The sequence below is a fragment of the Microbacterium halotolerans genome (assembly GCF_003569805.1).
Lineage (GTDB): Bacteria > Actinomycetota > Actinomycetes > Actinomycetales > Microbacteriaceae > Microbacterium > Microbacterium halotolerans.
In genome coordinates, this window is record NZ_KZ984052.1 from 244,684 (window position 1) to 301,593 (window position 56,910).

Below are 56,910 nucleotides of genomic sequence, written 5' to 3' on the forward strand. Positions count from 1 at the left end.
TGCTCGATCAGGCTGAGGCCGGTCGCCGCGTCGCCGTGCATGTCGACGAGGCGACTGTCGAGCCGCTCGATGATCTGCAGATGCCGCGGGAGCACCGCACGCATCAGGTCGACGGGCCAGCGCTCGAGCGCCTCGGGAAGGAGCGTGTGGTTCGTGTAGCCCAGCACCTCGGTGGCGAGATCGACGGCCGTGTCGAAGTCGAAGCCGTGGTCGTCGACGAGGATCCGGATGAGCTCCGGGCCCGCGATGGCCGGGTGCGTGTCGTTCATCTGGATGGCGACGTACTGCGGCAGGCGCCGCAGGTTCCGGTGGGAGCGCAGGTAGCGGGCCAGCACGTCCTGCACCGAGGCGGAGGTGAGGAAGTACTCCTGCGACAGGCGCAGGTGCTTGCCGCCTTCCGTCTCGTCGTTCGGGTACAGCACCCTGGTGAGCGTGCGCGCCCATGTCTCCGGCTCGGCGGCGCCCATGAAGTCGCCGGCGTTGAACCTGTCCAGGTCGATCAGCGCCGCGTCGGGCGCCGCTGTCCACAGTCGCAGGGTGTTCGCCCACCGGGCGCCGTAGCCGACGACGGGGGTGTCATGCGCGGCGGCCGCGATCTGCGACGCGGGGTGCCACACGGCTGCTCCGCCCTCATCGGCGACGTGGCCGCCGAATCGTACTTTGTACGCCGCCTCGGGCCGGGGGAACGACCACGGGTCGCCGGCGAACAGCCAGTCATCCGGATGTTCGACCTGTCGGCCTGCGTCGAAGTCCTGCCGGAACAGCCCGCGTTCGTAGCGCAGGCCGTATCCGAAGGCAGGGCAGCCCAGCGTGGCCATCGATTCGAGGTAGCAGGCGGCGAGGCGGCCCAGACCGCCGTTGCCGAGCGCGGGGTCCGGCTCGTCCTCTGCGATGCGCTCGAAGCTCTGACCGAGGCCTGCCAGCGCCTCAACGGCGGTGTCGCGCAGCCCGAGGTTGATCGCGGCGTCCTCGAGGAGTCGCCCTGGCAGGAACTCCATCGACAGGTAGTGCACGCGTTTGCGGTCCTCCTGCGATGTGCGCCTGGTCGCATCGAGCCACGGCTCGGTGGCGCTGTCGCGGATCGTGCGGCTGAGAGCGAGCAGCCAGTCGGCTCGCGAGGCGACCGTCGGAGCCTTGCCGACGGTGACCCGCAGGTGGTGCAGCAGCGATGCGCGGAACTGCGCAGGGGTGCTTCCGCTCAGCTCGGAACCGCGGCCATCCGCATCGGCCGTACGGAGAATCTCGGGCATGGGATCTCCCCTGTGTCGCGGCCGAAGAAGGCCTCTTCCGCGAACGCTACCGCTCGCGATGGCCACATCCTAGGGAAGCCCGAAGATCCATAGGTTAACTGCTCGAGAACGGCGGCTATCGTCGCCTCGCCCGCAAGCGGAACCGTTCGTCCCGAGTGGACGCCTTGTGCGCGCGACTATGCTGCCCGTTCGGTGGAGACGAATCCACTCGGCGGAGAGCGGGTGCGCGGAGCTCAGTCGTCGCTGCGGGCGCCGAAGACGATCTCATCCCATGACGGCATCGCGGGGCGCCCGTTCTTGCGGCGTGCCGGAGCCGACGCGTTCGAGTGGTCGTCGTGCTGGTCGGCCGCCGGGCCATTCGGAGCGTCGTGGGTTGCGACGGGTTGCGAAGAGGTGTCCTGCGCGTCGTCGTCTCTGGGCGTGTCGCCGATCGCGTCGAAGAGCGCGACGGGGGAGGAACCAGCGCCCTTGGCCGGATGGCGCGCTGCGCTCTCCTCGAGATCGTTCATCGGCGCCGCCTCGCGGCGTCCGCGTCGTCGGCGCAGTGCTTCCAGGAGGTCGACGGTCTCGGTGTCGCCGCCCTCCACCGGTGCGTGCTGGGCGGCTGCGTCCTCGGCCGTGCGGCCCGAATCGCCGATGGTGCTCTCCGGGAATCCCTGCTGGCCGAATGCGCTCGTATCGAAGCGCGAGTCGTCTTTGGTGTCGGCATCGAGCGCGCGCAGACGCGGAATCAGGCCGTCGGGCAACGGGCCCTGACGGGAGAGCTGCGTGGCGTCGCCGTTCAAGGGCGAGAGAGAACTGCGGCGCGGATCGAACGACCAGCGAGCGTCGTGGTCGACCTCGTTCGCGGTGAACTCGAGCTTCACAGTCCAGCCGGATTCGTCCTTCCAGCTCGTCCAGCGCTCCCCGCTCGCGTGCAGGTCGGCGAGCTTGGCACGTACAGCGGACCCGAAGGTCGGGTTCTCCTCGACGTCGAAATCGCTTCCGATGACCACGGGAACCGCAAGCGCGCGGTCGACGACGTGCTCACGCTCGGCCAGCACCGGCCCCTCGAAGCGGCGCACGGCTTCGACCTCGACCGACAGCAGTTCGGAGGTCTCCTCGGCCGAGAGACCGGCGCGGATTCGAGCCTGGATATCGCGCGGGCTCGCTCCGAGCGGAGCCGTGGGCCTCTGCTCGCGGCCGTGGCTGCGCATCTCGGAGCGCAGAACATCATCGATGGCGAGCGCGAAGCGCTGTCCGGAATCGTCCGCCAGGATGAGGCGGTCGTCTTCCGCTCCGATGATCGTGAGCTGTTCCATGCTGTGCTCCCTCCGCAGTTGCGGTCGAACGCTATCGTTCCACGCCATGACCGCACCGCCGGGAATGCCGAGGGCGCGCCGCCGGTTCCACCTCCTGCGCAGTGCGTGAGCGCACGAATCGCATCTCGGTGAACATCTGCATTTGCGAAACGTCGCTCGCTCGTGCAAACTATCGCCGCTCCTCATCGCAATGAGGGGCTCACTGGCCCTGATGAAAGAAGTGTGACGCCCTCAGATGGCAACCGACTACGACGCCCCGCGCAAGTCCGAAGACGACAACAACGAGTCGATCGAGGCACTCAAGGCGGCGCGCAATAACCCGCAGCCGGGCAATGCGGAGTCAGACGACTCCGATAACCCGGGATTCGAGCTCGGCGGCGCGGATCTGTCCAACGTCGAACTCGACGTCGTCGTGCTCCCGGCGCAGGACGACGAGTTCACGTGCATGCAGTGCTTCCTCGTGAAGCATCGCTCGCAGCTTGCGGGCAACGACGCGAACGGACCGTACTGCAAGGACTGCGCGGCCTGATCAGCGCTGCGCCCGACGACGACACGCCCGACTCACTTCGGTGGGTCGGGCTGAGTCATTCCTGGGAATTGTGATGCGCGGGCTGGGAATCGGTCCCGTTGCCTGGGAAAGACGAGGGCCAGCTGGGAACGGCGGAGTTCAGCCGGCCACCGCTCCTCGCTGGGCGTGGGCGATGACGGCGGCAAGGCGCTCCGGCGTGCGGGTCGAGATCGTCCACGCGGTGGTCGGATCATCCGGATCGTTCACCGGCACCACCACGACGCCGTCGATGCCTCCTCTGATGAGCACCCAGCCGCCGACGGCGAGATCCTGGCCTCGAGCGATGCGGGCCTCCTCGCCCGACAGCGCGACCGGCTCGCCGAGCAAGCCGACATCGATGCGGGCGCGGCCCGCGCGCAGGGTCGTGCCGTCGACGATGACGCAAGGCGCCAGTCCGATGAGGCAGGCCACGACCGCGATCGCGACTGCGAGCCCGATCGCGAGTGAGAACACCGGGCTGACACCGACGAACACCAGCGTCGTCATCGGTGCGACGACGCCCGCGCCGACGATCAGCCAGAGCGACGGAGCCAGCCGCTCACGGTACGTCGGCTGCGAACCCCGTACCGGGGCGGGCGTGGCAGTCATAGCGAGTACCCTCGTTCCGTGAGCGAATCCGTGAATGTGCCCATTCTCGCACCCGTGGCCCCGCAGTACGCCCACCGGAACGATGCAGGGGCAGACCTGGTCTCCGCTGAGAGCGTGCGGCTCGAACCGGGGGAGCGTGCCCTCGTCGGCACCGGGGTGCGCATCGCGCTGCCCGATGGGTACGCGGCGTTCGTGATGCCGCGAAGCGGGCTCGCGGCCAAACACGGAATCACGATCGTCAACGCGCCTGGCACGATCGACGCCGGCTACCGCGGAGAGATCAAAGTGGCGCTGCTGAACACCGATCCACGCGAGCCGTACGACATCGCAGAGGGGGACCGGATCGCGCAGCTGGTGCTGATGCCGGTGACGCAGGCGCGATTCCTCCCGGTTGAGAAGCTGCCGGACAGCGTGCGCGGCGACGGCGGTTTCGGCTCGACCGGCTACCAGAGCTCGGAGGAGACGATCGCCGCATCGAACGAGGAGAACGAGAACAAGTGAGCGACGACAACACGAACGAGAACGCAGAGGACCAGGTCGTCGAGCAGTCGGAGCCTGAAGCATCCGACGACGCATCAGCGGGCAAATCTGCCCCGGATGACCGGGCAGAGGGCGGCCCTTTCGACGCCAGCGAGGTCAACCCGGTGCGTCCCTACATCGATCTCGGCGGCCTCAAGGTGCTGCCGAGGGACGGCCTCAACCTGCGCCTCGAAGTCGAAGAGAAGACGAAGCGCATCGTGGCGATCGGGCTCGACTACGTCGACTCGACCCTGCAGGTGCAGCCCTTCGCCGCGCCGCGATCGAGCGGTCTGTGGCACGAGACTCGCGATCAGCTGCGTGACCAGGTCCGCGGCCAGGGCGGTCGCGTCGAGGAGCGCGAAGGCGCACTCGGCGCCGAGCTTCTGGCCGAGGTGCCGACCGGCGACGCTGAGGGCGGCAAATCGATGAGGCTCGCGCGCTTCGTCGGCGTGGACGGCCCGCGCTGGTTCCTGCGCGGCGTCATCGGAGGGAAGGCGACGAGCGATCCGGACGCGGCACGCCAGGTCGAGGAGCTGTTCCGCTCCCTCGTCGTCGTGCGTGGACAGAACCCGATGCCGCCGCGCGACCTGATCCCGCTGAAGATGCCGGCGTCGCCGGGCACAGCGTGAGTGACGCGCGGCCCGACGACGTCGAAGGACGCGCCGGTGACGACTCCGGGCGCACGCCTCTGACGCCTCCTGCGGCCGAACCGAATGAGCCGAGCGCGTCGGAGGTGCTCGGGCAGGCCGTTGACAGTGCGGCGCGTCGGGCAGGCATCGATCCGAATGCCGACGAACCCACCGGACGCGTCGTGTGGCGCGTCATCGGCGGATGGCGCGGCGTCGCCGAATCGGTGCTGCCGCTGCTGGGCTTCGTCGTCGCTTACACGGCGACGGGCATGCTGCTGCTGTCGCTGATCATCTCCGTGGGTGCCGCCGCGATCTTCACGATCATCCGGCTCGTGATGAAGTCGCCGCCGATCGCCGCACTGTCGGGGCTGATCGCGGCGGTGATCGCAGCGGGGATTCCGCTGTTCACGGGCCGCGCGGAAGACCAGTTCGTGATCGGCTTCATCACGAACATCGCCTACGGCTCCGCGTTCCTGATCTCTGCGCTCGTCAGATGGCCCCTGATCGGCGTCATCTCCGGTTTCCTCGTGGGCGAGGGGCTGGCGTGGCGCGATGATCGTCGCAAACGGCGGGTGTTCTTCTGGCTGTCGATGGCTTGGGGCGGGCTGTTCGGGCTGCGTCTCGGCGTGCAGCTGCCGTTCTACTTCGCCGAGGACGTCGCCACGCTCGGCACAGTGAAGATCATCATGGGCATCCCGCTGTTCGCCCTTCTCCTGGCGGGGACATGGCTCACCGCACGCCGCCTGTATCCGCGTTCGGACGCGCCGGATGGACGATCAGATGCCGAGCATCAGGCATAATAGATTTATCTTGACGTCAAGATAAATCTACGGTCTGTTGCGACCTCGGGAGAGGCCCGACAGGTTAGGTCTCCCTTGCTAGCCCGCGGGCTGGGCGAGGGGCAGGATGATGGGCAAAGCCCGCGGTCAATTCCGAAGGAGATGAACCGGTGTCCACGGTGAACAGCTTCGGTGCCAAGAGCACCCTGAAAGTCGGCAGCTCCGACTACGAGATCTACCGCCTCGACGCGGTGGAGGGCCACGAGAAGCTGCCCTACAGCCTCAAGGTCCTCCTCGAGAACCTGCTCCGCACGGAGGACGGCGCGAACGTCACCAAGGAGCAGATCAGTGCCCTCGGCAGCTGGGACGCTTCTGCTGAGCCGAACACGGAGATCCAGTTCACACCTGCGCGTGTGGTCATGCAGGACTTCACCGGCGTGCCCTGCATCGTCGACCTCGCCACGATGCGTGAGGCCGTGACGGCGCTCGGGGGAGACCCGAACAAGATCAACCCGCTCTCGCCGGCCGAGATGGTCATCGACCACTCCGTCATCGCGGACCTGTTCGGGCGCGAGGACGCTCTCGAGCGCAACGTGGAGATCGAGTACGAGCGCAACGGCGAGCGCTATCAGTTCCTGCGCTGGGGCCAGACGGCGTTCGATGACTTCAAGGTCGTGCCGCCAGGGACCGGCATCGTGCACCAGGTCAACATCGAGCACCTGGCCAAGGTCATCTACGACCGTCCGGCCGACGGTGTGGTGCGCGCGTACCCCGACACCTGCGTCGGCACCGACTCGCACACCACGATGGTCAACGGTCTCGGCGTGCTCGGCTGGGGCGTCGGCGGCATCGAGGCGGAGGCGGCCATGCTGGGCCAGCCGGTGTCGATGCTCATCCCGCGCGTGGTCGGCTTCAAGCTCTCCGGCGAGATCCCCGCCGGTGTGACGGCGACCGACGTCGTCCTGACGATCACCGACATGCTGCGCAAGCACGGCGTCGTCGGCAAGTTCGTGGAGTTCTACGGCGAGGGAGTCGGTTCCGTGCCGCTCGCCAACCGCGCCACGATCGGCAACATGTCGCCGGAGTTCGGCTCGACCGCCGCGATCTTCCCCGTCGACGATGTCACCCTCGAGTACCTGCGACTGACCGGCCGCGAGGAGCACGCGGTCGAGCTCGTCGAGACGTATGCCAAGGAGCAGGGTCTCTGGCACGACCCTTCCCGCGAACCCGAGTACAGCGAGTACATCGAGCTCGACCTGTCGACGGTCGTGCCGTCGATCGCCGGTCCGAAGCGCCCGCAGGACCGCGTCCTGCTCTCGGAGGCGAAGGAGCAGTTCGACAAGGACCTGCTCAACTACACCTCGGCGTCGTCCGACATCGTCGACGAGGCCGGTGAGGAGTCGTTCCCCGCATCGGATCCGGCCTCGCTCGAAACCGAGCACGCCGAAACGGTCGTGCACCACAACTCGGCGAACCCGCCGGCTTCCGTGTCGCAGCCCGTGCAGATCCGCACGGCAGAGGGCGAGTACACACTCGACCACGGCGCTGTGGCGCTTGCCGCGATCACGTCCTGCACGAACACATCGAACCCGTCGGTCATGATCGCCGCGGGCCTCATCGCGCGGAAGGCGCGCGAGAAGGGCCTGAAGAGCAAGCCGTGGGTGAAGACCACGCTCGGACCGGGGTCGAAGGTCGTCACCGACTACTACGAGAAGTCGGGTCTCGACAAGGACCTCGAGGGTCTCGGCTTCTACACGGTCGGCTACGGCTGCACGATCTGCATCGGAAACTCCGGCCCACTGATCCCCGAGGTCTCGCAGGGAATCAACGACAACGATCTCGCGGTCACGGCAGTGCTCTCTGGCAACCGCAACTTCGAGGGACGCATCAGCCCCGACGTGAAGATGAACTACCTCGCGTCGCCGCCGCTGGTCGTCGCGTACGCGCTGGCCGGTTCGATGCACTTCGACTTCGACAGCGACGCCCTCGGCAAGGACTCCGACGGCAACGAGGTGTTCTTGAAGGACATCTGGCCGTCGCCGGATGAGGTGCAGGAGATCATCGACTTCGCGATCTCGCGCGAGCAGTTCATCAAGCAGTACAAGACCGTCTTCGACGGCGACGATCGCTGGCGCAATCTGCCGACGCCGACCGGCTCGACGTTCGAGTGGGACGCCGATTCGACCTACGTGCGCAAGCCTCCGTACTTCGACGGGATGACGCACGAACTGACGCCTGTGCGCGATATCACCGGTGCACGCGTGCTGGCGAAGCTGGGCGATTCGGTCACCACGGACCACATCTCGCCCGCCGGTGCGATCAAGGCGGACACGCCGGCCGGCCGGTACCTGAACGAGCACGGCATCGACCGCAAGGACTTCAACTCGTACGGTTCGCGCCGTGGAAACCACGAGGTGATGATCCGGGGCACGTTCGCCAACATCCGTCTGAGGAACCAGCTGCTCGATGGTGTCGAGGGCGGGTACACCCGTGACTTCACGCAGCCGGATGCGCCGCAGTCGTTCATCTTCGACGCCTCGCAGAACTACCAGGATGCGGGAACGCCGCTCGTGGTGCTCGGCGGCAAGGAGTACGGCTCAGGCTCGTCGCGCGACTGGGCGGCGAAGGGCACGAGCCTGCTGGGCGTGCACGCCGTCATCACCGAGAGCTTCGAGCGGATCCATCGCTCGAACCTCATCGGCATGGGTGTGGTTCCGCTGCAGTTCCCGGAGGGCACGTCCGCCGATTCGCTCGGTCTCGACGGCACCGAGGTCTTCTCGATCACGGGCCTCGAGGAGCTGAACGAGGGCACCACCCCCAAGACGGTGCACGTCGTCGCAGAGCCCAGCGAGCATTCGGCAGACGGCAGGCAGCCGATCGAGTTCGATGCGGTCGTCCGCATCGACACCCCGGGTGAGGCGGACTACTACCGCAACGGCGGCATCCTTCAGTACGTCCTCCGCCAGCTCGTCTGAGCCCGCGCCCGGCGACCAGCCAGGAACGCCTCGTCCACCACAGGTGGGCGGGGCCTTCCTGCGTTCAGCCCCGCTGCCGAGATGCGCAGTCCTCGTCGAGATGCGCCGGTTCTGACGCCCAGATGTCGCAGAAGTGCGCATCTCGTGGTCCCGTTTCGGCGCTGCGGAGCGGGCGGGGACGATCATCGGGATCGCCCCATTGCGCGTCAGGGCGAGACCTTCCAGGTCTGCTGGCGTAATCTCGAAGGTATGACTCTGCTGGAATCTATCGGTGGGCCGCGCGACCTCGACGGGCTCACCCCCGCACAGCTCGAGAAGCTGGCCGCGGAGATCCGCGAGTTCCTCATTGCGAACGTGGCCCGCACGGGAGGGCACCTCGGGCCGAACCTGGGCGTCGTCGAGATGACGATCGCGCTGCACAGAGTGTTCCAGTCACCGGATGACCCGATCATCTTCGACACCGGTCACCAGTCGTACGTGCACAAGCTGCTCACGGGCAGACAGGACTTCGCCGGGCTGCGCACGCGAGGCGGCCTCGCCGGCTACCCGCAGCGCTCGGAGAGCGAGCACGACGTCGTCGAGTCCTCGCACGCATCGAGCTCGCTCAGCTGGGCGGACGGCGTCTCGCGCGCACTGGCGAGGACGGGCCGCTCCGACCGTCACGTCGTCGCCGTCGTGGGCGATGGTGCGCTCACCGGCGGCATGACGTGGGAGGCGCTGAACAACATCACCGACGACAACGAGCGCAATCTCGTCATCGTCATCAACGACAACGGGCGCTCCTACGCGCCGACGATCGGAGGCATGGCGCGCTACCTGAACCGCCTGCGGACGGCGGGGACGTACCGCTCCCTCGACGAGAAATCGGGTCGGATGGCCGGGAGATTCGGATCGATCGGCCGTGCCCTCTATCGAGGTATCCGGGGCGGCACGCGCGGGTTCCTCTCGCGGTTCGCCAACTACTCTCCGCTGTACTCGCAGCTCGGCATCAAGTACCTCGGCCCAGTCGACGGGCATGACGTGCGGGCGATGACGGAGGCACTGCAGCTGGCCAAGTCGTACGGCGCTCCGGTGATCGTGCACGCCATCACCGACAAAGGGCGCGGCTACGAGCCCGCGCGCAATGACGAGGCCGATCAGTTCCACGCCGTCGGCAAGATCGATCCGGAGACCGGCCGTCCCGTGGGGGGTGGCTCGGCCCAGTCGTGGACCGACGTGTTCGCGGACGAGTTGGTGAAGGTCGGCGAGAATCGCTCGGACGTCATCGCGATCACTGCGGCCATGCTCCGGCCTACGGGGCTCGCGCCGTTCGCCGAGCGCTTCCCCGATCGGGTCTACGACGTCGGCATCGCCGAGCAGCATGCGGTGACCTCGGCGGCCGGCCTCGCCTACGGCGGGCTGCATCCGGTCGTCGCCCTGTACGCGACGTTCGTGAACCGCGCCTTCGACCAGGTGCTGATGGACGTCGCACTGCATCGTGCCGGGGTCACTTTCGTGCTCGACAGGGCGGGCGTCACGGGCCCCGACGGGCCCAGCCACCACGGCATGTGGGATCTCGCCCTGCTGCATATCGTGCCGAACATCCGGATAGCGGTTCCTCGCGACGCCGAGCGCGTCAGAGAGGAACTGCGCGAGGCCGTCGCGATCGAGGACGCTCCGACGGTCGTTCGCTACTCGAAGGGTGCAGTCCCTGACGCGATCAACGCGATCGAACGGCTGGACGACGGCGTCGACGTCCTCTCGCGAGGCGAGAGCGAGGACGTCCTGATCGTCGGCATCGGACCGTTCGCCTCGGTCGGGCTCGACGTCGCCGCACGTCTGAAGGCACAGGGGATCGGTGCCACCGTCGTGGACCCGCGGTGGGTCGTGCCGGTGCCGCCCTCTGTGATCGGACTGGCAGCCAGACACCGTCTCGTGATCACTCTCGAAGACGGCATCCGAGTCGGAGGCATCGGCACCCGCGTGCGCCAGGTGCTGCGCGAGGCGGGCATCGACACGGCCGTCGACGAGCTCGGCCTGCCCGACGCGTTCCTCGACCACGCCTCGCGCGACGAGATCCTTGCGGACGCGGGGCTCACACCGGCGAAGATCGCTCAGGACGTCGTCTCGCAGGTGCTGGGCACACGGGTGCCCGTTGCGCGGTCGGAGTACGAGCACGATGTGCGCACTCCCACCGGCCCGGTCGACCACGCGTCACGCTGACAGCAGCGTGACGGCGCCACGAGCCCGGCGCGGGTATAAGCTGAAGAGCTTTGCCCATTCCGAACGCTGAGAGAGTCATGTCCCGTTCCCACACCGGCGGCGCGCGCCTGCCGCTGCATCGCGCACTGCTGCGTCTTCTGCCGTTCGCGAAGGCCGACCTGCCCAGAATCGGGCTGGGCGGGCTGTCCGCGCTGTGCGCGTCGATCGTCGCCCTGATGATCCCGACCGCCCTCGAATGGATCGTGGGAGGCCCGCTGTCGACGGGCGAGACCGAACCGGTGGTCTGGGGTGCGCTGGCCGTGCTGGGGCTGGGGCTGGTCGAGGCCGCCATGGTGTGGCTTCGGCGGTGGTTCGTGCTCGCGCCGTCGGCGTCGATCGAGTACAACGTGCGCACGCGCTTCTACAACCGTCTGCAGCGGCTTCCGATCGAGTTCCACGATCGCTGGCAGGGCGGGCAGCTGCTCAGCCGGATGATGCAGGATATCGGTCAGATCCGCCGTTGGCTCGCCTTCGGGCTGATCATGCTCGTAGTGAACCTGCTCACCGTGCTGATCGGGGCGGCGCTGCTGTTCCAGTGGCACTGGGCGCTCGGCAGCGTGTTCCTCGTATCCGGTATTCCCGTGTTCGTGCAGGCGTTCCGCTTCGAGCGGCGCTACGGCATGCTCACCCGGCGCAGCCAGGACCAGCAGGGCGACCTCGCGACGAGCGTCGAGGAGAGCGTGCACGGCATCAGGGTGCTGAAGGCATTCGGCCGCGGTCCGGATGCCCTCACCCGTTTCACGCGCCAGGCCGAGGGCCTGCGCAGCACGGAGATGAGCAAGGCGCGCTCGATCGCGGTGATCGACTTCGTGCTCGTCTTCATGCCGGAGCTCGCCTTCGCGGCCTGCCTTGCGCTCGGCATCTGGCTCGCCCAGGCCGGCGAGTTGGAGGTCTCGCAGCTGTTCGCCTACTTCGCCATGGCGACCATTCTGCGCTGGCCCATGGAATCGATCGGTTTCCTGTTCTCGTTCCTGCTCGACACCCGTACGGCGACCGACCGCATATTCGAGGTGTTCGATTCCACCGACACCATCATCGACTCTGCGTCGCCTGTCGAGCTGACCGCTCCGCGCGGGGAACTCCGGTTCGAGGGCGTGCGCTTCCGCTACCAGGACGCGCGTTCGGGCGAGCGCGACCTGCTAGACGGCGTCGACCTCGCGCTCGCCCCGGGCGAGACGATGGCTCTGGTCGGGCTGACGGGGTCGGGGAAGACCACACTCACCACGCTGCCGACCAGGCTGTACGACGTGACGGGCGGCCGCGTCACGCTCGACGGCGTCGATGTGCGCGACCTGTCCATCGTGGAGCTGCGCACCCGGATCGCCACGGCCTTCGAGGATGCGACGCTGTTCTCGGCGACCGTGCGTGAGAACGTCCTGCTCGGGCGGGACGACCTCGACATCCAGTCGTCCGAGGCGGAACGTGTGATGCGGGAGGCGCTCGACGTAGCGCAGGCGGAGTTCGTCGAGGAGCTGCCTGACGGTGTGTCGACGATGATCGGGGAGGAGGGCATGAGCCTCTCCGGCGGGCAGCGCCAGCGGCTGGCGCTCGCCCGTGCCGTCGCGGCGCGTCCCTCCGTGATCGTGATGGATGACCCGCTGTCCGCGCTGGACGTCGACACGGAGGAGCGTGTGCAGGCCGAGCTGCGGAGAGTGCTCGCGGGAACGACGGCTCTCATCGTGGCGCATCGACCATCGACCGTGGCGCTCGCGGATCGTGTCGCCCTGCTCGAGCACGGCCGGATCACGGCGGTCGGCGCGCACACCGATCTGATGGCGTCGTCGGCCGGCTATCGCGCCGTCATCTCCAGCATCGAGCACACGGAAGGCGGTGCCAGCCGCGATCCGAACCCGACGAGCGAACTGGACATCATCGCGGAGCGCGAGAGCCAGCGAGAACCGGCCCAGAACGAGGGGAGCACGCGATGAGCGCGACCGTGCAAGGGGTCGCCGGTGAGGACCGCGAGGACTACACCAGGGAGGAGAGCCGCGTCATCCGGCGCAGGTCGGGGCGACTCCTCCTCGCGCTGCTGCGCCCGCTGGGCTGGCGGCTTCTCGGCGTCTCGATCGTCGTCGTCGCGCAGACCGGATTCCGCGTGCTCGGCCCAGCGCTGCTCGCCATCGGCCTGAATACGGCTCTGCCTGCGGTGATCGACGAGGCGGACTGGGGACCCACGTGGCTCGTCGTCGGGGCGTACGCGCTCACCGCGATCCTCGGGGCGGGGCTGCTCGCGTGGTACGACGTGCTGGCCGCACGGATCACCCAGAACGTCCTGCTCGACCTCCGCCTGCGTGTGTTCCGGCACACCCAGCTGCTGAGTCTGGAGTTCCACGAGCAGTACACATCTGGACGCATCATCTCGCGCCAGACGAGCGATCTCGAGACGATCAGGGAGCTCTTCGCCGGAGGCCTCACCGAGCTCGTCGCCGGAGTGCTGTACGGCGGATTCACCCTTATCGCGCTGATGATCATGGATTGGCAGTCCGGTCTCATCGTGCTGGTCTGCGGTGGGCCGCTCGCGCTCCTGATGCGCTGGTTCTATCGCAGCTCGCAGTCCGCCTACCGCGGCACGCGCGTGCACAGCGCCCGCGTCATCGTGAAGTTCGTCGAGACGATGACGGGCATTCGCGCAGGAAAGGCATTCCGCACAGAGCCCCGCAACGAGGTCGAGTTCGGCAGGCTCGCCGGGGCGTACCGCAATGCGAACATGCGTGTCATCCGGCTGTTCGGCACCTTCGAGCCCGCTCTGATGGCCATTTCGGCGTTCGCGATCGGTGCCGTCGTTCTGTGGGGCGGCGTGCGCATCACGTGGGAGTCGTTCACGGTCGGAGCGCTGCTGGGCGCCGTGCTGTACGTGCGCAACTTCTTCGCACCGCTGCAGGAGGTGGCGATGTTCCTGAACTCGTATCAGGCGGCGGCCGCTTCGCTCGAGAAGGTGTCGGGAGTGCTGGAAGAGCAGCCTTCCGTGCCCGACCCCGCGAACCCGGAGCCGCTCGCACAGGCGAGCGGGCACCTGCTCCTCGACGACGTCACGTTCGGGTACGGCGACGGTCGAACGGTGCTGCCGGAGCTGCGCCTCGACATTCCGAGCGGCCAGACGGTTGCGGTCGTCGGTACGACGGGTGCCGGGAAGTCGACCGTCGCCAAGCTCGTCTCGCGCTTCTACGACCCGACCGAGGGACGCGTCACTCTCGACGGCATCGATCTGCGCGACCTGAGCCCGCAGGATCTCCGTCGCGCCATCGTCATGGTGACGCAGGAGGCCTACCTGTTCAGCGGGTCAGTCGCTGACAACATCGCGCTGGGGAAGCCGGGCGCGGCGATGGAGGAGGTCGTCCGTGCGGCGAAGGCGGTGGGCGCGCACGACTTCATCGAGCAGCTCCCCGACGGCTACGACACGAACGTGAACAAGCGCGGCGGCAGGGTGTCCGCGGGCCAGCGTCAGCTGGTGTCGTTCGCCAGGGCGTTCCTAGCTGACCCCGCCGTGCTGATCCTCGACGAGGCGACCGCGTCACTCGACATGCCGTCGGAACGGATGATCCAGGACGCTCTGCAGACGCTCCTGGCCGATCGCACGGCCATCATCATCGCGCACCGGCTGTCGACGGTCGAGATCGCCGACCGCGTGCTCGTGATGGAACACGGCCGTGTGATCGAGGACGGCACCCCCGCCGCGCTGATCGCCGGCACCGGCACCTTCGCCCGCCTGCACGCGGCGTGGAAGGACTCGCTGGTCTGACCCCACTCCGATTCTTCATTTCTGGCACAGATCCGGTGGGTCACCCACCCGGAGATGTGCCAGAAATGAAGAAGTGTGCGGCTACTCGATGCCGCGGATCGGTGGGGTGTGGAAGGGGCCGCCTGCGGCGCGGGCTGCAGAGCCCGAGCGGTCGAGATAGGGCGTCACGCCGCCGTCGACGAACGGCCAGCCGGCGCCGAGGATGAGCGCGAGATCGATGTCCTCGACCTCGGGCACGACGCCCTCGTCGAGCATGATCCGGATCTCCCTGGCCAGTTCGTCCTCCACATTGCGCAGGATCTCGTCCGCGGTCATGGGGGAGTCACCGACGGTGACGGCCTTCGCTGCCTTCTTCGACCATCCGGTGATCGCCCCCTTCTTGTCGCGCTCGAGCGGTGAGTCGATCTCAGCGGCGGCATGCAAATTCGCGGAGCTGTGGAACCGCTCGGGGAAGTGGTGCACCATCGTGTCCTGCACGTGTGCGGCGACCTTCCACCCGACCAGATCGATGAGCTCGAACGGTCCCATCGGCAGACCGAGCGGGACGAACGCCTGCTCGACCTCCGTGAGCGGCGTGCCTGCGTCGACTGCACGTGCCGCCTCGCCCATCACCTTCGCCAGCAGGCGGTTGACGATGAAGCCCGGCGCGTCAGACGAGCCGATGGCGTTCTTACGGAGCTTCTTCGCGACCACATAGCCGGTGCTCAGCGCCTCGTCGCTCGCCTGCGGCGTGCGAACCACCTCGACCAGAGGCATCACGGCCACGGGGTTGAAGAAGTGGAAGCCGATCAGGCGCTCAGGGTTCGTCAGTACGGAGCCGATCTCCTCGACCGACAGCGACGACGTGTTGGTGGCGAGGACCGCCTCGGGCGAGACGATCTGCTCGATCTCCCGGAACACCTGCTGCTTGACGCCGATCTCCTCGAATACGGCCTCGATGACGAAGTCGGCGTCGGCGAAGTCACTCTTGTCGACAGTGCCGGTCACGAGCGCCCGGAGACGGTTGGCCGTGTCCGCGTCGACGCGGCCCTTGCTCTCGAGCTTGCCGATCTCGTCGCGGATGTATCCGATGCCCTTGTCGACGCGCGCCTGGTCGACATCGGTGATGACGACGGGTACCTGCAGGCGCCGCACGAACAGCAGCGCGAACTGGCTGGCCATCAGGCCCGCTCCGATCACGCCGACCTTGTTGACGGGACGGGCGATCGACTTGTCCGGTGCGCCGACGGGACGCTTGGCGCGCTTCTGCACGAGGTCGAACGCATACATCGAAGCCGCGAACTGGTCGCCGACGATCAGGTCGCTGAGTGCTTCGTCCTCCCGAGCGAAGCCCTCCTCCCGCGTGCCCGATCGTGCCTTCTCGAGCAGCTCGAGCGCACGGTAGGGCGAGCGCGGCACGGTGCCGATCTTTGACTCGAGCATGCCACGGGCGACCTTGATGGCCGCCGGCCACTTCACCGTCTTCTCGATCCTGCCCGGCTGATGGGGCCGTTCGACCCGGATGTCGCCGGCCAGCACGCCGTCCGCCCACGCCAGCGAGGACTCCAGATATGCAGCCGGGGAGAAGATGGCGTCGAAGATGCCGAGATCCTTCGCCTGCTGCGGCTTCAGCGTGCGGTTCTGCTTGAGCGGGTTCGAGATGACGACCTCGAGCGCGTTCTCGATGCCGATCAGGTTCGGCAGCAGGTACGCCCCGCCCCATCCGGGCACGATGCCGAGGAACACCTCGGGGAGCGCCACGGCGGCCGCGGACGAGTCGATCGTGCGGTAGGTCGAGTTGAGCGCGATCTCCAGCCCGCCGCCGAGCGCAAGACCGTTCACGAACGCGAAGCTCGGAACGCCCAGCTCGCTCAGTCTGCCCAGTACCTGGTGGCCGCGCTGCGCGATCAGCTGCGCGTTCTGCTTCGACTGCAGTGCCGTGATCTGCGAGAGGTCGGCCCCGGCGGCGAAGATGTACGGCTTTCCGGTGATCGCCACGGCGTCGATCTCGCCGTCGGCTGCCCGGGCGCTGAGGGCGTCGAGCGTGGCGCTCAGCTCCGTCAGCGTGCGCGGCCCCAGCGTGTTGGGCCTGGTGTGGTCCCGGCCGTTGTGCAGCGTGATCAGTGCGAGGGTGCGACCGCTGGCGAGCGTCACGTCGCGCACGAGCGAGTGGGTGATGACCTCGTCGACGGAAGCGTCGTCGAGCGGGGTGAAGTCGATCGATGCGTAGTCGGTCATGCGTGTCACTTCCGCTTCTTCTTGCCGGTGTAGTTCGGGTTCTCCCAGACGACCGATCCGCCCTGTCCAAGGCCGACGCACATCGCGGTGAGGCCGAAGCGGACGTCGGGACGCTCGGCGAACTGAGCCGCGAGCTGGATCATCAGGCGCACACCGGACGCCGCGAGCGGGTGCCCGAGGGCGATCGCGCCGCCCCACTGGTTCACGCGCGGGTCGTCGTCGTCGATGCCGAAGTGATCGAGGAAGGACAGCACCTGCACGGCGAAGGCCTCGTTGAGCTCGAACAGCCCGATGTCCTCGATCGAGAGCCCCGCCTTGGCGAGTGCCTTCTCCGTCGAGGGGATCGGGCCGATGCCCATGATCTCCGGCTGCACACCGGAGAACGCGAACGAGACCATCCGCATCTTCGGGGCCAGCCCGAGCTCTGTGACGGCCTGGCCTCCGGCGAGCAGGCTGATCGTCGCCCCGTCCGTGAGGGGCGATGCCGTGCCGGCGGTGACGCGACCGTGGGGTCGGAACGGGGTCTTCAGCTCGGCAAGACCCTGCAGTGTGGTCTCCGGCCGGCGGCCCTCATCCTCGGTCGCCAGCCCGAACGCGCCATCGGCGCCCTGAACCGACACCGGGACGAGGTCCGGTTGAATGCTGCCTGCCTCGTAGGCCGCCTGCACCTTCTGCTGGCTGAGCATACCGAAGCGATCGGCGCGCTCCTTGGTCAGGTGAGGGAAGCGGTCGTGGATGCGCTCTGCGGTCACACCCATGTTGAGCGCCTCGGGGTCGACCAGACGCTCGGCGACGAACCGCGGATTCGGGTCGGCGTTCGCTCCGATCGGGTGTCTGCCCATGTGCTCGACGCCGCCGGCGATGGCGACGTCGTACATGCCGACGCCGATCGAGGCTCCCATCGTCGTGACCGCCGTCATGGCACCGGCGCACATGCGCTCGATCGCCAGACCCGGAACGCTCTGGGGCAGACCGGCGAGGATCGCCGTGCTGCGCCCCAGGGTCAGGCCCTGGTCTCCCGTCTGTGACGTCGCAGCGATGGCGACGTCGTCCACGCGATCCTTCGGCACCTCCTCGTTGCGATCCATCAGACCCACCATCGCCTTCACGACGAGGTCGTCTGCGCGCGTCTGCGCGTACATTCCCTTTTCTCCTGCGCGCCCGAAGGGCGTGCGCACGCCGTCCACGAAATAGACGTCCGAGAGCTCGGCCACTCTGCCTCCCTTGTTGGATGCTTCCAGCCTATGGGCGCCCCACAGCCGAAGCGCGATTCGGTTGGGCAGTGTCTACGAAGCGGGTTCCGCGGCGTCGTCGACTGGTTGGGCAGCCTGCACAAACGCCTCGGCGATGATGCCCGCCGTCTCGTCGATCTGCCAGTCGCGGGCGCCCTCCGCGCGCAGGGCATCGGCGACCGGATCTTGGGCGTGCGGCACCGGCGGATCCCATGCCACGCGACGGAGCAGATCGGGGGTGAGAAGGTTCTCGGCGGGAACCTCGAGCTCGTCGGCGCGCTCCGACACGGCGGCGCGCGCCTGCTTCAGCCGACGATCGGCATCCGGGTTGCGATCCCGCCACGCCTTCGGCGGTGGATACGGGCTGTCGCCGGGAAGCCGGTCAGGGGGCAAGTCGGTGCTGTTGCGCCCGGTATCGATCGCGTTCCACCACCGATCGAGCTGCGTGCGGCTCGCCCTGCCGGTGAACTCCTTCAGCCCCGCCAGCTGCGACTTCGATGTCGGTGACGCCATGACGGCGGCGACCAGTGCGCGATCCGGGACGAGCCGACCGGGGGAGACATCCTGCTCACGCGCGTATTCCTCGCGCGCGGTCCACAGCTCACGGGCGATCGCAAGCGGGCGACGCCCGTTCACCCGGTGCAGCCCGCTCATGCGACGCCACGGGTCGCGCCGCGGCGGCTTCGGCGGCATCGAGCGCACGTGTTCGAACTCCGCGGTCGCCCACACGGTCTTCTCGGCTTCGTCGAGCGCCGCGGCGAGCTCGTCTCGCACGTCGAGCAGGTGCAGCACGTCGAGCGCCGCATACTCCAGCCACGAGTCGGGCAGCGGCCTGGTCGACCAGTCCGCTGCCGAGTGCTCCTTCTTCAGCTCGATTCCGAGCGTGCGCTCGGTCACGGCAGCGAGGCCGACCTTCGGCCAGCCCAGCAACCGGGCAGACAGTTCCGTGTCGAACACGGAACCGGGCACCAGACCGATCTCACGCAGCGATGGCAGGTCCTGGCTGGCGGCGTGGAACACCCACTCCGCGTCTCCGATCGCCTCCTGCAGGGGCGCGTGGTCGTCGAAGGCGGGAGCGTCGAAGAGGAACACACCGGAACCGCGGCGGAAGACCTGCACGAGGTAGGCGCGCTGCGAGTAGCGGAAACCGGATGCCCTCTCCACGTCGACGGCCACAGGACCGTTTCCCGAAGCGAGCGCCGCGACCGCCTCGTCGTATCCGTCGATGGTGTCGATCACGCTGTAGTTGTCAGTCACGTTCCGCTTTCCGAGCGCCGAAGACGGCGATCTTCTCCGAACCGGGCGGGAGGCCCGCGAGCATGCACACCAGTTCGGCCCACGCCTCGACATGCGCCCGAGGGTCTCCGACCGGCGACCACGAAGCGCGCAGTTCGATCTGGGCGCCGTTGCCTTCGCCTGCGAGGGAGCCGAAACCGGTCGACAGGATCTTCGTGGCCGTGCCGGATGCGGAATGGTGCTCTGCGCCGCGTGAATCGAGCGCATCGATCAGCCACGACCACGTCACGTCGGCGAGCAGCGGGTCCGTGCCGATCTCGGGCTCGAACGGCGCCTGGGCGAACGAGACGATCCGCAGCGGTCCGTGCCAGGCGCCGGGCTCATCCGGATCATGCAGCAGCACGAAGCGACCGGTGCCGTAGGGGGAGTCGCCCGACTCGTCCGGTCGCACGTCGCCGGAGAGGGCGAGCGCCTGCGGGGCGAGACCCTGCGGTGACGGTATCTCGCGCACCACGAAGTCGTCGCGGAACTCGGCCTCGCGCACGCGCGACTCGAGAGCAGCGAACGAGTCGTCATGGCCGGAAGTCGTCACGCCGACAGATTAGAGTGATGGTGTCATGAACCTCTCCAGGCGCGCCGGGTCCGTCGGCGCTGGTCTCGTTCTCGCCGGTGTCGGCATCGGCCTCGTTCTCGGCGCCGTCGGCGCTGTCGGGTCACGGCTGGCCCGTGTCGCGCGTTCGGTGGTCACGCCGTCCAAGCGAGCGGCGGATCTCGAGATACTCGGAATCGACACGGCCGCGCAGACGATCAGGATCTCGCGATCGGCTGACACAGAGTTGCCAGGGCGTTACGGCATATTCTCGAACGGCACGATCAACTACCTCAAGATCGGCGTGGTGCTGCGCTCCGATGACGAGACCGTCACGCGCAAGCTGCTCACGCACGTCGGCCACGATGAGACGATCGGCCAATGGGGCGCGTTCAGCGGGTGGTACTTCGAGACGCCGGATGAGATCCACGTGCCGTACGACGATGTCGAGATCCCGACGCCGGTCGGCCCAGCGCCGGCATGGCTGGTGCCATCCGTCAGGGGCGCAGCGGACGATGAGACCTGGGCCGTGGTCGTGCACGGCAGGGGCACGAACCGCACCGAGACAGTCCGCGCGGTGCCCGTGCTGCGAGAAGCGGGCATCACCTCGCTCCTCGTCTCATACCGCAGCGACGGCGTCGCCCCGGACAGCCCGACCGGTCTGCAGGGGCTGGGCACGACGGAGTGGCCGGATATCGAGGCCGCGATCGAGTTCGCTCTCGAGCGCGGGGCGCGTCGCATCGTGCTGATGGGATGGTCGATGGGCGGCGCGATCGTGCTGCAGACGCTCGTCAACACGGCTCACCGCGACCGAATCGCCGGCGTCATCCTCGAATCGCCCGTCGTCGAATGGCGCACCGTGCTCGAGTTCCAGGCGAAGGCGCTCGGTGTGCCGTCGATTGCGGCGAGAGCCACCATGGGCATGCTCGAGACGCCATGGGCGTCGCGCGCCGCTCGTGCGGGGGAGGGCATCCGGTTCGACGAGTTGGACATGGTGGCGCGTGCGTCCGAGCTGCGCGAACCCATCCTGATCCTGCACAGCGACGACGACGGCTACGTCCCCGTCGACGCGTCGCGCGCGCTCGCGGAGGAGCGGGACGACCTGGTCACGATGCCGAGATTCGCTGTCGCCCGCCATACCAAGCTGTGGAACTACGACGAAGTGCGCTGGAACACCGCCATCAGGGATTGGCTCGCCGTCCAGGGCCTCGCCCAAGAGACGGACTGAGCCGGTCGTGAGCACGCGCTCACGACCGGCTCGGATGAGAGTTCACCCCGCCAGCGCCGCCACCTGGCGCTTGGCGCGCATCAGCATGCCGGTCATGCCGGAGATGCGCAGCGGCGAGACCGCCCTGCTCAGGCCGATCGACTGCGGGTAGTCGGCAGACACCGCGAGGACCTCATTCGGGGTGAGCCCCGTGAGCCCGTGCACGAGGATGCTTGCGAAGCCTCGTGTGGTGGGTGCCTCGGGCGGAGCCGATGCGTGCATCCGGACGAGCCCGTCTTCGTCGACGGCCAGCACGATGAACACGGGGGACTGGCACTCGGCGACGCGTTCGGTGCGCTCGGGATGGTCGGCGTACTCCGCCGGCATCTCCGGCAGGTCGTTGGCGAACTCGAGCAGCAGCTGGAGCCGCTCGGGCTCCGGCAACTCCAGGAACTCGTCTCGTATCTCCGCCAGTGCGGCGGGAACCTGCTCGCTCACGCCGCCGGAACCTCTCCCGCCTCTGCGCCTGTCACGATCGGCACACGCACGAGGCTGCCCCATTCGGTCCAGGAGCCGTCGTAGTTGCGCACTTTCTCGATGCCGAGCAGGTGGTGCAGCACGAACCAGGTGTGGCTGGATCGCTCGCCGATGCGGCAGTAGGCGACGACGTCACTCGCGTCGCCGATGCCCGCCTGGTCGCGGTAGATCTGTTCGAGCTCGGTGCGCGACCTGAACCGCCCGTCCTCGGCCACGGCCTTGCCCCACGGCACGTTCTGGGCGCTGGGGATATGTCCGGCGCGCAGCGCCCCCTCCTCAGGGTACGCGGGCGCCGTCGTGCGCTCGCCCGTGTACTCCTCGGGGGAGCGCACGTCGATGAGCGGCTTGCCGAGGTGTGCGAGCACGTCCTCGCGGTAGGCGCGAAGCACGGAGTCGTCGCGCTCGACGACCGGGTACTCGGTTGTGGGTCGATCGGCTGGCTCCGTCGTGATCGTCCTGCCCTCGGCGATCCAGCCGTCGCGGCCCCCGTCGAGCAGACGCACGTCAGCGTGCCCGAACAGCGAGAACACCCATAGTGCGTATGCCGCCCACCAGTTGTTCTTATCGCCGTAGATCACGACGGTGTCGTCGCGGGAGATGCCCTTCGCGCCGAGCAGCTCCGAGAAGCCCGCTCCGTCGACGTAGTCGCGAACGACGGGGTCGTTGAGCTCCGTGTGCCAGTCGACCTTGACGGCGCCGGGAATGTGTCCGGTCTCGTACAGCAGCACATCCTCATCCGACTCGACGACCACGAGGCCGTCCTCGCCGAGGTGATCCTCGAGCCATTGCGTCGTGACGAGGCGTTCCGGATGGGCGAACTGGGCGAGATCCGGGGAAGGGTCGGATGCGACGGTCATGGCTGAGCTCCTGCCTGAGTAGCGTGCGATCGGCGTGAACCGAACGGACGTAGACTTGGTGCGTCCTTATACGAGCTTAGGCGCCCTGTCGGGCACCCGCACCGTGTCCTGCTGCGCGTGCGTCACACAGCGAAACGAACGGTATATGACACAGATCGGCACGATCACCGGCCGTGTGCGCCTCACTGAGCGAAACCCTCACCTGTCGGGCGAGGAGATGCTGGCCAGCCTGGTGCCGCCGCCTCAGTTCGACGAGGCGAGCTTCGACTCCTATCGCGCTGACGATGAGCATCCGTCGCAGGCGGAGGCGAAGGATCAGCTCACGGCGTTCGCCGTCGGCGCCGAGCCGGCCAAGCGCGGTCTGTTCTCACGCAGACCGAAGACAGCCCCGATGAAGCCCGGCGTCTACCTCGACGGCGGGTTCGGTGTCGGCAAGACGCACCTGTTGGCCGCGGTGTTCAACGCGCTGCCCGCACGGCGCAAGTACTTCGGCTCCTTCATCGAGTACACGGCGCTCGTCGGTGCGCTCGGGTATCGGAACACGGTCGACCTGCTGAAGGGATCGGCGCTGCTGTGCATCGACGAGTTCGAGCTCGACGATCCGGGCGACACGATGGTGATGACGCGTCTGCTCGGCGAGCTCGTGTCGTCAGGCACACGCCTGGCGGCCACGAGCAACACGCCGCCGAACGCGCTCGGCGAGGGCCGGTTCGCCGCGCAGGACTTTCTTCGGGAGATCCATGCGATGGCCGACAGCTTCGAGACCATCCGGATCGATGGCGTCGACTTCCGTCAGCGCTCGCTCGACGGCACTGCGGTGGTGCTGGGCGACGACGAGTACGACGAGGCGCTCGACGCTGTCGGCACGACGGTGTCGGATGATGCCTTCGACGAGCTGCTGTCGCATCTCGCACACGTGCACCCTTCGCGGTACATCCGGCTCGTCGACGATGTCGACGCCGTCGGTCTGCGAGATGTGCGCCAGATCACCGATCAGTCGGAGGCGCTGCGCTTCGTCGCTTTCGTCGACCGCGTCTACGACGCGCAGATCCCGATCCGCGCAACGGGCACGGCTCTGAACGACGTCTTCAGCGCGGACATGCTCGCGGGCGGTTACCGCAAGAAGTATCTGCGTGCCGTGTCTCGGTTGAACGCCTCGACGCACTCCTGAGCGGGCACCGCACTCCTCATCGAGGAGGGTGCGAGGTTCATCGAGGACTGTGCGGGGCGCGAAACATGAACTTAACGCGCGCGGCGGCTGTGTAACGCAGCCGAAACGCGCCGCACACGTCGGCGGAAAACCGCGTCGTCAGTATGGGGGCACATCCGGTTCACCGGATCCATTGCACTGACACAGAGGAATCACATGGATAGCGGAAACCTTGCGTGGTTGACCATTTCCACCGCGCTCGTACTGCTGATGACGCCTGGGGTGGCGTTCTTCTACGGCGGGCTGGTGAAGGCCAAGAGCGTCGTCAGCATGATGATGATGAGCTTCGGAGGCCTGGCACTGACAGCCGTGCTGTGGGTGTTGTACGGCTTCGCGATGACGGCCGTCGACAACCCGCTGGCGTTCGCCGGCAACCCCTTCGGCGACCTCGGCCTGGTCGAGACCATCTCTGACGATCCGACGGGTGAGGCGGGCATCGGCGCGGCATTCGGCGCGACGTTCGCGATCATCACGGTGGCGCTGATCTCCGGCGCGATCGCAGACCGTGCGCGGTTCTGGTCCTGGATGCTGTTCGCGGGCATCTGGGTCACGCTGGTCTACTTCCCGGTCGCAGCCTGGGTGTGGGGCGGCGGCTGGATCATGGAGCTCGGCAACTGGCTCTTCGACGGCGCCGTCGAGGTGATCGACTACGCCGGCGGTACCGCGGTGCACATCAACGCGGGTGCGGCGGCATTGGCGCTGGCGCTCGTGCTCGGCAAGCGCGTGGGCTTCCAGAAGGGCATCAATAAGCCGCACAGTGTGCCGCTGGTCATGCTCGGCGCCACCCTGCTGTGGTTCGGCTGGTTCGGTTTCAACGGCGGTCTGACTCCGGCGCCGCTCGGCGAGAGCGGCAACACCGAGATGGGCCTGATCATCATCAACACGATGGTGTGCCCCGCCGCAGCGATCATCGGCTGGATCGTCGTCGAGAAGTTCAAGGACGGCAAGTCGACATCGGTCGGCGCCGCATCCGGTGCTGTCGCCGGTCTGGTCGCCATCACGCCGGCCTGTGCGTCGATCGACCCGATCTGGGCCATCCTGCTCGGCGTCGTCACTGGTGTCGTCTGTGCGCTTTCGATCGAGTTGAAGTGGAAGTTTGGCTTCGACGACTCGCTCGACGTCGTCGGTGTGCACCTCGTCGGCGGCGTGATCGGTACGCTCTGGATCGGCCTCTTCGGCAACGGCACCGGCCTGTTCCTGGGCGGAGGCATCCAGCAGCTGGTGGTGCAGTTCATCAGCGTGGTGGCCGTGATGGCCTACTCGTTCATCGCCGCCTACATCATCGGCATCGTCATCCAGAAGACGATCGGCTTCCGAGTCAAGAACGAGGACGAGATCGCCGGCGTCGACACCGTGATGCACGGCGAGGCGGGCTACGCGATGGAAGGCCGCTGAGCCTGACACCGCAGCAGCGGCGGGGTGCCACAGGACCACCTGTGGCACCCCGTCGCGCGACACGGCCGGGATGCGCATCGGTTCGGTGCGCGTCGGAACATCCGGTAGTATCGGTCAAGGCCTTCACAGGTCGGCAGCTAGGGCGATTGGCGCAGTTGGTTAGCGCGCTTCCTTCACACGGAAGAGGTCGTGGGTTCGAGTCCCGCATCGCCCACTCCGCGTACAAGGCTCGAGTCCTTGCCTGACGAATCGTCGGCAAGGACTCGAGCTTTGTTCCTGTCTTGCGCCCAGTTGATGGCGTTGCCGTTAGCCCCGGGGTCGGTCAGCATCTCATAGGGGTGTTGGTGCTCGACTCGGAGCTCGTCGTCTTCTCCAACGCAGACCTCGGCGAAGAAAGCCTGGTTGCAGAGTCGGCGATCGGCGCCGTCGCAGCGGGCGCAGGCGTCCGCCAACACCTGACCGACCTGATCGATCCAACGCTGTTGTCACCTCGCGTATGCGACGATAACATCGAGATATAACGATGTAATCGTGAACGTTGCGTGTGAACTCTTGCTCGCGAACGGGCGTGAGAGAGTGAGGAGTTTCGATGGGTGCTGGACACGATCACGGGCCGAGTCCGGAAGAAGCCGCACAGGCACCGGACTTCCGGCGCAAGCTGGGCATCGCCTTCGCGCTGGTCTTCGGCATCGTCGTCGCGCAGGGCGTCGGCGCCTGGGTGACCGGGAGTCTGGCGCTGCTGGTGGACATGGTGCACTCGCTCACCGATTCCGTCGGCCTGCTGGTGGCGCTGGTGGCCGCGACGCTGATGATCCGGCCCCCGAGCAAGCGACGCACCTGGGGATTCCGCCGCATCGAAGTGCTCGCTGCGCTGGGGCAGGCGCTGCTGCTGATCGGGGTGAGCGTCTATGCGCTCATCGAGGGTATCGAGCGCTGGGCGAATCCGCCCGAGGTCGCTGCACCCGAGCTGTTGGTGTTCGGCATCGTCGGACTGCTGCTCAACGTCACGGCGATGATGGTGCTCGCCTCCAGTCGGGGGGCGAACTTCAACATGAAGGCTGCCTTCCTCGAAGTGCTCATGGACGCCCTCGGCACTCTGGCCGTCATCGCCTCGGCCGTCCTCATGATGACCACCGGTTACCAGCGCGCCGACACCCTCGCCGCATTCGCCATCGCGCTGATGATCATCCCGCGTGCCGCGCTGCTCATCCGCGAGACGATGCGCGTGCTGATGGAGTTCACTCCCAAGGGCCTCGACCTCGACGAAGTGCGCCGACACCTGCTCACGATGGACCACGTCCAGGACGTGCATGACTTGCACGCCTCCACGGTGGCCCCCGGACTGCCCACCCTGTCAGCGCACGTGGTGCTCGACGACTCCTGCTTCACCGACGGGCACGCCGTCGAGATCCTGGAACACGTGCGCCGTTGCGTCGCCGAGCACTTCGACGTCGCAATCCATCACACCACGATCCAGTTGGAGACCGAGCAGCACAGCGAGCACGAGGCCGCCGGCGCGCTGCACCCCTGAGCGCTGAGTCAGGACCGGACGAGGCGGGCGATGGAGCCGGATGCTTCCTCGATCTTCTGGCTCGTCTCTCGGCTGCCTTGCGCGGCGGCCTCGACGATGCAGCGGCTCAGGTGCTCCTCGAACAGACAGACTGCCACCGACCGGAGCGTCGTGGTCATCGCCGAGACCCTGTTGAGGCCCCGGCTTCTGGGCCGGCCGGGCCTGCTCGACTGTGCCAGAGCGCTATCGCTGGTGAGTCTTCGTGACGACAGCAGCGCCATGCACTGGACACAGCGTCACCGCGTCGCCAGTCAGGGCCAGGATCCGCTCCGCCGCCGCCAGCAGTTCGACCAGTGACTCGGGGTGCGCGAGCGAGTACATCGAAGCCCGACCTTCCGAGCGCACCGTCACCATGCCTGCCTCGCGCAGACATGCCAAGTGCTTGGACACAGTGCTCTGCGACAGCCCCAGATGCGCGGTAAGATCGACGACTCGATGCTCACCGAGCTGAAGGTGCTGCAGGATCACCAACCGCGACGGATCGCTGAAGCTGTGGAACAGCGAAGCCGCGGGAACCACGGCACCGACCTCAGTCACGGGCGTCGCACTCCGCGCCTCCTTCGTATTCATCGTCATGTCTCGATGTTATCGAAGGACGGCAACGCCGTCGAGATCGAGACGACTTCGCGGGCAGCGTGACATAAGGCACTCCGGATGGTGCGTCGACTGATAAGAAACCTCCGCGAACGTCGATACGTCGCCTCGAACATGAAGGGGGCCAGCCACGGCAGTGCGTTCCATGAACGTCACAGCCGCGGGACTCCCGGGGCCCGCCACGGGCGCAGCACAGTGACGACGACGGCGGCGAAGACGACGCTCGCGACCTGCACGAACAGTCCCGCGCCCCATCCGGTGACCTCGGACTTTCTCGCCGAGTCAGATCGCAACCCTATGAGGGGACGTTCTTGCTCGGAGGAGTGGGGCCGCTGAACGAGTGACGGCGCTGACGCGGGCGATCCGGCGGGAGAGGATTCGAGTCTGGCGCCCACGTGACCCGGAGCTCACGACGTTGACGCGTAAAGCTCCGTCGCGGCGCTGACCAGGTCGTCGATCAGGGGCGGGCGGTGATCGTTCCACCACACGAGTCGAACGGGAATTCGTGGGCCGTCCGTGATCGGGCGGAATGTGACGCCGGCGCGCGCGTGGTGGTGCGCTGTCGCCTCCGACGTCGTGCCGACGCCGCGGCCGGCGGCGATGGCGTCAAGCCAGTTGTCGACGTCGCTCGATTCGATGAACTGCGGCGAGTGATCCGTGTCGTCCCAGTGATGTGTGTTCGTGGTGCCCACGCGCGGGTCGATGATCACCGTGCGTTCGCCGATCTCCGCCATGCGCATCCGGCGGCGACGCGCCCACTGCGGGTCGTCGGCAGCGAATGCGACGAGTCGGCGTTCGAGCCCGACGATCACCGACTCGAACCGCTTGTCGTCGACGGGGCGACGAACGATGGCGACGTCGCACAGTCCTTCCGCCAAACCTGCGGTGGGGGAGTTGTGCCGCACCAGCGTGAGCTCGGTGTCGTCGTGCTTCCGGCTCCAGTCGCGCTGGAGCCGAGTGCTGTGCGTCCCGAGCGCGGCCCACGCGTAGCCGAGGCGGAGCACGCCGTGTCGAGTGCGCAGGAACTCGGTGAATCCGCTCGCTTCGGCGAGCACGCGCCTGGCGTGCGGCAGGACCAGTCGGCCGACGCTGGTGAGTTCGCAGCCGCGAGGGACTCGACGCAGCACCCGGTCTCCGACTGCGTTCTCCAGATTGGCGATCGTGCGCGACACCGCCGCCTGTGAGACGAACAGCTCCGCTGCGGCGTCGGTGAACGAGCCCGCTTCAGCAGCGGTGACGAAGTACCGCAGCTCCCTCAGCGTCCAGTCCATAACCAAAGCGTATAGCAGTGGCGAATTATGCGCTGGTGACAAGTGGTTGCCGCTCCTAGCGTGAATCGTATGAGTGAAGCCAAGGCAACCGCGCGCACAGACGACACGGCCTTACGGGCCGTCGCACCGACGCCGCGTCGGGTGCGGACCGGTGTGGTTCTGATGCTCGCGAGCACGGCATCGAATCAAGCAGGGGCAGGACTCGGCGCAATGGCGTTCCCCGTCATCGGGCCGGTCGGAGTCGTCGCAGTTCGGCAGATCGTCACCGCGCTCATCCTGGCCCCGATCGTGCGCCCTCGGTTCCGCGCACTGCGCTGGCGGGAATGGACGCTCACCGTTTCGTTGGCGGTCGTGTTCAGCGTGATGAACCTCTGCCTGTATCTGGCGATCGAGCGCATCGGTCTCGGCCTCGCCGTCACCCTCGAGTTCGTCGGGCCGCTCGCCGTGGCCATCGTCGGCTCACGGCGTCTGCTCGACATGGGCTGCGCCGTACTCGCCGGCATCGGCGTCGTGGTGCTGACCAGTCCCGGCCCCAGTACGGATCTCATCGGCATCGCCTCAGCAGGAGCAGCCGCGGCCGCCTGGGCCTGCTACATCCTGCTCAATCGCCGAGTGGGTCAGCGACTGCCTGGGCTGCAGGGCACGGCGATCGCCAGCGTCGTGACAGCGGGCATCTGGATGCCGGTCGCCGCCGTCTGGTTCGTCATTCACGTTCCGACCCCGGCGGCGTTGGGGCTCGCTGTCGCCTGCGGAGTGATGTCGTCCCTGGTGCCGTACGTCGCCGACCTGCTCACGCTGCGCCGCATATCGGCGCATGCCTTCGGCACGTTCACGAGCCTCAACCCGGTATGGGCGGCGCTGGCCGGCTGGTTGCTGCTTCACCAGTCGCTCAGCCTGAACGAATGGCTGGGAACAGGGCTCATCGTGGTCAGCAGCGTCTTCGTCTCGATCCGAGCGCTCGCATCCCCGGATGAGCAGTGACGAGAAGGAACTCCGTCCGGCGATTCTATGCTGGTGTCGACGCCGGACTCGCGCGATACTGACGCAATGGATGATGTCGCCGACTGGCTCGCCGCGAACGGCGACCTGTTCTGGACCTGGGTGGTTCTTCCCGTCGTGGTGCTGCTCGGGCTCTACATGACCATTCGCTCCGGCGTTGTGCAGTTCCGGCTCATCCCCGAGATGTTCCGCACGCTCACGAACCGCACGCCCCGTGACGAATCGGGCGAGCCGCAATCGGTGTCGGCATTCCAAGCGTTCACGATCTCCGCGGCTTCGCGCGTGGGAACGGGCAACATCGCCGGTGTGGCCACGGCGATCGCCATCGGCGGGCCGGGGGCGGTGTTCTGGATGTGGCTGATGGCGTTCGTCGGGGCCGCCTCGGCCTTCGCTGAGTCGACGCTCGCTCAGCTCTTCAAGGTGCGCGACCCCGCTGGCTTCCGGGGCGGCCCCGCCTACTACATGCAGCGCGGACTCAAGGCGCGCTGGATGGGCGTGTGGTTCGCGGTGATCCTCATCATCTGCTTCCCGTTCGCGTTCAGCTCGCTGCAGGCCAACACGATCTCCGCTTCCCTCGGCGGCGCGGTCGCCTCGATGACGGGCACTGACGCCGGGGCATGGCTGCCTTGGGTCTCCGGCCTCGTCGTCGCGGCGCTCACGGGGCTCGTCGTGTTCGGAGGAGTGCGCCGCATCGCCTCAGTGACGCAGACGATCGTGCCGGTCATGGCATTGGCGTACCTGCTGCTCGGGTTGGCCGTCGTCGCCGTCTCCTGGCAGGAGGTCCCGGCAGCGATCTCGTCGATCTTCACCCAGGCGTTCGGCTACAACGAGGTGGTCGGAGCGGCCTTCGGATACGTCGTTCTCACCGGCATCAAGCGCGGCATGTTCTCGAACGAAGCGGGCCTCGGCTCCGCGCCGAATGCCGGCGCGAGCGCCGCCGTCACCCATCCGGTCAAGCAGGGACTGGTGCAGGCGCTCGGAGTGTACTTCGACACGTTCCTGGTGTGTTCGATCACGGCCTTCATCATCCTCACCGGCGTTCCCGATCTCGCCGGAGCGCCCGTGGGAGTCGACCTCACACAGGCTGCCCTCGGCGGGACGCTCGGCGAATGGTCGCTCACCGCGCTCGCCATCATCGTGTTCCTGCTCGCGTCCAGCTCGATCATCGGCAACTACTACTACGGCGAGGCCTCCATCGAGTTCATCTCGACGCGCCGCTGGGTGCTCGTCGCCTACCGCACGCTCGTCGTCGCCGCGGTCTTCGTCGGTTCTGTGCTCTCCGCCAACGTGGTGTGGAGCTTCGCCGATGCTGCGATGGGGTTCATGGCGATCACCAATCTCGTCGCCCTCGCCCTGCTGTCGGGGCTCGTCTTCGCGCTGCTGCGCGACTACATGCAGCAGCGCGGGGAAGGAAAGGACCCCGTGTTCACACGCGACCGACTGCCCGATGTCTCCGGAATCGACTGCTGGCACGACGAGCTCAGCGTGACGGGGCCGCTGCCCGTACAGCGTCGTCGCTGACGCCGTACGGCTGCCAGCGGGTCATCGGCGCCGGCGCTGGGCGATGACGTCCAAGAAATCGTGCGCGCCGGGCTGCGGGACGGTTCCCGACCACACGGCTGCGAGCGGACGCTCCATCCGGATGCCTTCAACCGCCACACGCACGAGCCTGCCGGCCCGGATATCGTCGGCGACGGCGAGGGAGCTGAGCGCGCCAGGGGCGACACCCGCCATGATCGCGCTGCGGACGCCGAGCGTCGTCGGCAGCACGGCTGCGGGTTCGGCTGTGACAGGGCGGCCTGCCGCGAGGAGGGCGTCCTCCAAAGCTCGTCGGGTGCCGCTGCCCCGCTCGCGGAGCACCAGGCTCGTGACGGAGAGCTCCTGTGCGGAGGTTCTGCCTGATCTCGCCCAGCGGTGGCCCGGTTGTGCGACCACGTCGACCGTGTCGTGGGCGACGACCACTGACCCGAGGTCGTCCGGGAGCCTCGGCGTCTCGATGAACCCGAGGTCGACGGATCCTTCGCGCACGGACTCGATGACCGCGCTGCTGTTCTCGGCGGTGAGCTGCACGACAGGTCCGTCATCGCCGGCGCTGATGCGCCATCCGGCGATCCACTCCGGGAACAGATGCTCCGCGATCGTGAGGCTCGCCGCGATCCGGATCGTTCTGCTGCGGTCGGTGCGCAGAGTTGCGACCGCGTCCGAGAACTCATCCGCCGAGGCGAGGAGCTTCGCCGCCCAGCCGATGACGACCTCGCCTGCGGGAGTCAACCTGGAGCCCCGTGCAGACCGCACCAGCAGTCGGGTGCCCAGGTCGGTCTCCAGGCCGCGGATGCGCTGAGACACGGCCTGCTGGCTCACGCCGAGGTGCGCACCGGCCGCCGACATGCTGTGCTCCGCCGCGACCATCGACAGAGCACGGAGCGCCTCCAGATCCGGTTCACCGGTCATCCTCATGCCACTCACCTCGGTACAAGCGTAACTTGTATCCGTCGAGGGATCCGCTCCTACCGGTGCGGCGCGGTCGCGCACAGGATGGGGACATGGCCTACGAATCGCGCAAGGACGGCGCACGCCCGACGCGCGCTCCCGCCGTCCAGCGTCTCCGCGCGAGTGCGCCGGGATTGGCGGTCAGTCTTCTTGCAGCGGGCGCCTCATCCGGGATCGGTCTGCTCCGGCCCGGCGTCAGCCCGCTCATCATCGCGATCGTGTTGGGTGTGCTCGTCGCCAACACGATCGGGGTGCCGACGGCGTGCGCGGCAGGCGTCGACTTCTCGGCGAAGAAGTTCCTGCGCGCCGGCATCGTGCTCCTGGGGCTCCAGCTCGTGCTCACCGACATCGTCGATCTCGGGGCGGCGCTGCTGGTCGTCGTGGTGTGCATCGTCGGCGGGGGCATGCTGGGCACGATCCTGCTGGGTCGGCTGCTGCGGGTTCCGTCAGGGCTGACCCTGCTCATCGCGTGCGGCTTCGCGATCTGCGGGGCCGCTGCCGTAGCAGGGGCTGCAGGCGTCACCGACCCGGACGACGAGGCAGAGCATGACACCATCACGGCGGTGGCGCTGGTGGTGCTGTTCGGAACCCTGATGATCCCGCTCATCCCGATGGCTGCGCAGCTGCTCGGAATGGGCCAGGAGGATGCGGGGATGTGGGCGGGAGGATCGATCCACGAGATCGCCCAGGTCGTCGCCGCGGGCGGAGCGATCGGCGGGGGAGCGCTGGGCGTCGCGGTCGTCGTCAAGCTGGCCAGAGTGCTGCTGCTCGCACCGGTCGTCGCCGGTCTGAGCATCCGGCAGCGGCGTCTCGGTCGGGTCGCGGGCGTGACCTCGGGGGCGAAGCTGCCGCCGATCATCCCTCTGTTCATGCTCGGCTTCATCGCGATGGTCGTGCTGAGGACCTTCGCCCCGCTTCCCGACGGCGTGCTCGCAGCCGGCGGGGTGCTGCAGACCGGCCTCCTCGCCGCGGCGATGTTCGCGCTCGGGTGCGGCGTGAGAATCCGCAACCTCGTCAGGGTGGGCCCGAGGCCGTTCGTGCTGGCCGCGCTCGCGACACTTCTTGTCGGGGCGATCGCCTACGGCGGTGTGCGGCTCGTCGGCTGAACATCGACCGCCTGCCGTGTCGGCTCGTGCGTTGGGAGCTACAGTCGGGAGATCTCCTGCCTCGGGCGCACCGGGAGATCGGTGATGTGCACGTCCTGCGGCGCATCGATGACGAACCGGACGGCCGTGGCGATCGATCGGGGGCTGATGTACCGTTCGGGCGTGTAGGCGTCGGCGGGCACCATCGCGCGCAGCATATCGGTGTCGGTCTGGCCGGGGGACACCGTCACGACGCGCACGCGGTGCGATTCCTCGTCGATGCGGAGCACATCGGCGATTCCGCGCAGAGCGTGCTTGCTCGCGGTGTACACGGCGCTTCCGGGCACAGGACGCGTACTCGCACCCGAACCGATGAAGACGACTGTTCCTTCGGCGTGCCGCAGCAGGGGGAGCGCCGCCCGCGTGAGCAGCGCGGGAGCGGTGACGTCGGTGGCGAAGTGCGCCTCCCAGTCATCGCGCGTCGCATCGGCGACGGACAGCGGCCGAGCGATCGCGGCGACGTTCGCGAGCACGTCCAGACGGTCGAGTTCGGTGACGCGCGCTTCCACGGCGGCGGTGTCGGTGAGATCGAGCTGCCAGGTCTCCGCCCCGGTGCGCTCGTGCAGATCCGCGAGCCGTTCGGTGTCGCGTCCGACCGCGATCACGCGGTGCGTCGCTGCGAGCTCGGCGACGATCTCCCTTCCCATTCCTCCGGTGGCTCCGGTGACGAGGGCGACGGGCTGATCGGCGTGCATGGCATGTCCGTTCTCAAGGAGGGCTGCGAGATGATGACCGTGGGGCGGCGCTTGTCAGTGAGGCTACCGCGGCTGCGCCCACCCGGGCCGCGATCGCAGCTGCGTGGCGAGGGCGAGGACCGCGAGCGCCGCGATCACGGTGATCGCGACCGACAACGAGCTGAACGACGTGATCCCTCCGATGGACGGGGTCAGACACACGGTCGCCGCGCGCATGATCCAGTTCACGGCGGTCACGCCGGCGTGCGGCTTGAGGCCGGGCAGAGCGTCGGCCTCCGAGAACGCGATCGGCACGGTGATCGCGCAGCCAAGGCCCGCGAACGTGAAGGCCACGATCGTGATCCACGCGAACGGGGCCCAGGCGACGGCCACGAGACCGGTGGCGACGAGCGACAAGCTCGTGATGAGCGCAGCGCGGCGGCCGACGGCGTCGATGAATCTGTCTCCGGTGATCCGGCCGATGAACTGGGCGCCGAGCAGCACGCTGAGGCCGATTCCCGCGGACTCGAGGGCCATGCCGCGTTCGGAGCTGAGCAGCACGGCCGACCAGTTGTTCCCGATGTCCTCGACGGAGATCCCCGCGAGGGCGACCAGCGCGAGGGGCGCCAGCAGCCAGACGGCACGGCGACCGATTCTGCCCCGGGGCCCATCGTCTTCCGGTTCGCCCTGCAGATCGGGCAGGAACCGCCTTGCTGCGAGCGCCATCGCGATCACGCACACGATCGCCCACCCGCCGATGTGCAGCGCAATCGGCACTCCCGCGAGTGCCGCCAGGGTGCCGACGCCACCACCGATGGCCGCTCCTATGCTCCATCCGGCATGCATTGAGTTCAGCAGCGAACGGCCGTAGGCCGCCTGCACTCGCAGCCCCTGCGCGTTCTGCGCGACGTCGACCACGGCGTCGCCGAGACCGGCGCACACCATGCCTGCGGCGAAGAGCCATGGGTTCCCGATCGTGACGCCGACAGCCGCGATGCTCACAGCAAGCCCGACCCAGAGGGTGCAGGTCGACGCTGTCATGCGCATCCCGAGCCGTCGCAGAATCAGGCCGGGCAGGTGCAGTGCGCCAGCCGAGCCGATCATGTATGCCGCAACCAGAATGCCGAACGCACCCGCTTCGAGGCCGAGCAGATCCTTCACCTCGGCGTACCGCGCGAGGAAGGTGGCGGGCAGAGCGCCGTTCGTGGCGAACGCCAGCATCGTCGCGACGCGGGCGCGTCGGTTCGCGATGGGCTGGTTCACAGGTCTCCTGCTCAGAGGCTGGCGTCGTCGTCCAGGCGGGATGAGCGTCCTGCTGCTAGGTCGTGTCTGATAATTCGTCGGCTACTGCGCTGGGCGCTGTGCTCGGCGCTTCGCGCCTTCGACGCTCAATCGCTCGTCACGAGAATGCGAGCATTCTCGTTCCTCGCTCAATCGCGTGCACCGGCTCGCGTCGTTCTCGTCGGTCGATGATGGCTCCGCATCGCCTCCCTCCTCGGCCTAGCGATCCGGCAGACATCACCCATGCTCGCAACGCCGCGGATTCTCAGACACTCCCTAGAGCTGACCCGTCAGCGCCGCGATACCGGCGAGAACTGACGCGAGGGCGATCACCATCGCCGCGATGAACAGCGCCAGGTGCACGGTGAAGAAGCGCGTGACCCTGCCCGCGTCGTCACGGGCCCGAGGATCGGCGACCACACGACGGAAGAACGTCGGCCAGGTGAGGGTGTGGAACGCGGCGTTGACGAACAGCAGCACACTGAGCATGACCATCCGACCAGCGTAGTGCGGGGTGCGAATGCCTACGTTCTCCGCGAGCGCCTCTGCGGCTGCGCAGGCACTCGCGGAAGTCGTGGGCATTCGGCGACTCACTTCGCTCGCCATCCGAAGCGCTTCTGGAGCGCGTGGGCGACGAGGGTGTAGCGGTCGAGGTCGAGGGCCGCGGCCTCGCGGCGCATGCCGTCGTGGTGCACGCTGTAGAGCTGATCCGTGTCGACCCACGACGTGCGTCCCCGCGCGTCCCAGGCGCCGGATCCGATGCTGACGCGGTCGTCGCGCCCCTGCTTGTGCTTGCTCGTGAGCTTCACGGCGTAGACCCGGTCAGTCGTGTGCCGCGCGATCACGAGCACCGGCCTGTCCTTGCCGCGACCGTCGTTCTCGACGTACGGCACCCACGTCCACACGATCTCGCCTGCGTCCGGCTCGCTGTCCTTCTGCGGAGCGTACTCGAGTCGCACGCCGCGCACAGTGCGGGGGTCGATCTCGATCGTCGCGCTGTCGCCGAAGCTGCCATCAGATGCGTGCTGCGCGGCGGAGGTCGGCGCTCCCTTCCGCCGGCGATTCCCGCCGCGTCGACTGCCGCGGCCGAAGACGGCTTCCAGCCCCAGGGAGAGGATCTTGGTCAGGATTCCGCGCCGTGCCACGCGCTCCAGCATATGGTGCGGCACCGGACTGCTAGGGTGGCGCTTACTGCACGGGAGTCCGGTGAGCCGGGCTGAGAGGGAGTAATCGAACTCCGACCGTAGAACCTGATCCGGATCATGCCGGCGCAGGGAGCGAATGAGCTCGCGATTGCTCCGGCGAAGCAGACCGCCGGAGGAACTCGCCCTCTCCACCGTGCACACACGGAATGGAGATGGAATGACGGAACAGCTCACGGCCGCCAAAGCCGCGGCGGATCCTCGAACATTCGGCGTCGGCGCGCGGGTCACCGTCGCGGTGATGGCGGACGACTACGCCGACGTCATCGTCGGAGCACTCAGCGGCATCGATGCCACCGGCCTGAGCGTCGACACCGGTGACGTCAGCACGCACATCACCGGCGCAGAGGACGACCTGCTGCGCTGGGTCACCGACCTGACGGCGGCGATCTCCGATACGGGCAGGCACGCGTCGATCACCCTGCATCTCTCCCGAGGCTGCCCCGGTGAGGTCGTCTGCGATCTGCCGGGCGGGGCGGGCCCTCGCACAGTCGATGCGCCGCACGGCAGACAGACTGGCCGCTACGCAGCGGCCGAGTGGTCGCTGTATCCGCTGCAGGACGCCGTCGCACCGAACGGCGAGCCCGACCACATGCGCGACATCTACGCGGCGATCGAACTGGCGCACGCCAACGGGACCTTTCGCGACGGCGGGCACTACGTCACCCGCCTCGAGGGCGATCTGGGCACGATCCTGGCGACGTGCTTCGCCGGATGGACCATGGTCGGCCGCACGGTGCAGCACGTCACCAGCCACCTCGTCGTCTCCGTAAACAGCCCGAGCCACGCAGATGTCACGCTCTGAGCGCCCCGCACGCGCGGGCCGCCTCGCGCTGCGCGACATCGTCCTGATGGTGATGCTGGGCGTCGTGTTCGGGTTCCTGTACTGGGCGCTCGTGCAGGCGTGGAACGCCCTGGCGATCCTGATGGGACCGGCAGGCGACCTCGCCCAGCACGTCCTGCTCGGCGGATGGCTGCTGGTGGCGCCGATCGCGATCGCGATCATCCGGCGCCCCTTCGTCGGCATCATCGCCGAGGTGATCGCGTCCGTCATCGAGGTCGTGTTCCTCGGCTCGGCCGTCGGCCCGATGCTCATCGTGGCCGCACTCATCCAAGGCGCGGGCAGCGAGCTCCCCTTCGCACTCGGCCGCTACCGCCGTTTCGGCTGGATCACCTACGCGGTCAGCGGTCTGATCGGTGCGAGCGGGGTGTTCCTGCTGTCGATGTTCCGCTTCGGCTGGCTCGGTCAGGACATCTTCTGGCTCCGATTCGGCGTGCAAGCGGCTTCGGGGATCATCCTCGGTGGTCTGCTGGCCAAGGTGATCGTCGATGCGCTGAAGGGAACCGGTGTGCTGTCGGGCTTCGCCATCGGCCGCGCAGCGTATGCAGATGCCGCAGCTCGCTGACGCGCTGGTCGCCGCCTCCGAACGGTCCGTCGAGTTCCCCGACGGCGGTGGGATCGGGCCCATCGACATCCGGATCGAGCGCGGCGAGAGCGTGCTCCTGCTGGGCGCGTCGGGCTCGGGCAAGTCGACGCTGCTCCGGATGATCCACGGTGCCGTGCCGCACGCGTTCGCGGCTCGTGCGACGGGCCGGATGTGGTTGGCCGGGCGTGATGTCGATGAGATGGAGGTCGCCCAGGCAGCGGACATCGTCGGAGTTCTGCCGCAGGATCCCGAGACGGGCGTGTGCCTGCCGATCGTGGCGGACGAGGTCGCCTTCCCCTTGGAGAACCTCGCGGTGGCGCGCGAGGAGATCGGCCCCCGGATGCGGGGCGCCCTGGAGCAGGCGGGGGCGTCGGAATGGGCCGAGCGCGACACCACCGCACTGTCGGGAGGCCAGCTGCAGCGGGTGGCGCTCGCGGCCGCGCTCGTGACGGCGCCGCAGCTCGTGCTGCTCGACGAGCCCGCGTCGATGCTGGACGGCGCGGGCATCGATGTCGTGCGGGACGCGCTGGGCCACGCGAACGCCGCATCGATCGCCACCGTGCTGGTGGAGCATCGCCTCGACGAACTCGCCGGTGACGGCGGGCTCGGCGCGCTGCCCCGGCGATGGATCGTGCTCTCCGAGGACGGTGTCGTCGCGCACGACGGAACGGGGGAGGACATCGCAGCGCAACGGGGGAGGGAGCTGATCGCGCTCGGCTGCTGGCTTCCCGTCGACGCGGAGCTCGACGCTCTGCTGGGAACGTCTGGCGGCATGCGCGACCCACGGACGATGCCTGCGCTGCGCGCGGCAGGACGCGACGGACGCGCAGAACAGGCGACCACTACCGGGGCAGGAAGCGTGGGTCGCCGACACTTCGCAGAGGCGGCACCGGAACACGGCGCAGGCGTCTCACTGACGGCGCACGGCCTGTTCGTCGCACCGGGCGGAGCCCGTGCCGAACCGGTGCTCCGGGGTGTGGATCTCGAGCTGCGCGCCGGGGAGTGCGTCGCACTCCTCGGCGGCAACGGGGAAGGGAAGTCGACGCTGCTGCGTGCGTTGGCGGGGGTCGTGCCGCCTCGTCAGGGTGAGGTGACGGGCCCGAGGCCCGGCCTGGTGTTCCAGAACCCCGAACACCAGTTCGTCGCGACGACGGTGCGCAGCGAGCTCGCGCACGGACTCGGCGACGAGGCGTCGGCCGCTGTCGACGAGGCCCTCGGCCGCTTCGGCCTCTCGCACCTGGCTGACCACGACCCGCACCGGCTCTCCGGGGGACAGATGCGTCGCCTGAGCATCGCCGCGATGCTGCTGCACAACCGCGCCCATCTGCTGGCGGACGAACCGGGCTTCGGGCTCGACCGGCTCACCAGCGTGCACGTGATGAGAGCGCTGCGACGGTCCGCTCAGGAAGGCAGGGGCGTGATGTTCTCGAGCCACGACCTGCGCGCCGTCGCCGGCCACGCCGATCGAGTGGTGCTGCTCTCAGACGGCGAGATCGTGGTGGATGCCACTCCGCTGGAGCTGCTCCGCGACGAGGAGGCGCTGGGGCGAGCACGGCTGCGCCCGTCGCGGCTGCTGCGCGAGCTGGCCGCAGTCGTCGGAGACCAGACCGAGCTGCGCGCCGTGCTGCACGGTCTCGACGATCTCGCGCTCGGTGCGAGTGCGACGGTCCCGGTGCTGGAGGCAGGAGAGGACGTGCGGGGATGACCGACACCGCATCCTGGCTCGCACACCGTGACCCCGCGGTGAAGCTCGCCGCACTGCTCGCCGTGTCGATCGCGACGATGTTCCTGTGGCGACCGCTGCCGGTGCTCCTGCTGTACCTGGCGTCACTCGGGGCGATCGCGTGCGTCGCCCGGGTCCCCGTGCGGATGATGGTCGTCGGCCACGTGCCGTTCCTCGCCTTCGGCCTCGGCCTCCTGCTCGTGAACGCGATGAGCAGACCCGGAGCCGATCTCGTGCCGGAGTGGCCCATCCGGATCACCGTCGAGGGCATCGAGGTCGGCGCGGCGCTGGCGATGCGGGGGCTCGTGATCGGTGCGCTCACGATCGGGTTCCTCGCCACCACGTCGCCGCGCGACCTGCTCGTCAGCCTGATGACGCGCGCCGGGCTCAGTCCGCGCTACGCGCACGCCGTCCTCGCAGGACACCGGATGCTGGCGGCGATGCCGCGCTCCTGGGAGTCGATCAGGGCGGCACAGGCCGTGCGCGCGCCGCTGGACCGCCGGGGAAGACCGAAGGGCGGGCCCGTCGTCTTCGCGCGGTCGGCGTTCGCTCTGCTCGTCGACGCCATCCGCTCCTCCGAGCGCATCGCCCTTGCACTGGAATCGCGCGGACTGGGTGTCGGCCCCCGCACCGTGTGGCGCCCCGTGCCGATCGGTTGGCGCGACGGCGTTCTCGCCGTCGCCGTCGTGCTCGCCATGTCGGCGGTGCTGGGGGTGGCGTGGATGCAGAGGTGAGCGCCCGCCGAGCCGATCTCGCACCGCGTTCGGCTCGGCGGACGCAGGGACTACCTGCTGCGACGCACGCGCGAGATCACGACGAGCCCGAATCCGGCGATGAGAAGCGCGCCGAGGGTCGCAATCAGCCATACCGGAATCGTGCCGCCCGTCGTCGGCAGGTCATCCGGCAGCGCGGCGGTGACTTCGAGCGGAACATCCGCGTCGAGGCCCGATGTCTTCCCCGCGGCTGCGAGTCGGTGATCGCCGACCGGTGCGTGCGCCGGGATCGTAACCGAAGCGCTGAATCCGCCTGACCCGTCGGCGACCGCCTGTGCGATTCGCAGCGGCTCGGAGTGCAGGGTGATCGACACCGTCTCACCCGCGGCGAAGCCGCGGCCGGTCAAACGCAGCGCACCGCCCTGCACGACGCTGTCGGCGCTCGCGATCAGCTCCGCGTCCAGTATCGGCGTGTCCGAGACCTCGATGCGCAGTGGGGCAGACGTCGACTCCTCGTAGGCGTTGGGATCGTCAGGCACGAAGTGCGCGACGTACTCGTGCGTGCCTGCGGTCTGCATCGTCACGTCGAAGCTCGTCGCACCGTCTGGCCCCGTCGTGGCCGTCATGGATGAGTCATCACTCGTGATCTTCACGATGCCCTTCGCCTCCGACGGCGCCACCGTCGCCGTGAGGCGAACGGTCTCCCCCGCCACAGGGTCTGCGCCGCCAGAAGACAGCTCGATGCTGGTCCGCTCAGGTTCGACCTGCCCCGCGCGCACGGACAGGGTCGTGGATGCCTCGACCTGCGAGACCTCACCGAGTGCGATCACCGGATAGTCGCCGACCACGGTCGAGCCGGGAACAGACAGCGCGGCGGAGATCGAGCCCTCGTCGCCTGCCGTCGTCGTCACGGGATCGGCGAAGCCCATCCGGACCTCCACCTGCTCGCCGGGCGCGAAACCGGTGCCGTCGATGCGGACATCTTGCCCTGGGGCGATCTCGTCGGGTGAGACGGTGATCTCCGGCGAGTACTCCGGCTCCGGTGCGACCACCTCGATCTCGAGGGAGGCACGGGCTGAACGCACCCCGTCGTCGACGGTGACGACGACCTCGTAGGTTCCCGCTTCGGCGTAGGCGTGGGAGGCATCGACGGCGCCGTCCGCGACGTCCGCGGAATCGACCGGGGAGCCGTCGCCCCAGTTCACCGTGGCCGACTTCTCCGGCAGCCCACCCGTCACCTCGGCGAGGGTCGCGGAGAACTCCTCGCCGGAGACCTGCTCACCCGCAGCTCCCGCTTCGACTGAGAGGGGAGCATTCGCGGAGCGAGCGCCGTCAGAGGCGATGGCGAACACGTGCACGCGCCCGTCGCGCAGCGAGCCAGGCTCGTCCGGCATGGTCAGCGACTCGACGACCTTCGGTGCTCCGTCTGCATCGGTGTCGAGCGTGATCGGCGCTGTGGCGTAGATCGCGGTGTTCTTCACCGTCGATTCAGCCGACGTACCGGCCAGCCGCCCCTCGGAGACGGCGAGCACGACGTTGTCGTACGCCGGGTCTCCGGATGCGCCGACCCAGTCGCCGAAGGAGATGTTCACCGTCTGCTCCGTGCCGTCGATGAAGCGCAGCACGGCTTCGGGGGAGCGGGCGAGCTCCGTGGCCGTTCCGACGAACGCCAGCTGCGTCGCGTCCTCTCCCAGGTCGAGGCGGAACGTCTGCCCGTCACCCGTGACGTTGTCCTGCTCTCCTGCCGGGATATCCGGCAGATCGTAGGTCAATTCGGTGTCCGGGATCGTGACGGTCTCGCCCTGTATGAAGCCGTCGTCGGCGAGCTTGTCGCGGAAGTAGCCGTAGCCCTGCCCGTCGCAGTTGGCCGCAGTCTCGCCGAGGTCGCCGATGCAGACGTTGTCCATCGCGCCGACGAACGTGTCATCGCGGTGCACGTCGATGCGCGCCGACGCGGCGGCGATGGCACCGGACGAATCCCGTACCGTGACAGCGGCGTCGTAGGCACCCGGTGCGGTGAAGGTGTGCGGGGCGGTGACCTGCCAGCCGCCGAGACCGTCGCGTGTGAGCGTCACCTCCCCGGTCTCGCCGCCGTCGCCGTAGTCGACGGAGACGTCGTACCCGGATGCGTGCTCCTCCGGCCCGACGATCGTGGCGATCGCGGCGTCGAACTCCTCGCCCATAGCCACCGACTGGTCGTCGGCTGGATTGACAGACAGCTCGCTGTCACCGCTCACCGAGGCGAAGAACTCGATCTCCGCCAGCGCGAGCGGGCCGTCGACCGACGAGGCCGCGAGCCGCAGCTGCGTATACGCCCCGCCGTCGTCGACGGAGAACGGACGCGTCTGCGCACCCCAGCGGAACTCCTCGCCGCTGCGGCTGTCCAGCTCGACCCAGGTGCTGCCGTCGACCGAGCCCGAGAGCGTCCAGCTCTGCGGTGCCGATGCGCTCTCCGCCGCGGTGAGGGTGTACTGGTCGACCGCGACGGGGCCGGAGGACGACCGCCACACCAGATCGGCCGAGCCCGACTCGAACTCCGCTGATGAGTTCATGCTGTCGTCCGTGATGGCACCGGTCGGCGCTCCGTCCGCTGCTGTCAGCGAGCCGCGTCCGGGCTTGGTGGCATCCACGAGCGGTTCAGGAGCGTCCAGCTCCTCGTCGATGTCCTTCGCGCCCCACTGCGATGGCTCTTCGCTCATCGCGAACTCGACATCGCCTCCCGCACGCAGCAGATCGCCGTCGAAGGTGGTGGAGTCGATGTCACGACCGTTGATGCTCAGGCCATCGACGTAGGTCATCCCCGCGGAGGCGCCGGGGGCGCTGATCCGGATATCGCGGTCGCCGATCGAGAGCGTCGCCTCGTCGAACAGCGGCGTGCCGATCGTGTAGTCGCCTGAGCCGTTCTCGAGCGGGTAGAAGCCGAGCGCCGAGAACACGTACCACGAGCTGAACTCGCCGTTGTCCTCGTCGCCGGGGTAGCCCTGGCCGATGTCGCTGCCGACGAACATCCGGTTCTGGATGTCGCGGATCAGTTCCTGGGCACCCGTCGGGTCGCCTGCCTCGGCGAGCACGTACGGAATGTGGTGCGCGACCTGGTTCGACATGCCGAGCATGCCGAGCCGCACATCGCGCGCCTCTCGGGCCTCGTGGATGCCGGAGTACGCTGCTTCCTCGCGCTCGGTGAGGAACTCGTGCAGCTCGTCGAGCAGGCCGCTGCGGCCGCCGTACAGCGCAGCCATGCCGTCGACGTCGTGCGGCGCGTGGAACGCGAAGGTCCATGCACTCGCCTCCGTGACGTCCTCACCCCACTCCTTCTTGTCGAAGTCCGCGCCGTTCGCCCAGCTGCCGTCGGCATTCCGCGCGGCGAAGACACCGGCATCAGGGTTGTACATCTCGGAGTAGTGCTCGGCGCGGGAGGAGAAGTACTCCGCCTCCTCGCGCAGCGTGTCGACGCGATCGGTCGGCACGTTCGGATCGTCGGCGAGCGCCGCGGCCATCTGCGAGATGCCGAAGTCGTTGATGAAGCCCTCCAAGCCCCACGAGACGCTCTGGTGCGTCGACTTCTGGGTGTACCCGAGGAAGATCGACTGCTCTAGCCCCTTGCGGCCGACCGCGTTGGAGTCGGGGCGCACCGTGGCGTTCTTCAATGCCGCGTCGTATGCGTCGAGGGCGGTCTCGGTGTCGAGCGCGCCTGCGAGGTACGCCTCGGCGAAGGCGACGTCGCTCGATGTGCCGGTCATCAGATCGGCGTATCCGGGTGACGACCAGCGTGCGATCCAGCCGCCGTCGCGGTACTGCTGCGCGAAGCCGTCCACGAGCTCGTCCGTCACATCCGGGTACAGCAGCGCGTACAGCGGCCACGCGGTGCGGTACGTGTCCCAGAACCCGTTGTTCACGTAGACCTTGCCGTCGACGATCTCGGCGTTGGTCTCGGTGTCGGTCGCCTCGCCCGTGGTGGGGGAGACCGGGCTGGCGTAGGCCGGTCTCGGCTCCTCGGCCGTGCCGACGTTCTCGAACTGCGAGTTCGGATACAGGTTCAGCCGGTACAGGCTGGAGTAGAGGCTGACGAGCTGATCGTCGCTGGCTCCCTGAACGTCGTGGACCACGCCGAGACGCTCGTTCCAGGCATCGCGGACGACGGCGTGCCCGTCGTCGAACGACACCCCCTCCAGCTCGAGGGCGTGGTTGTTGATCGCCTGCTGCTGCGAGATGAAAGACGAGGCGATGCGCAGCTCGACGGTGGCATCGTCCGAGGTGTCGAACGCGGCGTAGCGCGCGGTGTCGGTGCGGTCGCCTTCCGGCGCCGCCCCGGATGCGATCGGCTCCGCGTCGAACGTGCCGTAGACGAACATCCGGGTGCGGCCCGGCCATCCGGAGCCGCCGTCGACCCAGCCGGAGACGGTGTCGCCTTCGATCGTCAGGCCGGAGGACTCGACGACCTCGTCGACCAGAACCGAGCCGCTGTCTCCCACGAATCCGAAGCGGTAGATCGCGCCGTGATCGGTGGGCGTGACCTCGGTCGTGATGCCGTCGTCGAATTCGACCGCGTACAGGTCGGGACGCGCCGTCTCGTTCTCATGGCCGAAGGCGAGGCGACGGTCCTCGAGCGTCGATGTCGGGCTGGAGCCGGCAGCGGGCAGGATGGCGAGCTGGTTGCGGTCGCCCATCCAGATGCTCGGCTGGTGGGAGAAGCCGATGCCCTCGAGCGCCGGGCGGTTCTCCGGCGTGTTCGCCCGCTGGTACTGGTAGATCGTGCCGTGGTTGTCGGCGTCGGTCATGGGAGTCAGGAAGTTGAAGCCGTTTGGCATCGCGGCGGCGGGAATGTTGTTGCCGCGGGAGAAGCCGCCGGATGAGTTGGTTCCACGCCGGGTGTCGACGTAGGAGACCAGTCCGTCGCTGGTGTCGCGCTCGGCGGCCGGGGCGATTCGGAGATCGTCGAGCCAGCCCTGGATCGTGGTGTCGGCGGAGGGCAGTTCGATGCCGGAGACGCCGTCACCGGGATGGTCGTAGGTGAACCGGATCTCGTTCACGGTGCGGCCGGAGAACTCGGTGAGGTCGACGGAGACGCGGTTCCACTGGTCGGGCCAGAGCTTGTTCGCCGCGCCCTGGTCGGCGGCGTCCATGTCGAAGCCGTAGGCGTCGGTCGCGCCGCTGCCTGACAGCGTCGAGCCGTCGTCGAAGAGGAGGTCGACGGCGACGAAGGTCGCGGCATAGCTCTGGTCGCCGTCGAGCACAGGGAAGACGGCGTAGGAGAGCTCGGTGTCGTCCGCGACAGCGACGTCGAGCTCGTCGTAGACGACGCTGGTGGAGTGCGCGGGCCCCGCCTCGAGCTGACGGCCGGAGTAGCGCAGCGCCTGTGCGCCGGTGAAGCCCACGCCGGTTCTGGCGGTGGAGGAGCTGGTAGGTCCTGAGTCGATCTCAAGCGCGAGGTCGGATGGCTGTGCTGCCGCTTCGGGATCTGCGAGCGGTTCGAAGCCCGCCAGCTGCAGGATGCCGCCGCTCTGCACAGCGGAGACGTCGAGACGGTAGAACGTGTAGGAGTCACTGGGTGCGGCGGGAGTGTAAGTGCGCGTCTCACCTCGTGCGGCGAACGATTCCTCGCCGGTGCGGGAGTCGATCTCCGTCCAGTTCTCGCCGTCGTTCGAGCCGAGCACGCGGAAGTCGCGGGGATCCCGGTCGGGAGCGTCGTTGCCCGAGGTCAGTGTGTACGCCCCGAGCGGCTGCGGTTCGCTCAGCTCGAGCTGCGCCCATCCGGCGTCGGAGAAGACCAGCCACTTAGAAGACGGGTTGCCGTCGGCGAGGTTGTCCGCGGTCTCGTTGGGGGTATTCTCCCCGGAGGCTGTGACCTCGATCACAGAGGGCAGCACGCTGCCCGGCGCGAACTGACCGCCGCTGACCCCTGCGGACTCCCCGGTGCCGCGCAGAGCCGGGGCTTCGTCGCCCGTCTCGAACGACGAAGCGAACTCCGGTTCCACGGCGGCCGCTGTGGTCGTCGGCAGCAGCACCGCGGCGATGACCGCAGCAGCGGCGAGCATCGCCGGTGCGGTCCGTGCCCGCTGACGGTTCTGAGACTCGACTCGGTTGAAAGGGATCACCGTTGCTCCTCAATCGCTTCTTCGCGTTTCTGACATCGCTGTCATACACTGTCTGGGAAGCTACCACAGACACCCGCCCCGGCGGGAGGCCTGTTTCCGGATCCGGAGTGCGAGAGCGCGCCGGACGGCCCGAACACGAGGGAGTGCTATGGACACGTCGGCGGCTGCGCCTGCACGGGCGACGCTCGCACAGGTGGCCGAACGCGCCGGCGTAAGCCTGAAGACCGCCTCACGGGCACTGAGCGGCGAGACATACGTCGCGGAGGCCACCCGCGCGCGTGTCGTCTCGGCGGCCGTCGAGCTCGGGTATCAGCGCAACGCGGCGGCGAGTCTGCTGGCGAGCGGACGGCTCGCGGATTCCATCGGCCTGGTCACGGGCGACTTCACGAACCCGTTCTACTCGGCGATCGCGCAGGCGTTCGAGGACGAGATCCGGCCGCACGGCATCCATCTCTCCGTCGCCAACTCCGGGGAGTCCGTCGAGCGCGAACAGCTGCTCGCGGCGGACCTCGCGGACAGGCAGAGCAAGGCGCTCGTGCTGGTGTCGGCGATGCCGGAGCACTCCGGCTACGCGCCGCTCGTGGGGCGCGGCATTCCCGTCGTGTTCGTCGACCGCCCACCGGTGGGCATCGAGGCGGACTCGGTGATCTTCGACAACCGCACGGGAGGGCGCCTGGCCGCGGAGCACCTGCGCGAGCAGGGTCACACCCGGATCGCCTTCGTCGGCGACTACAGCTGGCTGCCGACGTTCCGCGGTCGCCTCGACGGCATGGGCGACGTCCTCGACGGTGATGCGAGCACCTGGCGCGGACTGCTGCGCACGGACGCGCACGACGTCGATTCCGCGAGGGCGCGCACTGCAGAGCTGCTGGCGCTGGACGAACCGCCGACGGCGCTCGTCGCGGGCAACAACCGCATCCTGCTGGGAATGACGGAGCAGCTCGCCATGATCGATCACGGCTCGCGCCCAGCCGTGGTCGCCTTCGACGACGTCGAGTGGGCCCGTGTGCTGGGGACCACCGTGGTCACGGGTGACGTCGAAGAACTCGGCAGGCGCGCCGCGCGCCTGGCCACCGGGCGGCTCGCCGACAGGGCGCGCCCGGCAGAGAACGTCGAACTGCCCATGCGACTCATCGCACGGGCATCGTCGAACAGGGGGCCCAGATGACCCCCGCACCCGCACTGAATCTCGGATGGGTCACGATCCCGCTCGCGCGAACGACGCGCGGTGCCCTTCGACCCCATCCGGGTGTTCAATGTGGGGGCGCTCGCACCACGAGTGCGGGCGTGCTCTCACGAAGAGCGTCCCAATCACACGACTCCAGTCAATGAAGGTGGAGACAATCCCATGAAGAGTAATCGCATTCTGATGGTCGCCGCGGGCGCCTCCGCCCTGGCGCTCGGCCTCGCCGGCTGCGGCGGAACCGACGGCGGCGACGGCGGAGAAAGCGGCGGCAACGCCGAGGTGGAGGTCTTCACCTGGTGGGCCGCGGGCAGTGAGAAGGCCGGCCTCGACGCGCTCGTCGGGGTCTTCGACGACCAGCACCCCGACACGAAGTTCGTCAACGGCGCCGTCGCAGGCGGCGCCGGATCGACGGCGAAGGACCTGCTCCAGTCGCGGCTGCAGCAGGGAGACCCGCCTGACACGTTCCAGGCGCACGCCGGTGCTGAGCTCCAGGACTATATCGATGCGGCGCAGGTGGAGGACGTCTCCGACCTGTATGAGGAGTTCGGCCTGAACGAGGCGTTCCCCGCGGATCTCATCGACCGACTCACCGTCGACGGGGCGATCTACTCCGTTCCGGCGAACATCCACCGCGCCAACATGGTGTGGGGCAACCCGTCCGTGATCTCCGATGCAGGTCTCGACCCGGAAGCGGAGTACGCGTCACTCGATGAGTGGATCGACGCACTCGAGGAGATCGACGCGTCAGGGGTGACCGCGCTGTCGGTGGCTCAGCCGTGGACGCAGGTGAACCTGCTCGAGACGGTGCTGCTCGCCGGCCTCGGCGCCGACAGCTACGAGGGCCTCTGGTCGGGCGAGACCGATTGGACCGGGGCGGAGGTGACGGCGGCACTCGAGGACTTCGAGACGCTGATGAGCCTCACGAACGACGACCGCGACGGCCTCGACTGGCCGGATGCGACTCAGCAGGTGATCGACGGCGATGCCGCGTTCAACGTGATGGGCGATTGGGCGGAGGCGGCCTTCCAGGAGGCGGGCGCCGAAGCTCCTGCCGACTACGTCTACTTCCCGGTGCCCGGCACGGACGGAGTGTTCGACTTCCTCGCCGACAGCTTCACGCTGCCGGTCGGTGCACCGCACCCGGAGGGTGCGAAGGCGTGGCTCGATTCGGTGTCGTCGGCTGAGGGCCAGGAGGCGTTCAACATGGCGAAGGGCTCGATCCCCGCGCGCACCGATGCCGACACGAGCGAGTTCGGCGCGTACCAGCAGACCGCGGTCGAGTCGTTCCAGAGCGACACCATCGTCTCGTCGCTGGCGCACGGCGCGGCCGTGCCGGTCTCGGTGCTGAACCAGATCACCGACGCGACCAGCAAGTTCACGACCGGCGCGAGCGATCTCGCGACGTACCAGGAGGAGCTCGCCGCCGCGGCGGGCGAGTGAGCGACATCCCGATACCGGTGCCGGGGCGGTCCGCGAGGCCGTCCCGGCACCGTGGGGAGAGGAGACGTTCCCGATGAGGGGAATCCGCAAGATCGGGCCGCCGCTGCTGCTGCTCGCGCCGTCGCTCATCCTCGTGGCGATCTTCGTCTACGGGCTGATCGCGGCGAACTTCGCCACGTCGATCACCGACAACCACTCGGCGGCGCAGGCGACGGGTCAGCAGCCGTCCGTGGTGGTCTGGTTCGACAACTACGTGACGCTGCTGAAGACCGACGACTTCCAGCACTCGCTGTGGAATCTCGTGCTGTTCACCGTCGTGTTCCTCATGGGTGCGATGGTGATGGGCTTCCTCTGGGCGTGGATCCTGGAGCGGCCGCAGAAGGGTGAGGGCGTCTTCCGGTCGGTCTACCTGTTCCCGATGGCGGTGTCGTTCGTCGCGAGCGGCGTCGTCTGGCGCTGGCTGCTGAACAGCAACCAGGGTGAGGACGCGTCGGGCCTGAACCGGCTGTTCCAGATGATCGGGCTGGACGCGCTGCAGAACCCGTGGTGGAACAACATCACCTTCGGCATCGCGGCGATCGCGCTGCCGGCGATCTGGCAGCTTTCCGGATATGTGATGGCGCTGTTCCTCGCGGGCTTCCGAGGCATTCCGGATGAGCTGCGCGAGGCGGCGAGAATGGACGGCGCCAGCGAGTGGCAGCTGTACCGGTACGTGCTCTTCCCGCAGCTGGCGCCCATCGCGCTGTCCGCACTGGTGATCATCGGGCACATGTCGCTGAAGTCGTTCGACCTGATCATGTCGATCTCGAGCCACTCTAACTACCAGACCAAGGTCCCGGCGATCGACATGTTCGTGTTCAAGAACAGCTTCGACTACGCCAACTCGGCGGCGGTCGGCACGATCCTGCTGGTCATCGTCGCCGTCGTGATCATCCCGTACCTGTGGTGGACCAACCGCAAGGAGGACGCCAGATGAGCGCAACAGCCATCGTGACGACGAACGCGCTCGCGCCGCCGAGCTCGGCGGGCAGGGCGAAGACGGGTCGCATCGCCTGGCGCACCGTCAGATATGTGCTGGCGATCGTCTTCGTGATCGTCGTTCTCACACCCGTGTACGTGCTGCTGATCACCAGTTTCAAGGCGCCGGGCGATGCTTCGCCCGTTCGCGCCTGGGCGCTGCCGCAGGAATGGACGCTGGCGAACTGGCAGGCCGCATGGACTGCGCTGTGGCCCTCTATCCTGCGCTCGTTCCAGATCGTGATTCCGGCGGCGATCATCTCATCCGTGCTCGGGTCGCTGAACGGTTTCGTGCTCTCTCGCTGGGCGTTCCGCGGGGCGAACATCGTGTTCGCCTGCATCCTGTTCGGCATGTTCATCCCGTATCAGGCCGTGATGATCCCGCTGTCGCAGCTGATGACCACGATGCACGTGCCGAGCGGCGTGCCCGCGCTGATCCTGCTGCACGTCGTGTTCGGCATCCCCATCACGACGCTGATCATGCGCAACTACTACGTGACCGTTCCGCACGAGCTCGTCGAGGCGTCGCGCGTCGACGGTGCGGGCATGCTGCGCACGTACTGGTCGGTGATCCTGCCGATCTCGATCCCCAGCTTCGTGGTCGTGCTGATCTGGCAGTTCACGAACGCGTGGAACGACTTCCTGTTCGCGGTGTTCTTCGCCTCCAGCCAGAACGGGCCGGTGACGCTCGCGCTGAACAACCTCGCGAACGGAGCGGTGCTGCAGGACTACGGTGTGTCCATGGCGGGCGCGCTGCTGGCGTCGCTGCCGCCGCTCGTCGTCTACATCATCCTCGGCAAGTACTTCATCGGCGGGCTGATGTCCGGCTCGGTCAAGGGCTGAGCGCGAGCTCGCGGTGAATATGCGAATGGGGCGCCCGATCCGAGCGGGCGCCCCATTCGCACGCGTCAGATCGTCGCGGTGTCGATCACGAAGCGGTACCGCACGTCGCTGGACAGCACGCGGTCGTACGCCTCGTTGATCGCCTCGGCCGAGATCAGCTCGGTCTCGGGTGCGATCGCGTGCTCGGCGCAGAAGTCGAGCATCTCCTGGGTCTCCTTGATGGAGCCGATGTTGGAACCGGCGAACGACTTTCCGCCGCCGATCAGCGAGAACACCTGCACGGGGAGCGGCTCGGGCGGTGCGCCGACGTTGACGAGCGTGCCCTGGGGCTTGAGGGTCGCGAGGTAGGCGTTCATGTCGAGCGGAGCGCTGACAGTGTTGATGATGAGGTCGAAGGAGCGCTTCAGCTCGCGCAGAGCGCCCTCGTCGCCTGTGGCGATGTGGGCCGTGGCGCCGAAGGCGAGAGCGTCGTCGCGCTTGGAGAGCGTGCGCGAGAGCACGGTGACATCCGCTCCCATCGCGACGGCGATCTTCACGGCCATGTGGCCGAGACCGCCCATGCCGACCACGGCGACCTTCTTGCCGGGGCCTGCGCCCCACCGCGCCAGAGGTGAGTAGGTCGTGATCCCTGCGCACAGCAGCGGAGCGGCCTGCTCGTACGGGATCGACTCCGGCATGCGCAGCACGAACTTCTCGTCGACGACCACGTGGGTCGAGTAGCCGCCCTGCGTGATCGTGCCGTCGACGTCGGTCGCCGTGTAGGTGTCGATCGCGCCCTTCTCGCAGAAGTGCTCGTCGCCGTCGAGGCAGTACGAGCACTCACCGCAGGAGTTCACCATGCATCCGACGCCGACCCGATCGCCGATGGCGTGCGTCGTGACCTCGGAGCCCACCTCGGTGACCTCGCCGACGATCTCGTGACCGACGACCTGCGGGTAGGCGATCGGGCCCCATTCGCCCCGGATGGTATGGATGTCGCTGTGGCAGACGCCCGCGTACCGGATGGCGATCATCACGTCGTGCGGGCCGACGTCGCGCCGCTCGATCTCGAGCGGTACGAGGTTATCGGTGGCGCTGTGAGCACCGTATGCCTTGACGATGGTTGGCATGGTTCCTCCTTGATGAGGGGCGTTACCCGGGAGTCCCCGGATGGGCGACGCGACGCCTGCGTGAGGCGCGGTCGGGCTTGGGGAATGCCTGCCGCATCGACGTCGTCGACAGCAGGACGGCGGCGACTATCAGCAGGGCGGCGAAGACGAGCTGCTCGATGATCATCCAGACCGGGAAGAACCCGGGGATCGCCGAGAGCGCCAGCGCGACGACGGGAAAGATGCGGGTGAACAGCTGCAGACGGCGGAACGCCCAGTACCACCCGAGCCATGCCCGCCAGAGGAAGTAGAACAGCGAAGCGGTGATGGCGAGAATGACCAGGCCGCGTATCCATACGGGCAGCGTGACGGCGTGCCCCGTGAGGTGCAGCCAGACGACGGCCATGACGGTGCCGGCGCCGAGGAGCGTGCAGACGACGAGGATCGCCGCGACGAGGGTGAGTCCGCGTCGTGCGGCGTCATGCGCGGAACCGGGAACACGGTGATTCCGATCGCGTCCGCCTGCGAAGCGGTCGACAACGCGAAACAGAGACTCCAGGCGCACCCCTCCAGCGTATCCCGCCTTGCCTCACCGGCGGCTGGCCCCAGCTGCCGAGATGCGCACATATCGCCGAGATGCGCCGCTGCTGACGTCCGGATGTCGAATATGTGCGCATCTCGACGGCCGGCTCCGGCGCGCTACAGGTCGATGTACCTCGTCTCGTCCCATGGCTCCGTCCAGCCGAGCCTGGTGAACATCCGGTCGAGCACGCCGGCGGTGAATCCCCACACCAACTGACGCTGTCCATCTGCGTGCACGAGCCATGCGGGTCCGGTGAGCGACTCGCCGCCGCGGCGCAGGCGGGTGGACCAGCGGTTCGCGGGGTTGAGGAGATCGGCGACCGGCACCCGGAACACGGATGACGATTCCCGCTCGTCGACGACGCCGACCCGTGTGGGTCTGGTCCACCATCCGAGCACGGGCGTGACGCGGTGCGACGAGTGCGGCAGCGGCAGCTCCGGCAGCGTGCCCAGAACCTCTACACCGTCGCGATCGAGCCCTGTCTCCTCGACGGCTTCACGCAGCGCGGCGTCCACCGGGCCGGTGTCTCCTGGATCGATGCGTCCGCCGGGGAACGCGACCTGGCCGGCGTGGGAGCTGAGCGTCTCCGCACGGGCGAGCAGCAGCACGTCGAGATCGGCCGACACCGCGCGGGAGCGGGCGTCATGGTCGGCCGCGACCGCGTCGAGCACGCCGAAGAGCACCAGCACGGCGGCGGGGCGGGATTCGTCGCTGAACCCGAGAGCGCCGAGCCAGTCGGCGAACAGCGTGCGGTCGTGTGTGAGTGCGCTCAGCTGCTGCCTGGCCGTCCCCTCATCTCTCACTTGTTCGACGATACCTCCGCCCGGGCGCGCGCGGGTCGCGGAATCGTTCGACACGGATCGCTTCTTCGCACACCGAACCGGGCCCACCGAAGGCCTCGGAGGAATACCATGGAGACATGGCGAAGAAGGCACCAACGCAGGACATCGACGAGTCGAAGGTGACAGTCGGTGCACCGGAAACAGAGGCCGTCGGCGTGCCGGCCATCCTTAACGCGATGAAGATCGCCGTCGACCAGATGGGCGTCGTCCGCAGCGCGAGAACACTGCTGCGGGTGAACCAGAAGGACGGGTTCGACTGCCCCGGCTGCGCGTGGCCCGAGGAAGACCGCAGGCACGTCGCGGAGTTCTGCGAGAACGGGGCGAAGGCGGTGGCGGAAGAGGCGACGATCCGTCGCGTCGAACCCGCGTTCTTCGCCGAGCATTCCATCGCCGAACTGCAGAGCCACGACGACTGGTGGCTCGGCCAGCAGGGGCGGCTCACCGAGCCGATGATCCTCGACGAAGGAGCCACGCACTACCGCCCGGTCTCGTGGGACGATGCACTCGCGACGATCGCCGACGAGCTGCGAGGCCTCGACGACCCGAATGAGGCGATCTTCTACACCTCGGGGCGCGCTTCGAACGAGTCCGCGTTCCTGTACCAGCTGCTCGTGCGCGGGCTGGGCACCAACAACCTGCCCGACTGCTCCAACATGTGCCATGAGTCGAGCGGATCGGCGCTCGGCGAGACGATCGGCATAGGCAAGGGAACGGTCTCGATCGAGGACATCCACAAGGCCGATCTGCTGATCGTGGCCGGGCAGAACCCCGGCACGAACCATCCGCGCATGCTGTCGGCGCTCGAGAAAGCGAAGAAGAACGGCGCGCGCATCATCGCCGTGAACCCGCTGCCCGAGGCCGGGCTGATGCACTTCAACAACCCGCAGACGCCGCGCGGCGTGGTGTTCGGCGGCACGAAGCTCGCCGACGATTTCGTGCAGGTTCGGCTGGGCGGCGACCAGGCGCTGTTCCAGGCGATCGGGAAGCACCTGCTGGAGAAGGACTCGGAGACGCCCGGCGTCGTCGACCGCGCGTTCGTCGACGCGCACACGTCGGGCTTCGACGAGTACGCGGCCGCCGTTTCGGACGTCACGTGGCGCGAGCTCGAGACGGCGACGGGTGTCAGTGAGGGCGAGATGCGGGCGATCGCCGAACAGGTGCGGCTGTCGGGATCGACGATCGTGTGCTGGGCGATGGGGCTCACCCAGCACAAGCACTCCGTCGCGACGCTGCGCGATGTCGTGAACGTGCTGCTGCTGCAGGGGAACATCGGGCGCGAGGGAGCCGGCGTGTGCCCCGTGCGCGGCCATTCCAATGTGCAGGGTGATCGCACCGTAGGCATCTATGAGAAGCCCGCGGCGACGTTCCTCGACGCGCTCGATGAGGAGTTCTCGTTCTCGTCGCCGCGGGAGCACGGCTTCGACACGGTCGCGGCCATCGGCGCGATGCGTGAGGGCAAGGCGCGATTCTTCATGGCGCTCGGGGGCAACTTCCTCAGCGCCACGCCCGACACGGCAGTGGTCGAGGACGGCATCCGACAGACGAACCTGTCGGTGCAGATCTCCACCAAACTCAACCGCTCGCACGTCGTCACGGGTCGGCGCGCCATCATTCTGCCCGTGCTCGGACGGACCGACCGCGACACCAGAGGCGGCGGCGACCAGCGCGTCACCGTCGAGGACTCGATGGGCGCCGTTCACGCCTCGCGAGGGCGGCTCGAGCCGCCCAAGAAGGGCATGCTGAGCGAGACAGCCATCATCGCGCGGCTGTGCGCGCTCGTCTTCGACGGGCGCGGCAACGCACCGCAGGCCGACTGGGCGGCCCTCGAGAACGACTACTCCGGCATCCGGAGCCACATCTCCCGCGTCGTGCCAGGGTTCGAGGACTACGACGCACGCATCCAGAAGGGGCGCACGTTCCTGCTGCCGAACGGGCCGCGCGACGGGCGCGAGTTCGCGACGGCGACGGGCAAGGCGATGTTCACGGGCAATGCGCTGGAGTACCCGCGCATCCCCGAGGGACGCATTCTTCTGCAGACGCTGCGCTCGCACGATCAGTACAACACCACGATCTACGGCAAGGACGACCGCTACCGCGGCATCAAAGGCGGGCGGCGCGTCGTGCTGATCAACGCGGAGGACATCGCAGATCTCGGCTTCGCCGACGGCGAAATCGTCGACCTCGTCTCGGAGTGGGAGGGACCTGAGGGGCTCGAGGAGCGCCGCGCCGAAGAGTTCCGTCTCGTGGCGTACGACACGCCGCGCCGCAACGCGGCGGCGTACTACCCCGAGACCAACGTGCTGGTGCCGCTCGAGTCGATCGCCGATGTGAGCGGCACGCCGACCTCGAAGGCGGTCATCGTGCGGCTCGAGCGTCGCACGTGAGCGGGGAGGTGCGCGCCGCGGTGATCACGGTGAGCGACCGTTCCGCGGCGGGCGAGCGTCAGGACGCAGGAGGGCCGGTCGCCGTCGCAGCACTGCGCGAAGCGGGGTTCGCATGCGGGGAACAGTGCATCGTCCCTGATGGCGAGGACAGCGTCGAAGCCGCGCTGCGCGAAGCGATCGGCACCGGGGCGCGAGTGATCGTGACGACGGGCGGCACAGGCGTCGGGCCGCGCGATCTCACTCCGGAGGGCACGAAGCGCGTGCTCGATCGCGAGGTACCCGGCATCGCCGAAGAACTGCGCCGGATGGGCGCTGCGGCGCTCCCTGCAGGCATGCTCTCGCGCGGTCTGAGCGGCATCTCAGCAGGTGCGCTCATCGTGAATCTGCCGGGCTCTCCGTCCGCCGTGCGCGAGGGCGTGCCTGTCGTGCTCTCCGTTGCGCGTCACGTCGTGTCGCAGATCGACGGCGGCGATCATCAGCTTGCCGGGGAACACCTATGACGGAGGTGAGGATCGCCAGAGTCTCGAGCGTCGCCCTGGATGTGGGCGAGCACCTAGAGGCCGTCGCGGACCCCGCATCCGGAGCCGAGACGTCGTTCGTCGGCCGCGTGCGCGATCACGACCCTGATGCGTCCGGTGCCGTCACAGCGCTGGAGTACACGGCTCATCCGGATGTCGAGGCGACTCTGCGCGAGATCGCCCAGCGCGCGGCCTCCGCGCACAACGCGCAGGTGGCGGTGAGCCACCGCATCGGTCGGCTCGTGGTCGGAGACGCTGCGGTCGTCATCGCCTGCTCGGCCGGGCACCGCGCGGAAGCCTTCGACGCTTGCCGCGCGGTGATCGAAGACATCAAGCGCGAGCTCCCGGTGTGGAAGCGCCAGCTCGCCGCAGACGGCACCGCCGCGTGGAAGGGTCTCGGCGGCTGACCGCCCCGGCTCAGCCGACCGCGCCGCCTCAACGAGCTCGCGAGATGCCTGGGCTTTGTCGAGATGCACACATATTCCGGTGCATCTCGACAACCTCCATGCGGTTCGCGAGTGGGTCACCCGCCGGCGAAGGGCGGAAGGATGTCGACGGTGGCGTTCGGTGCGAGCGGAACGTCGTCGTCGTGGCGGCGGCCGTCGACCAGCACGGCGCAACGGGGGAGGATCGGCTCGAGATCAGGATGCTCGGTCGCAAGAGCCTCGCGCAGCGCGGTGAGCGTGGGCTCGTCGCGGCGCTCCTCTGCGCGCCCGACTGCCTCCTCGGCGGCGGCGAAGTAGCGCACGGTCGTCA

Annotated in this window: 51 protein-coding genes, 1 tRNA gene and 1 riboswitch (3 of these 53 running past the window's edge); of the genes, 28 read left to right on the forward strand and 24 right to left on the reverse strand. The window is 68.1% G+C overall.

Annotated elements, in window-relative coordinates; genetic code table 11:
• Positions 1 to 1,250: the 5' portion of a glycogen/starch/alpha-glucan phosphorylase gene (locus DZG09_RS10375; RefSeq protein WP_119697667.1), read on the reverse strand. Its footprint begins 1,189 nt before the window's first position; 1,250 of the gene's 2,439 nt are visible here — the first part of the coding sequence; its start codon is at positions 1,248 to 1,250; its stop codon lies off the left edge, out of view.
• Between the two features lie 233 nt (positions 1,251 to 1,483).
• On the reverse strand, positions 1,484 to 2,551 hold the full coding sequence (gene sepH / locus DZG09_RS10380; protein WP_119697668.1) for a septation protein SepH: 1,068 nt from the start codon (positions 2,549 to 2,551) through the stop codon (positions 1,484 to 1,486).
• Between the two features lie 235 nt (positions 2,552 to 2,786).
• Here sepH and DZG09_RS10385 point away from each other — a divergent pair, with 235 nt between their 5' ends.
• The gene (locus tag DZG09_RS10385; RefSeq protein ID WP_119697669.1) at positions 2,787 to 3,080 is read left to right on the forward strand and encodes a DUF4193 domain-containing protein; all 294 of its coding nucleotides are present in this window, start codon (positions 2,787 to 2,789) and stop codon (positions 3,078 to 3,080) included.
• A 138-nt stretch (positions 3,081 to 3,218) separates the two neighbouring features.
• Here the strand turns inward: DZG09_RS10385 and DZG09_RS10390 are convergent, their stop codons facing one another.
• A complete protein-coding gene (locus DZG09_RS10390) occupies positions 3,219 to 3,707 on the reverse strand; it encodes a DUF3093 family protein (RefSeq protein WP_119697670.1) in 489 nt (162 codons plus the stop codon).
• Positions 3,708 to 3,737: 30 nt separating this feature from the next.
• Here DZG09_RS10390 and dut point away from each other — a divergent pair, with 30 nt between their 5' ends.
• From dut to DZG09_RS10425, 7 genes are all read left to right on the forward strand, one after another.
• Entirely contained in the window at positions 3,738 to 4,208 is a 471-nt protein-coding gene (gene dut, locus DZG09_RS10395; RefSeq protein WP_119697981.1) for a dUTP diphosphatase, read from the forward strand.
• Positions 4,205 to 4,855 (forward strand): DUF3710 domain-containing protein, encoded by a 651-nt coding sequence (locus tag DZG09_RS10400; protein WP_119697671.1) that lies wholly within the window; start codon positions 4,205 to 4,207, stop codon positions 4,853 to 4,855. The genes dut and DZG09_RS10400 overlap by 4 nt, the downstream gene beginning before the upstream one ends.
• Positions 4,852 to 5,655, forward strand: coding sequence for a DUF3159 domain-containing protein (locus DZG09_RS10405; protein ID WP_119697672.1), 804 nt, complete (start codon positions 4,852 to 4,854; stop codon positions 5,653 to 5,655). Before DZG09_RS10400 ends, DZG09_RS10405 begins: the two co-directional genes overlap by 4 nt.
• A gap of 149 nt (positions 5,656 to 5,804) precedes the next feature.
• Positions 5,805 to 8,609, forward strand: a complete 2,805-nt coding sequence (gene acnA / locus DZG09_RS10410) for an aconitate hydratase AcnA (protein ID WP_119697673.1) — start codon at positions 5,805 to 5,807, stop codon at positions 8,607 to 8,609.
• Between the two features lie 249 nt (positions 8,610 to 8,858).
• Complete coding sequence (dxs, locus tag DZG09_RS10415) at positions 8,859 to 10,811, forward strand: 1-deoxy-D-xylulose-5-phosphate synthase (RefSeq protein ID WP_119697674.1); 1,953 nt, start codon at positions 8,859 to 8,861, stop codon at positions 10,809 to 10,811.
• 77 nt (positions 10,812 to 10,888) lie between these two features.
• Positions 10,889 to 12,778, forward strand: a complete 1,890-nt coding sequence (locus DZG09_RS10420; protein ID WP_119697675.1) for an ABC transporter ATP-binding protein — start codon at positions 10,889 to 10,891, stop codon at positions 12,776 to 12,778.
• Positions 12,775 to 14,589 (forward strand): ABC transporter ATP-binding protein, encoded by a 1,815-nt coding sequence (locus DZG09_RS10425; RefSeq protein WP_119697676.1) that lies wholly within the window; start codon positions 12,775 to 12,777, stop codon positions 14,587 to 14,589. The genes DZG09_RS10420 and DZG09_RS10425 overlap by 4 nt, the downstream gene beginning before the upstream one ends.
• A gap of 81 nt (positions 14,590 to 14,670) precedes the next feature.
• Here DZG09_RS10425 and DZG09_RS10430 read toward each other — a convergent pair whose 3' ends face one another.
• The 4 genes from DZG09_RS10430 to DZG09_RS10445 all read right to left on the reverse strand — a co-directional run bounded on the left by DZG09_RS10430 (position 14,671) and on the right by DZG09_RS10445 (position 19,866).
• Positions 14,671 to 16,806, reverse strand: coding sequence for a 3-hydroxyacyl-CoA dehydrogenase NAD-binding domain-containing protein (locus tag DZG09_RS10430; protein ID WP_119697677.1), 2,136 nt, complete (start codon positions 16,804 to 16,806; stop codon positions 14,671 to 14,673).
• Between the two features lie 5 nt (positions 16,807 to 16,811).
• Positions 16,812 to 18,020: a thiolase family protein gene (locus DZG09_RS10435; RefSeq protein ID WP_119697678.1), complete on the reverse strand. Its 1,209-nt coding sequence runs from the start codon at positions 18,018 to 18,020 to the stop codon at positions 16,812 to 16,814.
• A gap of 72 nt (positions 18,021 to 18,092) precedes the next feature.
• Entirely contained in the window at positions 18,093 to 19,295 is a 1,203-nt protein-coding gene (locus DZG09_RS10440; RefSeq protein ID WP_240423927.1) for an HRDC domain-containing protein, read from the reverse strand.
• Positions 19,288 to 19,866, reverse strand: a complete 579-nt coding sequence (locus DZG09_RS10445) for a DUF3000 domain-containing protein (RefSeq protein WP_119697680.1) — start codon at positions 19,864 to 19,866, stop codon at positions 19,288 to 19,290. Before DZG09_RS10445 ends, DZG09_RS10440 begins: the two co-directional genes overlap by 8 nt.
• Positions 19,867 to 19,891: 25 nt before the next feature.
• On the opposite strand from DZG09_RS10445, the gene DZG09_RS10450 reads away from it, so the two are divergent.
• Positions 19,892 to 21,091 (forward strand): alpha/beta hydrolase family protein, encoded by a 1,200-nt coding sequence (locus DZG09_RS10450; protein WP_119697681.1) that lies wholly within the window; start codon positions 19,892 to 19,894, stop codon positions 21,089 to 21,091.
• Between the two features lie 42 nt (positions 21,092 to 21,133).
• On the opposite strand, the gene DZG09_RS10455 is transcribed toward DZG09_RS10450, so the two are convergent.
• Together DZG09_RS10455 and DZG09_RS10460 are read right to left on the reverse strand one after the other, a co-directional pair.
• Positions 21,134 to 21,568: a SufE family protein gene (locus tag DZG09_RS10455; protein ID WP_240423929.1), complete on the reverse strand. Its 435-nt coding sequence runs from the start codon at positions 21,566 to 21,568 to the stop codon at positions 21,134 to 21,136.
• Complete coding sequence (locus DZG09_RS10460) at positions 21,565 to 22,464, reverse strand: sulfurtransferase (protein ID WP_119697683.1); 900 nt, start codon at positions 22,462 to 22,464, stop codon at positions 21,565 to 21,567. Before DZG09_RS10460 ends, DZG09_RS10455 begins: the two co-directional genes overlap by 4 nt.
• A 145-nt stretch (positions 22,465 to 22,609) precedes the next feature.
• Between DZG09_RS10460 and zapE the strand changes: the two genes are divergently transcribed.
• The 5 genes from zapE to DZG09_RS10485 all read left to right on the forward strand — a co-directional run bounded on the left by zapE (position 22,610) and on the right by DZG09_RS10485 (position 26,600).
• On the forward strand, positions 22,610 to 23,635 hold the full coding sequence (zapE, locus tag DZG09_RS10465) for a cell division protein ZapE (protein ID WP_119697684.1): 1,026 nt from the start codon (positions 22,610 to 22,612) through the stop codon (positions 23,633 to 23,635).
• 195 nt (positions 23,636 to 23,830) lie between these two features.
• Complete coding sequence (locus tag DZG09_RS10470; protein ID WP_119697685.1) at positions 23,831 to 25,069, forward strand: ammonium transporter; 1,239 nt, start codon at positions 23,831 to 23,833, stop codon at positions 25,067 to 25,069.
• 140 nt (positions 25,070 to 25,209) lie between these two features.
• A tRNA-Val gene (locus DZG09_RS10475) sits at positions 25,210 to 25,283 on the forward strand.
• 130 nt (positions 25,284 to 25,413) lie between these two features.
• Positions 25,414 to 25,590 (forward strand): hypothetical protein, encoded by a 177-nt coding sequence (locus tag DZG09_RS10480; protein ID WP_162893277.1) that lies wholly within the window; start codon positions 25,414 to 25,416, stop codon positions 25,588 to 25,590.
• Between the two features lie 68 nt (positions 25,591 to 25,658).
• A complete protein-coding gene (locus tag DZG09_RS10485) occupies positions 25,659 to 26,600 on the forward strand; it encodes a cation diffusion facilitator family transporter (protein WP_119697687.1) in 942 nt (313 codons plus the stop codon).
• A gap of 8 nt (positions 26,601 to 26,608) precedes the next feature.
• Here the strand turns inward: DZG09_RS10485 and DZG09_RS17005 are convergent, their stop codons facing one another.
• From DZG09_RS17005 to DZG09_RS10500, 4 genes are all read right to left on the reverse strand, one after another.
• Positions 26,609 to 26,860, reverse strand: a complete 252-nt coding sequence (locus DZG09_RS17005) for a metal-sensing transcriptional repressor (protein WP_119697688.1) — start codon at positions 26,858 to 26,860, stop codon at positions 26,609 to 26,611.
• Positions 26,823 to 27,209, reverse strand: a complete 387-nt coding sequence (locus DZG09_RS10495; protein ID WP_240423989.1) for an ArsR/SmtB family transcription factor — start codon at positions 27,207 to 27,209, stop codon at positions 26,823 to 26,825. Before DZG09_RS10495 ends, DZG09_RS17005 begins: the two co-directional genes overlap by 38 nt.
• A gap of 176 nt (positions 27,210 to 27,385) precedes the next feature.
• The gene (locus DZG09_RS16620; protein WP_162893278.1) at positions 27,386 to 27,526 is read right to left on the reverse strand and encodes a hypothetical protein; all 141 of its coding nucleotides are present in this window, start codon (positions 27,524 to 27,526) and stop codon (positions 27,386 to 27,388) included.
• A gap of 114 nt (positions 27,527 to 27,640) precedes the next feature.
• On the reverse strand, positions 27,641 to 28,504 hold the full coding sequence (locus tag DZG09_RS10500; RefSeq protein WP_119697690.1) for a LysR family transcriptional regulator: 864 nt from the start codon (positions 28,502 to 28,504) through the stop codon (positions 27,641 to 27,643).
• Positions 28,505 to 28,573: 69 nt separating this feature from the next.
• On the opposite strand from DZG09_RS10500, the gene DZG09_RS10505 reads away from it, so the two are divergent.
• A complete protein-coding gene (locus tag DZG09_RS10505; protein WP_240423933.1) occupies positions 28,574 to 29,485 on the forward strand; it encodes an EamA family transporter in 912 nt (303 codons plus the stop codon).
• A gap of 66 nt (positions 29,486 to 29,551) precedes the next feature.
• Positions 29,552 to 31,024 carry an alanine/glycine:cation symporter family protein gene (locus tag DZG09_RS10510; RefSeq protein ID WP_119697983.1) on the forward strand — a complete coding sequence of 491 codons (1,473 nt, stop codon included), beginning with the start codon at positions 29,552 to 29,554 and terminating at the stop codon, positions 31,022 to 31,024.
• Between the two features lie 21 nt (positions 31,025 to 31,045).
• On the opposite strand, the gene DZG09_RS10515 is transcribed toward DZG09_RS10510, so the two are convergent.
• Positions 31,046 to 31,960 (reverse strand): LysR family transcriptional regulator, encoded by a 915-nt coding sequence (locus DZG09_RS10515; RefSeq protein ID WP_240423935.1) that lies wholly within the window; start codon positions 31,958 to 31,960, stop codon positions 31,046 to 31,048.
• Positions 31,961 to 32,046: 86 nt separating this feature from the next.
• Here DZG09_RS10515 and DZG09_RS10520 point away from each other — a divergent pair, with 86 nt between their 5' ends.
• The gene (locus tag DZG09_RS10520; RefSeq protein ID WP_119697691.1) at positions 32,047 to 33,099 is read left to right on the forward strand and encodes a YeiH family protein; all 1,053 of its coding nucleotides are present in this window, start codon (positions 32,047 to 32,049) and stop codon (positions 33,097 to 33,099) included.
• A 38-nt stretch (positions 33,100 to 33,137) separates the two neighbouring features.
• Here the strand turns inward: DZG09_RS10520 and DZG09_RS10525 are convergent, their stop codons facing one another.
• The 4 genes from DZG09_RS10525 to DZG09_RS10540 form a co-directional block, all read right to left on the reverse strand.
• On the reverse strand, positions 33,138 to 33,833 hold the full coding sequence (locus DZG09_RS10525) for an SDR family oxidoreductase (RefSeq protein WP_119697692.1): 696 nt from the start codon (positions 33,831 to 33,833) through the stop codon (positions 33,138 to 33,140).
• 63 nt (positions 33,834 to 33,896) lie between these two features.
• Positions 33,897 to 35,075, reverse strand: a complete 1,179-nt coding sequence (locus DZG09_RS10530; protein ID WP_119697693.1) for an MFS transporter — start codon at positions 35,073 to 35,075, stop codon at positions 33,897 to 33,899.
• A 294-nt stretch (positions 35,076 to 35,369) separates the two neighbouring features.
• Positions 35,370 to 35,588: an SCO4848 family membrane protein gene (locus DZG09_RS10535; protein WP_119697985.1), complete on the reverse strand. Its 219-nt coding sequence runs from the start codon at positions 35,586 to 35,588 to the stop codon at positions 35,370 to 35,372.
• Positions 35,589 to 35,683: 95 nt separating this feature from the next.
• A complete protein-coding gene (locus DZG09_RS10540; RefSeq protein ID WP_240423937.1) occupies positions 35,684 to 36,238 on the reverse strand; it encodes a type II toxin-antitoxin system PemK/MazF family toxin in 555 nt (184 codons plus the stop codon).
• 40 nt (positions 36,239 to 36,278) lie between these two features.
• Positions 36,279 to 36,387: riboswitch (TPP riboswitch) on the forward strand.
• A 68-nt stretch (positions 36,388 to 36,455) separates the two neighbouring features.
• On the opposite strand from DZG09_RS10540, the gene DZG09_RS10545 reads away from it, so the two are divergent.
• From DZG09_RS10545 to DZG09_RS10560, 4 genes are read left to right on the forward strand one after another with little or no spacing between them, the layout of a single operon-like run.
• On the forward strand, positions 36,456 to 37,100 hold the full coding sequence (locus tag DZG09_RS10545) for a YkoF family thiamine/hydroxymethylpyrimidine-binding protein (RefSeq protein ID WP_119697694.1): 645 nt from the start codon (positions 36,456 to 36,458) through the stop codon (positions 37,098 to 37,100).
• On the forward strand, positions 37,087 to 37,701 hold the full coding sequence (locus tag DZG09_RS10550) for an ECF transporter S component (protein WP_119697695.1): 615 nt from the start codon (positions 37,087 to 37,089) through the stop codon (positions 37,699 to 37,701). Before DZG09_RS10545 ends, DZG09_RS10550 begins: the two co-directional genes overlap by 14 nt.
• Positions 37,685 to 39,427: an ABC transporter ATP-binding protein gene (locus DZG09_RS10555; protein WP_162893279.1), complete on the forward strand. Its 1,743-nt coding sequence runs from the start codon at positions 37,685 to 37,687 to the stop codon at positions 39,425 to 39,427. Before DZG09_RS10550 ends, DZG09_RS10555 begins: the two co-directional genes overlap by 17 nt.
• The gene (locus DZG09_RS10560; protein ID WP_119697697.1) at positions 39,424 to 40,179 is read left to right on the forward strand and encodes an energy-coupling factor transporter transmembrane component T family protein; all 756 of its coding nucleotides are present in this window, start codon (positions 39,424 to 39,426) and stop codon (positions 40,177 to 40,179) included. Before DZG09_RS10555 ends, DZG09_RS10560 begins: the two co-directional genes overlap by 4 nt.
• A 50-nt stretch (positions 40,180 to 40,229) precedes the next feature.
• On the opposite strand, the gene DZG09_RS10565 is transcribed toward DZG09_RS10560, so the two are convergent.
• A complete protein-coding gene (locus tag DZG09_RS10565; RefSeq protein ID WP_119697698.1) occupies positions 40,230 to 46,253 on the reverse strand; it encodes a GH92 family glycosyl hydrolase in 6,024 nt (2,007 codons plus the stop codon).
• A gap of 148 nt (positions 46,254 to 46,401) precedes the next feature.
• On the opposite strand from DZG09_RS10565, the gene DZG09_RS10570 reads away from it, so the two are divergent.
• The 4 genes from DZG09_RS10570 to DZG09_RS10585 all read left to right on the forward strand — a co-directional run bounded on the left by DZG09_RS10570 (position 46,402) and on the right by DZG09_RS10585 (position 50,739).
• Positions 46,402 to 47,421 carry a LacI family DNA-binding transcriptional regulator gene (locus DZG09_RS10570; protein WP_119697699.1) on the forward strand — a complete coding sequence of 340 codons (1,020 nt, stop codon included), beginning with the start codon at positions 46,402 to 46,404 and terminating at the stop codon, positions 47,419 to 47,421.
• Positions 47,422 to 47,601: 180 nt separating this feature from the next.
• Entirely contained in the window at positions 47,602 to 48,879 is a 1,278-nt protein-coding gene (locus DZG09_RS10575; protein WP_119697700.1) for an ABC transporter substrate-binding protein, read from the forward strand.
• Positions 48,880 to 48,952: 73 nt separating this feature from the next.
• Positions 48,953 to 49,855: a carbohydrate ABC transporter permease gene (locus DZG09_RS10580; protein WP_119697701.1), complete on the forward strand. Its 903-nt coding sequence runs from the start codon at positions 48,953 to 48,955 to the stop codon at positions 49,853 to 49,855.
• Positions 49,852 to 50,739 (forward strand): carbohydrate ABC transporter permease, encoded by an 888-nt coding sequence (locus DZG09_RS10585; RefSeq protein WP_119697702.1) that lies wholly within the window; start codon positions 49,852 to 49,854, stop codon positions 50,737 to 50,739. The genes DZG09_RS10580 and DZG09_RS10585 overlap by 4 nt, the downstream gene beginning before the upstream one ends.
• Before the next feature lie 65 nt (positions 50,740 to 50,804).
• Here DZG09_RS10585 and DZG09_RS10590 read toward each other — a convergent pair whose 3' ends face one another.
• The 3 genes from DZG09_RS10590 to DZG09_RS10600 all read right to left on the reverse strand — a co-directional run bounded on the left by DZG09_RS10590 (position 50,805) and on the right by DZG09_RS10600 (position 53,213).
• Complete coding sequence (locus DZG09_RS10590; RefSeq protein ID WP_119697703.1) at positions 50,805 to 51,848, reverse strand: NAD(P)-dependent alcohol dehydrogenase; 1,044 nt, start codon at positions 51,846 to 51,848, stop codon at positions 50,805 to 50,807.
• A gap of 22 nt (positions 51,849 to 51,870) precedes the next feature.
• Entirely contained in the window at positions 51,871 to 52,392 is a 522-nt protein-coding gene (locus DZG09_RS10595; protein ID WP_119697704.1) for a hypothetical protein, read from the reverse strand.
• A gap of 134 nt (positions 52,393 to 52,526) precedes the next feature.
• A complete protein-coding gene (locus DZG09_RS10600; protein ID WP_205529145.1) occupies positions 52,527 to 53,213 on the reverse strand; it encodes an NUDIX hydrolase in 687 nt (228 codons plus the stop codon).
• A 116-nt stretch (positions 53,214 to 53,329) separates the two neighbouring features.
• Between DZG09_RS10600 and DZG09_RS10605 the strand changes: the two genes are divergently transcribed.
• The 3 genes from DZG09_RS10605 to DZG09_RS10615 are packed head-to-tail and all read left to right on the forward strand — an operon-like array spanning position 53,330 to position 56,561.
• Positions 53,330 to 55,636, forward strand: a complete 2,307-nt coding sequence (locus tag DZG09_RS10605) for an FdhF/YdeP family oxidoreductase (RefSeq protein ID WP_119697705.1) — start codon at positions 53,330 to 53,332, stop codon at positions 55,634 to 55,636.
• Positions 55,633 to 56,136: a MogA/MoaB family molybdenum cofactor biosynthesis protein gene (locus DZG09_RS10610; RefSeq protein WP_119697706.1), complete on the forward strand. Its 504-nt coding sequence runs from the start codon at positions 55,633 to 55,635 to the stop codon at positions 56,134 to 56,136. Before DZG09_RS10605 ends, DZG09_RS10610 begins: the two co-directional genes overlap by 4 nt.
• A complete protein-coding gene (locus DZG09_RS10615) occupies positions 56,133 to 56,561 on the forward strand; it encodes a molybdenum cofactor biosynthesis protein MoaE (protein ID WP_119697707.1) in 429 nt (142 codons plus the stop codon). The genes DZG09_RS10610 and DZG09_RS10615 overlap by 4 nt, the downstream gene beginning before the upstream one ends.
• Positions 56,562 to 56,677: 116 nt before the next feature.
• Here DZG09_RS10615 and DZG09_RS10620 read toward each other — a convergent pair whose 3' ends face one another.
• Positions 56,678 to 56,910 carry the 3' portion of a MoaD/ThiS family protein gene (locus tag DZG09_RS10620; RefSeq protein ID WP_119697708.1) on the reverse strand. Its footprint extends 1 nt past the window's final position, so the window shows 233 of its 234 coding nt (coding positions 2–234); only part of the start codon is in view: it crosses the right edge, with 2 bases visible at positions 56,909 to 56,910; the stop codon is at positions 56,678 to 56,680.
• Positions 56,908 to 56,910: the end of a DUF6457 domain-containing protein gene (locus tag DZG09_RS16890; protein ID WP_119697709.1), read on the reverse strand. The gene runs 270 nt beyond the window's last position; only the last 3 of its 273 coding nucleotides appear in the window; the start codon falls outside the window, past its right edge; the stop codon is at positions 56,908 to 56,910. Before DZG09_RS16890 ends, DZG09_RS10620 begins: the two co-directional genes overlap by 4 nt.

Excerpts from the sequence above, each read along its gene's own strand:
- sepH (WP_119697668.1), bottom strand. The coding sequence starts at position 2,551 with ATGGAACAGCTCACGATCATCGGAGCGGAAGACGACCGCCTCATCCTG.
- DZG09_RS10385 (WP_119697669.1), top strand. The coding sequence starts at position 2,787 with ATGGCAACCGACTACGACGCCCCGCGCAAGTCCGAAGACGACAACAAC.
- DZG09_RS10390 (WP_119697670.1), bottom strand. The coding sequence starts at position 3,707 with ATGACTGCCACGCCCGCCCCGGTACGGGGTTCGCAGCCGACGTACCGT.
- dxs (WP_119697674.1), top strand. The coding sequence starts at position 8,859 with ATGACTCTGCTGGAATCTATCGGTGGGCCGCGCGACCTCGACGGGCTC.
- DZG09_RS10420 (WP_119697675.1), top strand. The coding sequence starts at position 10,889 with ATGTCCCGTTCCCACACCGGCGGCGCGCGCCTGCCGCTGCATCGCGCA.
- DZG09_RS10425 (WP_119697676.1), top strand. The coding sequence starts at position 12,775 with ATGAGCGCGACCGTGCAAGGGGTCGCCGGTGAGGACCGCGAGGACTAC.
- DZG09_RS10430 (WP_119697677.1), bottom strand. The coding sequence starts at position 16,806 with ATGACCGACTACGCATCGATCGACTTCACCCCGCTCGACGACGCTTCC.
- DZG09_RS10450 (WP_119697681.1), top strand. The coding sequence starts at position 19,892 with ATGAACCTCTCCAGGCGCGCCGGGTCCGTCGGCGCTGGTCTCGTTCTC.
- DZG09_RS10460 (WP_119697683.1), bottom strand. The coding sequence starts at position 22,464 with ATGACCGTCGCATCCGACCCTTCCCCGGATCTCGCCCAGTTCGCCCAT.
- zapE (WP_119697684.1), top strand. The coding sequence starts at position 22,610 with ATGACACAGATCGGCACGATCACCGGCCGTGTGCGCCTCACTGAGCGA.
- DZG09_RS10470 (WP_119697685.1), top strand. The coding sequence starts at position 23,831 with ATGGATAGCGGAAACCTTGCGTGGTTGACCATTTCCACCGCGCTCGTA.
- DZG09_RS10485 (WP_119697687.1), top strand. The coding sequence starts at position 25,659 with ATGGGTGCTGGACACGATCACGGGCCGAGTCCGGAAGAAGCCGCACAG.
- DZG09_RS17005 (WP_119697688.1), bottom strand. The coding sequence starts at position 26,860 with ATGGCGCTGCTGTCGTCACGAAGACTCACCAGCGATAGCGCTCTGGCA.
- DZG09_RS10495 (WP_240423989.1), bottom strand. The coding sequence starts at position 27,209 with ATGAATACGAAGGAGGCGCGGAGTGCGACGCCCGTGACTGAGGTCGGT.
- DZG09_RS10500 (WP_119697690.1), bottom strand. The coding sequence starts at position 28,504 with ATGGACTGGACGCTGAGGGAGCTGCGGTACTTCGTCACCGCTGCTGAA.
- DZG09_RS10505 (WP_240423933.1), top strand. The coding sequence starts at position 28,574 with ATGAGTGAAGCCAAGGCAACCGCGCGCACAGACGACACGGCCTTACGG.
- DZG09_RS10510 (WP_119697983.1), top strand. The coding sequence starts at position 29,552 with ATGGATGATGTCGCCGACTGGCTCGCCGCGAACGGCGACCTGTTCTGG.
- DZG09_RS10515 (WP_240423935.1), bottom strand. The coding sequence starts at position 31,960 with ATGAGGATGACCGGTGAACCGGATCTGGAGGCGCTCCGTGCTCTGTCG.
- DZG09_RS10520 (WP_119697691.1), top strand. The coding sequence starts at position 32,047 with ATGGCCTACGAATCGCGCAAGGACGGCGCACGCCCGACGCGCGCTCCC.
- DZG09_RS10525 (WP_119697692.1), bottom strand. The coding sequence starts at position 33,833 with ATGCACGCCGATCAGCCCGTCGCCCTCGTCACCGGAGCCACCGGAGGA.
- DZG09_RS10535 (WP_119697985.1), bottom strand. The coding sequence starts at position 35,588 with ATGGTCATGCTCAGTGTGCTGCTGTTCGTCAACGCCGCGTTCCACACC.
- DZG09_RS10545 (WP_119697694.1), top strand. The coding sequence starts at position 36,456 with ATGACGGAACAGCTCACGGCCGCCAAAGCCGCGGCGGATCCTCGAACA.
- DZG09_RS10550 (WP_119697695.1), top strand. The coding sequence starts at position 37,087 with ATGTCACGCTCTGAGCGCCCCGCACGCGCGGGCCGCCTCGCGCTGCGC.
- DZG09_RS10555 (WP_162893279.1), top strand. The coding sequence starts at position 37,685 with ATGCCGCAGCTCGCTGACGCGCTGGTCGCCGCCTCCGAACGGTCCGTC.
- DZG09_RS10560 (WP_119697697.1), top strand. The coding sequence starts at position 39,424 with ATGACCGACACCGCATCCTGGCTCGCACACCGTGACCCCGCGGTGAAG.
- DZG09_RS10570 (WP_119697699.1), top strand. The coding sequence starts at position 46,402 with ATGGACACGTCGGCGGCTGCGCCTGCACGGGCGACGCTCGCACAGGTG.
- DZG09_RS10575 (WP_119697700.1), top strand. The coding sequence starts at position 47,602 with ATGAAGAGTAATCGCATTCTGATGGTCGCCGCGGGCGCCTCCGCCCTG.
- DZG09_RS10580 (WP_119697701.1), top strand. The coding sequence starts at position 48,953 with ATGAGGGGAATCCGCAAGATCGGGCCGCCGCTGCTGCTGCTCGCGCCG.
- DZG09_RS10585 (WP_119697702.1), top strand. The coding sequence starts at position 49,852 with ATGAGCGCAACAGCCATCGTGACGACGAACGCGCTCGCGCCGCCGAGC.
- DZG09_RS10590 (WP_119697703.1), bottom strand. The coding sequence starts at position 51,848 with ATGCCAACCATCGTCAAGGCATACGGTGCTCACAGCGCCACCGATAAC.
- DZG09_RS10605 (WP_119697705.1), top strand. The coding sequence starts at position 53,330 with ATGGCGAAGAAGGCACCAACGCAGGACATCGACGAGTCGAAGGTGACA.
- DZG09_RS10615 (WP_119697707.1), top strand. The coding sequence starts at position 56,133 with ATGACGGAGGTGAGGATCGCCAGAGTCTCGAGCGTCGCCCTGGATGTG.